This is a genomic window from Enterococcus sp. DIV2379 (assembly GCF_050542965.1).
Taxonomy (GTDB): Bacteria; Bacillota; Bacilli; order Lactobacillales; family Enterococcaceae; genus Enterococcus_D; species Enterococcus_D entomosocium.
On record NZ_CP172938.1, the window covers coordinates 2,374,730 to 2,432,400 of the forward strand.

Sequence of the window (57,671 nt, forward strand, 5' to 3'; positions counted from 1 at the left end):
ATTAAGGCAATCAAAAGTCCCATGACCGCAATCATGTGTGCATCGACTTTTCTTTTCATAGCGAGCATCTCCTTTTAGAGTTGCTACAAATTCATGCAGCGAATGCGAAAATAAAACCGCGAACGAATGACCGTTCTTCGTCCGAAAGGCAACATCCCATCCTTTCAGCACTTAACGCTTTATTTCCTACTCTGATTTTTATTAGGTATTACTACCCAGACACACTATAGCATACAAGCGCGGACTGCCACAATTTTTCTTGCTTATTTTCTTGTACAAAATCTGCCAATGTTCGCTTTTCTTTTTTGCGCATCAAAAAAACGCTTTTCTTATGTGAATTTTTCTGCCACTAGTAAGTGAGCAACAAACATTCTCAAAAAAAGCGTTCATTCCTGTTTCTTGTTTCATTTTATGCCTTATGACAATTTATCCAATTAAATTGTCATTGATCAATACCGATTTGATGTCGCGTAATTGATGATCGATAGCAAGTTGTTCATGGGTCATCGTTGCGGTGACCTCTTTCATAGCGTGCATTTCTTCATTTAATTCGTTGATGTTCGTCACTAATTTGTTCAATGCTTCAATAATCAATTGATTGTTATCCATGGTGAAACACTCCTTTTTGTAATGGTTGAGGTCATTCTTCTTCGTTGATTGGCTGCTTCAAAGTACCAACGGCGGCAACTGCGCGTTTCGTTTTATAAAACAATTTGTATAAAACAAGAACGACGACTGGGATCAGTCCGCATAAGATGTAGATCTGCGAGTAATCAAACAGACCGTGCAAGCTTCCTAATGCATAGGGACCTACGCCTAAGCCGAGGTCCAGCCCGATGAAATAGGTGGAGAGCGCTACGCCGACACGGTGAGGATCGACCTCTTTTAGACAAACGGCTTGGCCATTCGACATGAAGGTGCCATAGCCCAAGCCGACAAAGCAACCCGCAAGCAACAACATCCAGCTGTTGCCGGTAATACTCAATAGGAAAAGACCAAGGGTCAAGAAAAGAAAGCTAGGATACATGACCGCATCTGCGCCATGGCGGTCAAATAGTTTGCCAGTCATTGGTCGTGTGAAGGTCACGGAAAGTGCATAGACGATGAAGAAAAAAGCACCGGCCGTTTCTAACCCAAGGTCACTGGCGTAGATTGACAAGAAGCCGAGAACACTGGAATAAGCCAACCCGATCAAAAAGGCAATCCCGGAAATGAAAAAGACTTTTGGTTCGACAAAGCTTTTGATGGACCATTTTTTTAGTTGTGCTCTGTGTTCTTCTGTTAATGGGATATTTTTGACTGGGAACCAGAAACACGCGATGGCTGTTGCGATTGATAAGATGGTTGCTAACCAAATAATGAAATCAAAGCCGACGGTCGGTAATAATAGCATGCCAATAAAAGGCCCGACTGCCGCTGCTAAACTGGTACTTAATCCATAGTAATTGATCCCTTCGCCATGTTTGGAAGCTGGGATATATGCTGTGACGATCGCATTAGCCGCAGTTGAGACAGCACCATAAGCAAAGCCATTGAAAAAGCGCACAGTATCTAAAATATAAATGTTGACTGAGACCAAATAAGCAGCGGTGGTAATGACATAAAACAATATCCCCCAGCGCAAAACAGCTTTACGACCAACTAATTCTAAAATTTTTCCAACATACAAGCGAGCGATCAAGGTCCCGATAATGTAGATCCCCGCTGCCAAGCCAGCTTGTGCGGTGGATGCCCCTAACTCCTGAGTGGCAAATTTCGCAGTGATGACGACAAAACAATAATACACGAGAAAGACGATAAAATTGATCAAGGTAATCGTGATAAACCCTTTGTTCCATAGTTTTTCATTTTTGGTTGACGGCGTCGAGCTGACGATTCCTTCTTGATTGGTTTCCCTGTCTGACATGTTTCTTCCATTCCTCCTGTTTGTGCTGTGATGCGTTTTACTATACCGAAACTTCCTCTACTTGAAATGCGCTTTTGCTGTTAAAAAAGAGCATTAACAAGAAACATTAACATTTGTTATTGCTTTTTCACTAGAAATGTCTTTTAATGAAGCTTGAATAGAGGATATTTCATCTTTTTTTCAGAAAATGTTGGGTTGGCATGAAGTGAAGGAGTAACGTGGGTGGAGAAACAGATATTACGTGATTATTTAGAAAAACAAGCAATACCGGTCGTTATCCGCAAGAAAAAGAGTTACTTGACGTATGAAGGCATCCCGGATCGGTACGTCTATATTTTAAAAAAAGGCATCATCAAAACTAGCGTAGTGACCCATGAAGGGCGCGAATTCAACTTGCGCTATTTGACGGATTTCGAGATCGTCTCTTTGTTTAAAGACGAATCCTCTCAAGAAGTCGAAGCCCCTTTTAATGTGCGGGTTGAATCAGAAGAAGCCGAATTATACAAAATCGTGCGGGATCAATTTTGGGCAGATGTCAATCGTGACCGTCTGCTACAGGATTATGTCAAAGAGTATTATCGGAGAAACTTGATGGATACGATGAAAAAGATGCAGCAAATGCTGATGAACGGCAAATTCGGTGCTGTCTGTACCCAAATCAATGAGCTCTATGAAACTTTTGGGGTTCAAACAACAGAGGGCGTCTTGATCGACTTTGAAGTCACCAATGAAGAGATCGCTCGCTTTTGCGGCATTACCTCTGCCAGCAGTGTCAATCGAATGATGCAAAAATTACGAGAATCTGGCGCCCTAAAGAGTGTCGATCGAAAACTTTTAGTGACAGATATCGATTTTATTCGGGAGAATATTATTTATTGATCAAAAAAGACTTTGTACGCCTTTTGGTTTCAGGCACACAAAGTCTTTTTTCGATTAAATAAACGTCACTGTTTCCGTCACTTCGATCGCTGGATCTAATGATTGGATCACGGGGCAATTTGGTGAAACGAGTTTTAGGCAACGCGTCGCTTTGTCATGGTCGGCTTCAGCGATTTTCGCATAAAACTGAATGTGGATAGCACTGACTGGTTGGGCTTTTTTGTTGTCGTCCCGGTCATAGCTGACTTCGATGTTTTCGATTTCTGCTTCAACCTTTGAATTCTCTAAGACAGATGCGTATACATAGCCGCCGCAAGCAGCTACCGCACTCACAAGCATTTGGACTGGCGAATAGCCTTTTTCCCGTGCTAACACCCAATTGCCAGTTGGGGTCGTCATTTCAAATTTGTCGCTTCCTTGATGGATCGTCAATGTTTCTACTGTCATCGTTTTTCTCTCCTCACAAAATGATCTGGTTCAACTTCGACCCATTCATACAATGGTGTCAAAGTAATCGTGCTTTGAATTTCCGTTTGTTCCATCGCACCTCTTGCTAACACAGGATCAGCGATCGGCGCTGCTGCTAATAATTTCTTCGTGTAAGGATGCAGCGGATTTTCAAACAAACGGTCGGTAGGTGCCAATTCAACTAATTTCCCTTGATACATGACGGCTGTTCGATCACTGATATGACGAATCACGGACAAGTCATGGGAAATGAATAAATAAGACAATGAAAACTCTTTTTGTAGACGCAGTAGCAATTGGATAATCTGAGCCTGAATGGAGACATCTAATGCCGAAGTCGGTTCGTCACACAAGACGAACGCCGGGCGATTGACCACCGCACGAGCGATACCGATCCGTTGCCGTTGTCCGCCGCTGAAACTGCGAGGCAGTTTATGGACATCATCACCGGTGATCCCGACGATCGCTAAGATTTCTTTGGCTTTCGCTCGAGCAGCATCTTTCGTTTCATGATACAACGGCTCCATCACCAGTTCAAGTGCCGTCATACGGGGATTCAATGATGAATACGGATCTTGGAAAATAATCTGCATTTGCTGATACGCTGCTTTGCGATCTTCTGCCGTCAATGCTGTTAGCTCTTTGCCTTCAAAGAAAATCTCCCCGCTTGTTAAGGTCTCTAAATTTAAAATACTGCGTCCTAAAGTGGTTTTCCCACTCCCAGATTCCCCCACTAGCCCCAATGTCTCGCCCCGATGGATCGTTAGACTGACATCTTCGACCGCTCGGACTTCACTGACAGTGCCGCGCCAGTTTTTACTGCGAAAGATTTTCGTCGCATGTTCTACGCGAATCAGTTCTTCCATTATTCTGTCACCTCCTGATTGCGCCAGACGCGATGTGTCTTAGATAGTTGCGTTTCTTGCAGTTCATCTACCAATGTCTCATGATAGTCAAAGACTTTTAATTCGGCATGCTTGTCGCCTAAATGGGCCGCCTGCAATAATTGTTTCGTATAAGGATGTTCCGGCTGATAAAAAATTTCTTCCGTGGTTCCTTCTTCCACGACTCGGCCTTGATACATCACTTTAATAAAGTCGCACATTCCTGCAACGACCCCAAAGTCATGGGTCACAAGGACGACGGAAAGCTGGTTCTCTCTTTGCAGGTTTTTGATCAATGCCAAAATCTGTGCTTGGATCGTCACATCTAAAGCCGTTGTCGGTTCATCTGCGATCAGCAATTTCGGTTGCGCCAACAAAGCCATGGCAATCATCACCCGCTGACGCATCCCCCCAGATAGCTCATGAGGATATTGTTTCATGCGTTGTGCTGGAAAAGGTATGCCGACTTTTTCTAACTCTTTGACGGCGATTTCTTGTGCTGCTTTTTTCGATACTTTTTGTGAGCGGCGAATCACTTCGATCAAATGATAGCCAATCGTGCGCAAAGGATTTAACGAAGTCATCGGGTCTTGAAAAATCATGGCGATCGGTAATGTTCGACGATCGGTAACTGCTGCTCCTTCAAATGTATAACTGGTATAGTGATCGGTCACTTTATCAGGCAAAAGATCCATGACGCTTTTCATGGTCATACTTTTGCCGCTGCCAGATTCGCCAACGATCCCAACGACTTTGCCCTTAGGAATTACCAGATCAAGATTTTTTACTAACGGTTTCGGACCGGTTTTGCTTTGAAATGTCACATTCAACGCTTCGATCGCTAATAACTCTGTCTTCATCGGTCACACCTCTCTCTGCAAGACATGTTTGATCATGTCGCCGATATTGTTAAAGGAATAGATGGTGAAAATAACAAAGAGCCCTGGAAGAATCGCCATGTATGGTGCCCGCTGCAAGCTGTTTTGCGCGTTTTGCAACAGACTGCCCCACGAAGCCATCGGTTGCTGTATTCCTAAGCCTAGAAAACTCAAAGCCGATTCGGTCATGATCGCTCCTGAAATACTTGCAGATGCCGCAACGATCAAGGTAGGAAGCACTGCTGGGAAAACATGCTTCACGATAATACTAAATGAAGAACGTCCGATAAATTTCCCGTAAGCGACATATTCCCGTTCTTTCGCCGCTAACGTTTCACCACGAATCAAACGAGCGATGTTCATCCAGGAGAAGCCGCCGATCACAATAATAATCGTAGTTAGTCCGGGACGTAAAAAGACGCTCAAAACGATCACTAACACCAACCAAGGAATCGATGACAATACATCGACGAGCCGCATCAGCAGGTTGTCGATCCAACCGCCAAAGTAGCCAGAAACAAGACCGACAAGAGTCCCAATAAACGTCGCTGTGATCATTGCCAAAACACCTACAAACAATGATACCCGACCGCCGTAGACGACCCGAATAAAGTAATCTCGCCCCACTTCATCGGTTCCAAATAAATGAGACCAACTCGGCGGCTGTGACATGTTGCTGACATCCGTTGCATTAGGATCGATGGGGATCAAAGGTGCAACAAGCGACAAAATAATCAATAACGTCAGGAAAACGACAGAAAAGGTATAGATGGGCGAAGCAAGCATGACTTCACTGATTTTTTTGAAACGTTTCATTACTTACTCCCTCCTTTACGGATACGTGGATCAACCACGGAGTATAATACATCCGCTAACAAATTCCCTAAGATGACCAGTGTTGCTGACAACAGCATGATGGCCATGATCACAGGATAATCGAGGCTTTTCGTCGCACTCATCAAGTAAGGGCCGACGCCCGGCCAGCCGTAGATCGTTTCTGTAATGATCGCACCGGTAACTAACATTGGCAACGCCAAGCCGATTTGGGTGACAACGGGAATCAAAATATTTCGACTAATATGACGGCTGAAAATCTGCCATTTGCTGGCATGAAATGCCCGTTGCACCATCACGTAGTCTTCTGAAACTTGTTGTGTCGCTGATGCGCGGATATACCGCGTCAAATCTGGAAAGAAGGCGACTGTCAATGTGGTATATGGCAAAATAAAATGCTGCAGAAAATCGCCAAAATCCCCTTCTTTACCGACCGTATACATGCCAATGATTGGAAACATATTTAATAAGTAACCAAATACATAAATCAAGATCATCGCAAACCAGAAGGTCGGCACAGCGATTCCTAGAGATGCCACAGCGTCAATGATCCGATCCCAAATCTTTCCTTTGTTGGCAGCAGCCAACAGGCCCAAAATGATGGCCAACAACAAGGCAGTCAAATAAGCGGGGATCACTAGGCGCATGGTATTGGGAATCCGAGTCGCAAGTTCTTGTGAAATACTACTTTGAGACACCAAAGAAAATCCAAGATTACCGGTAAGAATATTTCTGATCCAAAGAAAATATTGAACCAAAAAGGGTTGATCCAAGCCATAGCGCTGCCGCAAAAGATCGATTTGCTCTTGCGACATATTGGGTGTCGTGATGGAGTCGATCACATCATACGGTGCGATATGTATAAGTGAAAAAACGATAAAAGAGATCACAAACAGCAAAGGGATTGCTTGCAATACTCGTTTTGCAATGTATCGAAACATAACTGACCTACTTTCTTTTTCATAGAAAAAAGCTGTGATAAAAAAGATTCCTCTTTATCACAGCCAATGGATTTACTTGATTGTCAATTTAGACATATCTTCGAATGTATAGATTGGGATCAAACCTGCATCTTCTACATTACCAATTCGGTTATTGACCGCTAGGATTTTCTTGTTGTCAACGATTGGGTAAATGATCGCTTCATCAGCAATGGCCTTTTGCAAATCATCATACAATGCTTCACGTTTGTCCGTGTCTAATTCAACTGCTGCTTGGGCAAACAAATTGTCAATGGTTTCGCTATTGCTTTGGAAGTAGTTGGCACTACCGCCAGTTTCAAATAGACTGCCGTATAAGTCAGGGTCATTTCCCATGATATACCCGCCAAGGAATAAGTTGTACTTCGTTGAATCAGGTTTCTTCAACTCGGTAAAGATCGCTGTACCATCGCCACCTTCAAGTGTAACCGTTATGCCTGCTTGTTGCAATTGTTGTTGGATCAACGTAGCTTGGATCGTTTGGGCTGGATCGGTTGAGTTGAAAGCCAAATTCAATGACAAATCAGTCACACCAGCTTCTTGTAAAAGTTCTTTTGCTTTTTCAGCATTCGTCTCATATTTTTCAACATCATCAGTAACGTATGGATTGTTTGGTGGCAAGAATGAATATGGTGTTGCGTAATACTCTTCATCTAAATACGCCGCTTGATTTAATTCATCTTTGTTCAACGCATAGAAAACTGCTTGTCGAACTTTCACATCTTGCAAAGCATCTGAGTGAGTGTTCAAGCCTAGATAACCGACACGGTTTTCAGTATAAGGATAAACAGAGATCTGATCATCATCTAAATCTTCAATATCTGAAGGCAAGACAACGGCTGCATCCACTTCCCCTTTTTGCAAAGCGACTTTCGCAGTATCGGTACTTTCGATGATGCGCAACGTCACATTTTGAATCGAAGGCTTGCCGCCATAATAGTTTTCATTGGCTTCAAAAGTAAAGTACTCACCACGTTTGTATTCTTTCAGTTGATACGGACCAGTGCCGACTGGTTTTTCAGGCAGTTCACTGACAGAGAAGTCGGTAACATCTTTAAAGATATGCTCGGGAATGATGTATGTTTCGGTTGCAATATTACTGATCGCTGCCGCACTCGGTGTCGGCAACACGAATTTGACGGTGTATTCATCCACTTTTTCGATCGCGATTGGTTGGTCGTCGACCCAAAGGGAATCGGCATTGCCATTTTCTTTTTTGACTTTTTGTTCATATGTGAAAACAACGTCATCGGCGGTAAAGTCTTCGCCATCTGACCATTTCACATCTTGTTTCAAATGTACTGTCAATGAAAGGCCGTCTTCAGCTGGTTCCACTGATTCTGCCAACGCATTTTGTGTTGTTCCGTCTGCTTCCACTGTAACTAGTGGAGAATAGATCATGTTTGTCACTGTCAATCCCCAACGATCACTGGTGTTGATCGGGTTAGTGGACGATGGGTCCCCGCTGATCGCATAAGTGAATGTTGAATCATCCCCAGCTCCAGCTGCACTACTGGTTGACGTTTCTTCTGTATTTGATCCACCGCAGGCTGCTAGAACAAATCCTAGTCCAACGACGGCAACACTTGCTAAACCTTTTTTCCAATTTATCATTTTTCCATCCTACTTCCTGTTCCTATATAGTAATAGTCGTTTTTAACTTTCTATTCCCATACAGGTATACTAGATTTCTTTGTTACTTCCTCGATGATTGCTTTTACTTCATCGGTCTGATAATATCGAACGACCGTTTGGTAAACGTCATTGTCTGCTTCGTCTGCTCGCGCAGCGATCACATTATAATAAGGCTTGGAGGAATCAGCCACAGGTTCTAAGAAAATCGCATCTTCTGTAGGAACCAAACCAGCATCGACGGCCATGCCATTATTGATCAAAGAAATGTCGACATCGGTCATTGCCCGAGCAGTTTGATTGGAGTCAAGTAGCTCAAATTTCAGGGCTTTGGGATTGTCAATGACATCACTGGTTGTTGGCAGTAAACCTTTTGATTCATCCAAAGTGATCAAACCGGCGGTCTGTAAGAGTAATAGTGCACGGCTCTCATTTGAGACATCATTGGGTAAAGCCACCGTAGCACCATCTGCCAATTCGTTGACATCGGTGATTTTATCGGAATAAATACCAAGTGGGTTTAATGTCGTATAGGCAATCGTCGTGTTGGAATAACCACTTTCTTCGTTGACATTGTCCATAAAAATCTCCGTCAATGCTGCGTGAAGGTCAATTGAGCCATCCTCAAGCGCCACGATTGGCTGACGATAATCGGTGAATTTCACCAATTGCAAGTCGATATTTTCGTTTTCCTTCAATTCTTCCTGCACATGTTCCCAGGCTTCGTTTTGCTCACCCACGACACCCAATTTGACAACGGTGGCTTCCTCATCTGCTTGACTGCTGCCGCAAGCGGCGAAGCTGAACAATGCCAGCAATCCAAGAGCCCCTGTTGCCAATCCCTTTACTACGTTTCTTTTCATCCCTTTTTCCCCTTTTGTTCCCTCCTCAGATCAATCGTCCCGTTTTCTTGACGTATTGCTCAACTAGACCAATTTCACCTCTGTTTCTCAAAACAAATTGTTTTTTCAAAGGAGAAATGGCAAATGCCTGTTGCCGTCAACTGAAAACATCGGACTCACTATTCATATGTAGTGTAACTTTATCCTATACAACTAAAACTGTCAATAAAATTACTCTACAAAAGTAAGTTTTTAACTAGCTGATCTGTGGTCGGGTTATTTGAATATCTTCAGTGCATTTTCTAAGTCATCGATCAAATCTTTACTACTTTCGATCCCAATGGAGATCCGTAAAAGATCCGGCGTCAACCCATAAGATTCTCGTACCTCTTGAGGAATATCCGCGTGGGTCTGTGTCGTTGGATACGTGATGAGACTTTCCACACCACCTAGGCTTTCCGCAAAGGTAAAGACCTGTAATGCTGCTAAAAAGCCGCTGATTTTGGTTTCATCAAGCACCCGAATACTGATCATCGCGCCGGCATTCGGGTACAGCACCTCTTTGATCGCCGGATGGGCTCGTAAAAAACGGCCGACTTCCTTGGCGTTGGCTTCCTGTCGTTCAAAGCGCAACGGCAGCGTCTTTAAACTTCGGATAAATAACCACGTATCAAAGCTGCTCAAAGTCGGGCCTGAAGTATTGGCTAAATAATTCAAACGCTCCCCTACTTGCGCATCTTTGGCGATCACGACACCAGCCAAAATATCATTGTGACCAGATAAGAATTTGGTGCCTGAATGGATCACTAGATCCGCGCCTTCTTCTAATGGCAACTGCCGTAACGGCGTCAAAAAGGTATTATCCACGATCAATAGTGCCCCATGATCGTGAGCAAGCTTGGCGGTTTCAGCAATATCCGTCACGGTCATCAAAGGATTCGTTGGGGTCTCTAAAAAGACAGCCGTTACCTCGTCAGTTAATTTTTCACTTAATTCTGTTACAGTACTGAAGGTATCGAAGAATGCCCGTTGGCTTTTTTCCAATTCCGCAAAATAGCGAAAGCTGCCGCCATACAAATCACGAGAAACCAAAAAGCGACTCCCGCTGGTAAATAAGTCAAAAATCAAAGCGATCGCACTCATGCCAGAGCTGGTCACTACTGCCCGAGCTCCTTTTTCTAATTCGGCAAGACCCGCTTCTAAAATATCCCGGGTCGGATTTTTGGTCCGAGTATAATCATAGCCGGTACTTTGCCCCAATTCAGGATGTGCAAAGGTCGTGGAAAGATAAATTGGCGGACTGATCGCCCCGGTTTGCTGATCCGAATGATTGCCTAATTGGGCCAGAAAAGTTGCTGTATCAATGGTCATGTCGTTCCTCCTTTTTGATTGCCTCGATCAAACGATCAAGGGCTTTTTGAATGATCGTTGGTGTTGTCGCAAGATTCAGACGAATCATGCCCTGACCGTCTTTGGCGAACCATTCCCCATAATCGACTGCGAGACCGGCAGTATCTTGGACCACCTGCTTGGTTCGTTCTTTGGCGATGACTTGCCTCAGATCGACCCAGAGAAGATAGGTTCCTTCTAATGGCAGGAGCTCAATTTTGGGAAATGCTTCTTGCAGTTGCTGGCGGACCATTTGTTCATTGGCAGCAATCACCAAAAGCAGGTCATCTAGCCATTGATCCCCCGATTCATACGCGGCTTTCGCAGCCACCAATCCCAAACGATTGACTTCCGTCTGCTTGTATTGTCGGCACCAAGCCTGATAGGCTCTGCGCATCTCTAAATCAGGAATCCAAACATGAGAGAGTAACAATCCTGCTAAGTTGAAGGTTTTTGAGGGCGAATCCAGAACGATCAGCTTCTCAAAGCCGAACCCCTGTGCCACTGTCACGGCTGAAACAAATTGCTGCTCACCGAGTATCAGTTCACGATGGATCTCGTCGGCGATCACGACAACCTCATGTTTTTGGCAAATGGCCAATAACTGATGCAATTCTTTCTCTTGCCAGACCCGCCCTACTGGATTGTGGGGGGAGCAGAGAATAAATAGTTTCACTTTTTCTTCAATGATTTTGGCTTCAAAAGCAGCAAAATCGATTTGATAGGAATTCTTCACCTTTTGCAAGGGTGCTTCTATCAAGCGCCTTTTCGTCTCTTTGATGCTGTCAAAAAAGGGATAATAGACGGGCGGCTGGATCAAGATGCCATCGTCAGGTTCTGTGAAACAATGAAGCAAATCAACCAAAGATTGGACGACCCCTGTGGAAAACGAGAGCCATTTTTCTTCGAATTTCGTCCCCCAGTGGCGATCTTGCCAAGCTTGATAGGCTAAAAAATAGCCTGAGGGGGGAATCGCATAGCCAAAGGTTCCTTGAGCAACCAGTTGCTGCAAGGCTTCTTCCACTGCCTTTGGCGCCGCAAAATCCATATCAGCTACCCATAAAGGCAAAAGCTTTTCTCCTTGGAACCGTTGATCCACAAGATCCCATTTTAAAGAATTGGTGCCTTTTCGCTGCCTGGCATAGTGGGAGAGAAAATGCTCAATCGTCATTGATACTCACCCGACCTTCTGGCTCACTGCCAATTCGGTAACCTTCTTTCGTTGGCATGACGGACAGGTCATACGGCGTTCGCAAATAGGTTTCATTGATCCAATTGCTGAAAAACAAAGAGGCATGTCCCCGCCAACGGTTGGTGATTTTTCCCCCTAAGCGGTCATAAGCAAAGTAATTTTTGGGCAACGCGGTATCTAAGCCCCGTTCCATGTCTCGCAAGTACTCTTCATTCAAGGTCGCTGAATGGTATTCAAAATGTCCTAGCAAGAAGGCATTTTTATGATCTTCTGATACGAAGATGGAAGGCCCTGTTTCAACGCCCGCTGCCAATATTTCTAAAGGCGCTTGGGCCAGCTGGACATCATCGATGCCAGTATAGCGCGAATGCGGTGTATAAAAGACGTCGTCAAAGCCCCGAACCAGTGGATGAAAATGCGTGACTGTTTGTTCGAAGACACCGAACAATTTGCTTTGGTACAACACTTTGTCGATACCGTAATGGTAATAAAGCCCCGCTTGTGCCCCCCAGCAAATATGTAGGACTGAAGTGCAATTCGTCTGACTCCAATCCATGATTTTTTGTAGTTCTTGCCAATAGTCAATGGCTTCGAATGCCATTTTTTCAACTGGGGCTCCGGTGATGATCAAGCCATCGAATCGTTGCGGCTGGATCACTGAAAATTCTTGATAAAACTTTTCCATGTGATCGACAGAGGTGTTTTTGCTTTCGTGGTATTTCATTTTTAGTAAAGTCACCTCAATTTGCAGTGGACTTTGGGAAAGTAAACGCAACAACTGATTTTCTGTAGCGATCTTTTTCGGCATCAAATTGACGATCGCGATTTTCAAGGGACGGATCTCTTGCTTCGCCGCTTTATGCTGCAGTAAGGCAAAGACATTTTCTTTTTGCAGGACCGCTGCAGCGGGTAATTCTTTGGGAATAATGATTGGCATTGCTTCAACCCCTTACAGATAAATTTCTTGTTGAAGAGAAAGCGAACAGTTTCGGCTGTGAAAAACAAAAAAAGCCGCCCTTTTATCCTTATGGATAAAAGGGACGACTTGATGCGCGTTACCACCCTAATTCGTGCTATTCTCACAAATAACACCTCAACAGTACACTATGATACTTGGCGCTGTAACGGGCGCATGCCGTTTTGCTGGCGTGAACCAACAAAAAAACTCAGAGCTCATCTTCACTGATCACCGCATGTCTCCTTTTTCACCAACCGGAGTCTCTGTACCTTTGTTGATCTGCTACTCTTCTCTTCAACGTTATCGAAATCTTTGTTTAATTTTAAAAAATTATAATTGTTTTTTCATTTACTGTCAACGGCAAGTTGAGACTTTTTCTTAGATTTCTTCTAAATATAAGTATTGCTGACCCATTTTTTCATAGATCGCTGCTAAGTCTTCTTTGCTGACTTCGCGATCCTTATGCCCATAAGGGTCGTTGACATACATCGTATCACCATCGATGCCAGTGATCACTACCGAATGGATCAATGCAGTCACAAGGATTTCGCCATTTTGGGTATTCCATTGAAAGAAATCAGCATCGGTAGGTACTTGTAATTCTAACGTCGCGATCATCCAAACTGGTTTCCCAGATTGCAGGACTTTGACGATCTCATCAAAACTTTTGTCTCGTCCACTAACGACTTCATATTGCTCTTTTACAATACTTTCGGCGACATCAGTGATCGGTTCTACGTCAACACCCATCGCGCTATCGCCGCCATAGATGTTTCCAACAAAGCCTTCTCGCGGATCTCCATGGTGATTAAAATCCTCATAAAGTGGGACATACACTAATTCTTCTGCCAATTGATTTTTATTGGTATCAAATCCGTAAAAATTCAAGAGCATCGATAAAGCCGTTACTTCACAACCATTTCCTAACGTAACTTCATCGAATTGATTTTCTAACGGAACATCCAATTGAATAACGTCACTGTATTCAGGCTCTGGTGTTTGTTCTTCATCCGAAAGTGCTAGTGTCAATTCATCCTCTATCTTTTCAAAGGGGGACTGCCCATTCTTACTGTCATAAAAAATCAGCAGAAAGAAGAGCATCAAGACGAACATACCTAAAAGTAACCGTTTTAACTTTTTCTTCTTCATCTACTTCCTCCTCTTTTATATTATAACTTATTTCTGTTTATTATTTCACTATAATAAACGTTTTAAGAAGGAGTATTTTCTTAATCTGAATACAAAAAAATAGACCCGTTTACGCAGCGGGTCTATTCAAACTGGCGCTTATGCCGCTTTCTTCTGTTTCTGAATAAAGCGTCCTTTTGCTTTTGAAAACGAACGAATATCAAATTGTTTGCTTAAGGCACCTGCAACAAAATAAGCCAAATTGAAATCGATCAAGCTATGGATCAAGCCACCGATCCCCATCAAAACGAACAAGAAATAGTAGAAATTGCCATCGAATGCTGTCCCTGGTACATTTCCTGTGAAGTAAAAGGCGGCAACGACTGCCATTTCAACGGCAGAATGAATCAGTCCGATAATCAAGTTAAAGCTCTGAAATTTGATATTCAATAAAGAGGGTTTGCCATCTTTCAGTAAAATATCTGGGTGCTTCTGTAAATAAAAGGCACCGATGACTGCAAAAACAACATGGGACAATGCCCGTAATGCAATGATTGGTGGTAGTGTTAAGAAAAAGCCAAAGGTCGTTCCTAAAGCTACAGCGATCGCCATCGCTGGTGAAAAGAACATCGCCACAAATACGGGAACATGGCTAGCTAAGGTAAAAGATGCAGGTCCGATGACGATTTTGGGCATTACCATGGGAATGACGATCCCCATGCCGATTAACAATGCAGCGATCGTTAAATGGCGGATGGAATGATTTTTCATTTATACTCTCTCCTTAAATGTGTCATGACAGTTCTGTCTTGCTTATTCTACTGGTATTTCCACAAGGTGTCAAGACACAAAAAAACGAATGTTTATTCAACATCCGTTTTTATAGAAGTTATCCTTTGCGCGCTTGCATTTCATTGCTTAATTTGGCAAATTCCGCTAACGACAGCGTTTCTCCACGACGTTTCGGATCGATCCCACTTGCTTCTAAACTGTCTGCCAACCACTGTTTGGTTTCTTCATCTTTTCCATAGCTATTTTGCAAATTGTTCCAAAGGGTTTTACGACGCAACTGAAAGGCTGCTTTCGTTAATTTAAAGAACTCTTTTTCATCGGTGACTGCGACCGCTGGTTGTGGACGGCGCGTCAATTTCAAAATAGCCGAATCAACATTCGGTTGGGGTACAAAAACGGTTTTCGGGACGATGAATGCCAGTTTTGCTTCCATGTAGTATTGCACAGCGATCGACAACGAGCCATAGGCTTTGGTCCCGGGAACTGCTGAGATTCGATCAGCCACTTCTTTTTGCATCATCACGACCATTTCATCTACTGGTACCTGAGACTCTAAAAAGTGCATCATGATAGGCGTAGTAATATAATAAGGCAGATTTGCGACAACTTTTAATGAAGCAGCCGTATCGCTGAATTCTGACCGAATGGTCGTTGATAGGTCTGCTTGCAAGACATCTTGATGAATGATCTTTACGTTTGCGTAAGGCTGCATCGTATCAGCTAATACAGGGATCAACCGATCATCGATTTCAAACGCCAACACTTGCTTGGCGTGTTTTGCCAACTGTTCGGTCAGCGCACCGATTCCAGGTCCAACCTCAATGACGTTTGTCGTTTCGTCGATGCCTGCTGTTTCTACGATTTTCCGTAAAATATTCGGTTCTGTTAAGAAGTTTTGTCCTAAACTTTTTTTAAAGGTAAAGCCATGTTTCGCTAAAATCTCTTTGGTTCTTGAGGGGGTTGCTATATCCCGTTCTTCCTTCACAATTCTTCCTCCACTGTTTTCATAGCTTCTGCCAACTCTGCATCGGTGATACGAAACATTGCCAGCCGCTTCTCTAATTGTTTGCCGTTCGTATAGCCGATGCGTAAAAGATCTCCTAGCCGCTCTCGTTTCTCTTTTGCTCCAGCGCCTGCGATCAAGCCATACGCTAATAACTGTTGGCGATCAATGGTTCCTTCACTGACTTCATTTGAAGCAATCGGGGTTACGACTTTTCGCAAGGCTTCTTTCAATGCTTCATGGCTGGCGTGTTCCACGCCCAAACTGCCTTTGCTTTTCGGTGCTGCCTGACTGCGCGGTAAAAAGGCATGCTTGGCATCCGGAACCACTTCCATAATGATTTTGCGGATCTTTTCTCCCGAAAAATCGGGATCGGTAAACACGATGACCCCTCGTGTTTCTTGGGCATGCTCGATTTGATCAAGGATCGTATCATCGATCGCTGAACCGATCGTTTCGATCGTATCTACTTCGAACACTTCTTGCAATCGACGGGTGTCGTCTTTGCCTTCGACGACAATGATTTCTTCGATTTTCGGTTTATCAGTCATTGATCCTAAACAAGCGGTGGGCATTTTTTGTCGTGTAGGCCGCAACATCAGCGACCGCTTCTTGCCGCAGCTCCGCGATTTTATCCACCACATAATGGGTATAGCCGGGTTCATTGCGTTTGCCGCGATAAGGAACAGGGGCTAAATACGGCGCGTCAGTCTCAACGAGTAGCCGATCTTGTGGTACGACTAGTGCAGCTTCTTGTACCTCCGTGGCCTTTTTGAAGGTCACGACACCACTAAAGGAAATGTACATTCCTAGATCCAAGAACTTTTTCGCCCATTCTCCGTCTCCACTAAAGCTGTGCATAATACCACCGATTGTTTGGACTTTTTCATCCTTTAAGATCGCATAGGTATCTTCTAAGGCTTCACGGGTATGAATACTGATGGGCAGCTGATGTTCACGAGCGATTGCCATTTGCCGACGAAAGACCTTTTCTTGAACTTCTTTCGGATCTTCCATCCAATGGTAGTCTAAACCGATTTCACCTAAGGCAACGACTTTTGGTCGTTCCAAGCGCTCTTGCAAATAGGTTTCTACGTGTGGGGTATAAGAACCAGCTTCGGTGGGATGCCAACCGATAATGCTGTAAATGCCAGGATATTCTTTGCTTAATGCTAACGATTTTTCAATCGTTGGCTGATCGAAACCGACGACCGCCATCTCCGTTACTCCTAGTTCATGCGCACGGGCGACGGTTTCGGGAATGTCTTCGTTAAACTGTTCTGCATTCAAATGTGTATGAGAATCAAAAATCATGAAATCTCCTCCTTAGTCCTTCTATACTCTAGCATATTTTGACGGTTTAAGAAACGAATCCTCTCCGCTTTTTTCAGCAGTTTAAGAAAACTTTCAGCAAGCAAAAAAAATCCGCCCAAAGTTGGAGGACGCCGAAGCTTATTTTCTCTATACTGAGGGTAACGAAATCGTATGGAGGTGGAAATATGGAACGATCAAAAATTGATCCCGGCCGCTTTTTTTCTGGCCAAAAAGCAGCAACTAAAGGCACGTTAAAAAATCAATATCACTACTATCGGCAGCAAAATGCCCATCAAGCATTCAATAGCGATTTTCAGCGAAATTTCCAGCAAGATTTCCCCAATTTTGCTACATGGCTAAAACTGCAGCAGCAGACGCCACAAAAGAATCAAACAGCGACTTTTTCTCACTGGTTATTGGTTGGTTTCTTCGGACTTTTGACGGCAGCAAGTTTTTCGCAACAGCTCTTATTCCTACTTTTTGTCTTTGTCATAGCTGCTCTCGTCAAAGGCCCAGGCATGATCTTATGGGGCATCGTTTATTCCTTCTTAGTTAGTCTGTTTCCTCCATTGGGTATCGTTCTTTCTGGCTTGTTTTTCTTACTGACCTTGCGTCAATTAACCAAAAATGTCACTTTCGTTTTGACTGCATTGTACTTTTACGGCTATCCGTTTGTCATCACAGCCCTCCAGCACTTCACGAATTGGGACCCGCAATGGCTGTGGGTCGGGAGTATCGGTTTTGCCTTGATCAGTGGCCATTTTGTCTTACAGCAAAACTATCCCTTTGCTTCAAGTAAAAGTCTCGCATGGGCGATCATCTCTGTCCCTTATGATTGTGTCATGGCTTTGATCCCTGTCAAACACAAGGCACGCTTCAAACGATTGGTGAAAATCAAATAATTGCGATCTAGGATACAAAAGATAGGCTGTTGCAGCTTCTTTTGTATCTTTTTTAATGGAAAAATCAAGCGAAATACGATGGATATTTTTTGTTATTTTTGCTTCCGTATGATTGCTTTTTTTGTAAGAATCTACTATGCTAGAAACTAGCAAATCAAAAAAGGAGCCACGCCATGTACACCCTCATTCTTATTGCATTCCTCCTTACGGGCTTGCTAGTTTACTCCTTTATTATTGAACCGCATCTTCTCAAACAACGGCATTATCTCATAAAAAAAGACAAGCGCACCGTCTTAGATATTTCAAAAGCTTATGACCTTTACCAAGCAGAAAGCAATATCGTGATTGCCCATATCAGTGATCTCCATTTTTCTCGTTGGTTTAAACCAAGACGAATGAATCGCATCATTCGATCAACGATCCAAAACAAGCCGGATCTGATCATCATCACGGGGGATCTGATCGATAATTATAAAAAATGGCCGCATCGTTCAACCAAGCGACTGATCGAAAAGCTGAAAAAATTGCAAGCGCCTCTGGGTAAGATCGCAGTTATGGGGAACCATGACCATTTGAATGACGGTCATTACTTTGTTAAGGAAATATACCAGCATGCAGGGTTTACCTTACTTGATAATGAGTCGGTTTTTGGTTCTGATGACAAGACGTCGATGAATATTGTCGGTATCGATATAGAAAGTCCGAAAGTCAGTTTTACCTATGAAGCAACCTTAGCAGAATGGCAGCTGCTTTTGCTCCATGAACCCGATTATGTTTCTCGGATCACCAATCTGCCAAACTACGACTTGATTCTTTCTGGCCATAGCCATGGCGGGCAGATTCGCTTGCCTTTTTATTATGCGAAAACAAAGGGCGCGTTGAAATATACCGATGGGCTCTACCTTTTAGGAAATGAGACCTTATTGAGTGTTTCCAGTGGGGTCGGTATGACCAAGATTCCCGCCCGACTCGGCGTCCCGCCAGAGATCCTTTATTACCATTTAGAACCGCAACAGCAATTGAACGTTTCTTAACTGTTCATCGTTGTAATTGGGAAAAAATCAGCAAATCGTTTCAGCAAACGTTCGATTCGCTGATTTTCTTTTTGCTCCTATCGTGTTAAAATATACCAAATAAATACTTTTAAACAATTAGGAGGAACCAAAAAATGGTCATCTCAGGAACACTCTGGTTTTTGATCGCCTTCTTTGCTTATACAGCCTATGTTTACGGTCAGGGGTTGTACTTTCCTGTCATCGCATTTCTTGCTGCCTTGATGGGCTGCGGATTTTATCTCTTTGCTTTTCTCCAGCACAAAAATACGACGAAAAAACATCCTTAGCCAGAACGAGCTAAGGATGTTTTTGTATTATTGATTCAAGCCTTGATAAATCGTCTCGAGATTCCACTTCATCATGTTATAGTAGCTGTCGCCTTCTTCTCCCGGTTCTGCAATCGAATCGGTAAAGACGGTTCCGAAAATCGGAATGCCCGCATCACGAGAAACACTTTGCATTGGACGAGTATTGACGCTGCTTTCGACAAACAAGGAAGCGACGGCTGAGTTTTGCAGCTGATCCACTAAGTTTTTGATTTGCGCAGGGGTACCTTCTTCTTCGGTATTGATTTCCCAAATATAGGCAGACGGTACACCATAGGCTTTAGAGAAGTATTTGAAGGCTCCCTCACTGGTGACGATCAATTTCTTCTCTTCAGGAATCGATTGGAAGTTTTCCTTCGCTTGCTGATCCAGTTCTTCTAATGAAGCCAAGTAGCGTTCAAGGTTTTCTTCATAGAAAGAGCGATTGTCAGGGTCCTTTTCACTCAGGCGTTGAGCGATGTTACGGGCATAGATCATGCCGTTTTCTAGATTTAACCATGCATGAGGATCGGCTTTGCTGTGGTCTTCATCATCAGATAAATAAAGCACATCCACGCCATCACTGACGGCAAAGTAATCTTCATTTTCTACCTTATTGGCATTGTTCATCAATTTGGTAAACCAGCCATTGCCGCCAGTTTCTAGATTCAAGCCGTTGTAAAGGATAAGATCAGCATCGGTCGCTTTTCGAACATCTTCCACTAAAGGTTCATATTCATGGGGATCACGCCCCACTGGTACGATACTGTGAAGATCGATTCGATCACCGGCAATGTTTTCCGTAATATCAGCAATGATCGAATTGGTCGCTACTACTGAAAGTTTCCCTTCTGTTTGGGCCATCTGTCCGTTTTGCTGTGCCAAAAAGAAGCCACCGGCTACAGCTGCCGTTGCTAAAACCGCTGTCGCTGACCAGCGCTTGACTGGACTGGTCTTTTGTTTTGGTGAGAACAAGAAACCGATCACGAAAAAGGCTCCTGCGGTCAAAACGATACTTGATCCTGCGGCAATATTAAAGCTGTACCCGATAAACAAGCCGATAAATGAGGCGAGACCACCTAAAACCCCTGCGATGATCATCATATGCTTCAATTGTTTTGTATATAAATAAGCCGTTGCTGCTGGAGTGACTAATAAAGCCACGATCAAGATCGTTCCGACGCTTTGCATCGCTGTCACTGAAACCAAAGTTAATAAGAACATCAATAAGTAGTGATAGGCTTGCACTTTCATCCCAAAGGCCTTTGCCATCATCGGATCAAAAGAAGTGATCAGCAGTGGACGGAAGAAGAGGATGATCACTGCCAGCACAAGGATAGCGATAGCGATCGTCAGCCATTTGTCGCTATCTTGCACCGCTAGCACATTCCCAAACAAAATGTGAAACAAATCAGTCGAACTGTTTGCTACCCCAATTAAGATAACCCCTAAAGCTAGAAACGAACTAAAGGTGATACCGATCGCCGTATCGCTTTTGATCAGGCTGTTATTGGCGATATAGGTAATGATCATGGAGGCTAAAATCCCAAAGAAGATTGCCCCGACAAAAAAGTGAACGCCGAAGATATAAGACAAGGCTACCCCTGGTAAGACCGCATGAGAGATTGCATCCCCCATCAAGGACATCCCTCGTAAGATGATAAAACAACCAATCACCCCTGCGACGATCCCGATCGCGACTGCCGTGATCAAGGCATTTTGCAAGAAATGATAGTTACTTAAACTCGTAAAAAAGCTTGTCAACATGTTAAACGCCTCCTTTCACGATGATCGCATCACCAAATGTTTGCTTCAAATTGCTTTCGGTAAAGACTTCACTGACTGGGCCCGCAGCGATCAGGGTTTGATTGAGCAGAACCAAGGAATCAAAGTATTCGGTGATTTTTCCCAGATCATGGTGAACGATAAAAATCGTCTTGCCAGCATCTCGCAAGTTACGTAACAGCCCGACGATGATCGCTTCACTGGTGGCATCGATCCCTACAAAGGGCTCATCGAGGAAAATATAGTTGGCATCTTGCACCAACGTTCGAGCAATCAAGACCCGCTGAAACTGCCCACCGGACAATTCCCCAATCTGACGTTCCGCAAAGGATTCCATTTCTACCGCTGCCAGAGCGGCTGTCACTTTCTGCCAATCGTTGGCCGACATCCTTTGGAACATGCGCATTTTAGGATACAAGCCTAAAGATACGACTTCTTTGACTGTGATCGGAAACGTGTAATCAACCGCGGTCTTTTGTTCGACATAGGCAATTTCCTTTTGGAAGTCTTTTAACGCTTTTTTGTCGACACTCATGTCCCCACTGGAAGGGATCAACTTCAACGCCGCTTTGATCAGCGTCGACTTCCCTGCCCCATTTGGACCGATGATCCCTACGATCGCCGGTTTCTCTACTTGAAACGACAAATCCGCGATCACTTGATGATTGCCATCATAGGCTGCAGATATTTCTGAAAAAGTAATCATTATTTTCACTCCATTTCCATAGTTAAGGATAGTTTATTTATTTTTTAGGTAGACCTAACTTATTTTTATTATACAAGAAAGGATTGGTTTTGCAAGACAGTTCTCTTGATTTTTTTAAGAAACACCGCAATTTCTTGGCAATGGTTCTTGAAACCCAAGATTCTATCTCTATTTATTGAATAAAAATTGGCGACCACAAATACTGATTTCACTAATTTCTTTCTATCTTTTGATCGCAAAGCGGTTGATTTATTTTCAATAAAAGAGATCGTTCCTCGGCACCTCAGTGACGTACTTTTTTTCAATAACAGAAAAGAGACCAATCAAATCTCATTTCATACTCCCTTCATGATTAATACCAAACAAATCATAGAATCAGTAATTCTTCTATTTCCACAAATTCACGAATCTACTCTTTTTTATGATGACCAAGAAACCCTTCCACCTCGACTAAAACGCTTTATAAATTAAACTTTTCTAATTATTATGTGATTTTTCGAACAAAACCTAAAAATAACATGACAACTATGTTAGTCTTTGATTTGGAAAAAGTTTTAGGAGGAATAAAAACAATGAAGAAAATTTTCCAAACACTATTAGTCCTAACCTCGTTAGCAACTTTGAGTGCTTGTGGCGCTGATTCACAAACAAGCAGCAGCACAAGTACTGGTTCATCTGCTAATGAAGAAACAGATGCAACTTCAGCTGCATCTGGTCAAGAATACACAGACCCTAGCGAACTTGCAGACAGCTACGATGTCGTGATCGTCGGTGCGGGTGGCGCTGGAATGGCCGCTGCGATCCAAGCAAAGGAAGCTGGCGCAAACCCAGTTATTTTAGAAAAAATGCCAATTTCTGGTGGGAATACATTGAAATCTTCTGCAGGAATGAACGCTTCAGAAACCAAATTCCAAGAAGCAGAAGGCATCGAAGATTCAAATGATCTATTCTATGAAGAAACATTAGCTGGCGGTCACAACACCAATGATGAAGAATTGTTGCGCTACTTTGTAGATCATTCAGCAGAAGCGATCGATTGGTTAGATTCAATGGGTATCACCTTAGACAACTTAACAACCACTGGCGGGATGAGTGAAAAAAGAACGCACCGTCCATCTGATGGTTCCGCGGTTGGGGAATACTTAGTTGATGGCTTGATGCGCAACATCCATGAATTGGAAATCCCAATTTTTGTGAATGCCGATGTCAAAGAAATCAATGAAGAAGATGGTCAAGTCAACGGGGTGACCGTTGAAGTAGAAGGAACCGAACAAACCATTGATGCCAAAGCAGTTGTCGTTACAACAGGCGGTTTCGGTGCCAATTTCGACATGATCACCGAGTACAAACCAGAATTGGCAGACTACGTGACAACGAACCAAGAGGGTTCGACTGGTGATGGAATCAAAATGATCGAAGCATTAGGCGGACAAACGGTTGATTTAGAACAAATCCAAATTCACCCAACAGTGGATCAGTCTAAATCACTGTTGATCACTGAAGCTGTCCGTGGAGAAGGCGCGATCTTGGTCAATCAAGAAAGCGAACGGTTCTTCAATGAAATGGAAACACGAGACAAAGTCTCTGAAGCGATTATTGCCCTACCTGAAAAATCGGCAACGTTAGTTTTTGATGCAGGTGTCAAAGAACGCGTAACAGCCATTGATTTTTACGAGCAACAAGGGTTAGTCAAATCCGCTGACACGATCGAAGAATTGGCAAAAGAATTGGACATGCCAGAAGCAGCGCTTGCTGAAACGATCGCTACCTGGAACAGCAGTGTGGCTGCTGGTGAAGACGAAGCCTTTGGACGCAGCACAGCAATGGACAACGATTTGTCAACAGGACCTTACTATGCCATCGCCATTGCTCCTGGTATCCACCACACGATGGGCGGCGTGAAGATCAACACGAACACAGAAGTGATCGCTACGGATAACGAGATCATTCCAGGTCTCTTTGCAGCCGGAGAAGTAACTGGTGGGTTGCATGGTGAAAACCGAATTGGCGGAAATGCAGTTGCCGATATCATCATCTTCGGACGCCAAGCAGGAACAAAAGCTGCCGAATTTGCGCAAGAAAATTAAACCATTCTCTATAAAAAAGAAGTACTAACGCTTTTCATCAGCGTTAATACTTCTTTTTTCTCATATAATTGACACAATAGTTTTTATTGATTTGGTGCTGTCACTTTGATGATCTGCACCTCATAAGGCACCAACTGAAGAAGTTGGCTTGTCGTTTTTCCAGTAAGCAAATCGATTCCTGAAGTTGCTACCTCTACTTCTTGATTTTCTTCGGAAAAATTCATCACAAAATAATAGGTGGTCGGAGCGAGCTGCTCTTGCTGACTTTCTCTACTTTGAATCGACACGTTCGTTGAACCTTGGCGGACCCACTCATTTTGTAAGCGAAGCTGTTGTGTTACTTCTTGATAGAAGTCTTCCAAAAAGGCTTGATCCGTCCGTCCCCCGAGATAGTAGGCACTTCCTTCACCATAATCATTTACGGTCACTGCAGCTTGACCTTGATAAAAATCTGCACCGTACACCCCTAACGTTTGGGCGGTGTTTGTTTGGACAATACTACAATAATCATGAATTTGGTACTGCTTCTCCTTCATTAAAAGCAGATTTTTTTGTTTCGGATATAACGTATCGATTTCTTTCACAGACACACCAAACAGTTCTTCTAACTCTTGGGGCCAGCCCCCTAAATAGGTCAAGTCCGTTTCATTCACGATCCCCGTCAAATAAGTGGAAACCAGTGTCCCGCCATTTTTCGTATACTGTTGAAATTTTTTCATAGTTTCTTTTGGTAAGAGGTAAAGCATCGGAGCGATGATCAATTGGTAAGCATCAAAGTCATGGTCTTTCGTGATGACATCAACCGCGATGTCATGATCCCAAAAATAGCGATAATGCTCTTGCAACGTTTGTGGGTAGCGTTTGCTCTCCAAACCAAAACCTTGCGCATCATTGAGCGCCCAATTGTTATCCCAATCATAGATGATCGCCACTTTGGCTTTTTTGTGCAATCCTTTGATTTCTTTGATTTCTTCTAAGGCTTTCCCCACTTCTGCTACATCTTGAAAAACACGATTTTGCTCGTCGCTGTCATGGTCCACGACGGCCCCATGGAACTTCTCAGACGAGCCTCGAGATTTCCGCCATTGGAAATAAAGATTACTGTCTGAACCGTGAGCAATAAATTGCATAGAAGACAAAAGATGCATCCCGGGACGTTTCGTGCGATTGACTGGATGCCAATTCACACCACTAGGGGTTGATTCCATGATCAAAAATGGTTGCTTTTTCAAGCTACGATATTGATCATTGATAAACCCAACCTTACTTGCCAAATCAGCTGTCGTTCCCCAATCATTATGCCAAGCAGGATAACAGTCCCAACTAATGACATCCACATGCTGGGCAAATTTTCCATAATCAAGACTATAAAAGGGAATCAAATCACGGGTATCTGCCATGAAATTCGTTGTGATCGGCACATCTGGAGACAAACGACGAATGTCTTTGATCTCATGTTCATAGAAATCAATAGTCTGATCGGTTACAAAACGATGCCAGTCTAGATTTAGTCCATGAACTTGCATTTCGCCGATTGGTGAAGGAGATTCGATTTGCGACCAATCGGTGATGGTATGGCTCCAGAACGGTCCCCACCAGGCCTCATTCAAGGCTGCTAGCGTTTGGTACTTCTGCTTGACCCACTGACGAAAGTTTTCTTGGCAAATAGGACAATGACAATCTCCAGAATACTCATTGGAAATATGCCACATCAATAGTGCTGGGTGATCGTGGTAGCGTTCAGCTAATTTCCGATTGATGATCGCCACTTTCTCACGATAGATTGGCGAAGAAAAGCAGTGATTGTGTCGCCCACCGTGTAACATTTTTTCCCGTTTTTCATTGGTCCGTAAAACTTCAGGGTATGCTTTAGACAACCAGGCAGGACGCGCGCCGCTTGGCGTCGCTAAAATGACGTTACTGTTTCGTTCGGCGAGCTGATCCATGATTTTGTCTAACCATTCAAATTGAAACACCCCTTCTGCTGGCTCTAAGGCACTCCAAGCAAAAATACCAAGGGAAAATGTATTAGCATGAGCTTTTTCCATTAGTTCTAAATCTTTGGCTAAGATCTCGGGATAATTTAGCCACTGGTCAGGATTATAATCCCCACCATGTAAAAAGCGTTCTTCTAAGTTATATCTTGTCATCTTCTCTTCCTATCCTTTTGTGCCGCCAGCGGTCAAACCGGTGACAAAATGTTTTTGTAATGCAATAAAGACGAGCGCGATCGGAATACTGATCAAAATGGCCCCTGCCGCAAAAGTCGTATAGCTGGCACCCATTTTATCCGTGACTAATTTGTATAACCCGATGGGTAATGTATAGTACTCAGGATTACGTAAAATCACTGAAGACAGGGCAAAGTCTCCCAGTGGTCCGGTGAAACCATTCATGGCAACCACTGCGAGCATTGGTCGAGATAATGGAATCAAAATTTGCCAGAATATTCGCGTATTGCTTGCACCATCTATCTTGGCACTCTCGTCTAAATCTAACGGAATCGAGTCAAAATATCCTTTCAATAAGTACGTGTTCATGGGAATCTGACCCCCAACGTAAATCAAGATCAGCAACCAATGACTATTGATCAAGCCGAGCATTTGCGCCAGTACAAAAATTGCGATCAAGGCAGAGAACTGCGGGATCATTTGTAGTAGTAAGAACAGCATCAATCCATTTTTACGGCCTGTAAAACGAAACCGTGAAAAGGAATAAGCCGTCATGGAGACAAAGATCAGTGACAGGAACATAGTGCATACACTGATTTTCAATGAATTCAAATACCATTGACTATAATATAGCGAGTTGTCACCAGCAAACAATTTCGTGTAGTGACTTAATGTCGGACTCGTCGGAATCAGACTCGTACTTATTAAACTGTTCCCAGGATTAAAACTAGCACCGATCGTCCATAGTAAAGGGTAGACGATCACCACTACCGTAAAAATCAGTACAAGATATGTCAAGGATAGGCGGACAAATTTTTGTTTTTTCATACTTGCTGCCTTCATGTTATCCAACCTCCTTGAATGAATTTGTTCGGCGGAATTGCCATAAAGCAATCGCGATCACGACGATCGATAAGAGAATCGTCAATGCTGCTGCTAGTGCATATTGACTATTTTGCATCGTGAGCTTATAGATCCATGAAACCAAAATATCGGTACCACCAGCGGTCGAACCAGGAACTGCCGGTCCGCCAGAATTAAACAGATAAATGATATTGAAATTGTTGAAGTTAAACGTATATTGCGTAATCAAAATTGGTGCCATTGCATAAAGCAGTAATGGCAATGTGATTCGTCGGAATTTTTGCATAGCTGAAGCACCATCGATGGTCGCCGCCTCATACAAATCATCAGGAATGGATTGCAGCGTCCCTGTAGTCACGATAAAAATATACGGAAAGCCTAGCCAGCCTTGAATCAGTAACAAAGCTAAACGGGTCCAATTCGCACTCGTTAGCCAAGGAATCGGTGAAATCTGGAAGAAATTCAAAATCGTATTATTGATCGCACCAAAGGAATCATTGAACATTCCTGAAAATACCAAGATCGTAACAAATCCCGGAACTGCCCATGGGAGGATCAAAATCGTTCGAAAGAACTTTTTGAATCGTAGTTCTTTTTGATGCACCAGCACCGCTAAAAATATTCCGATAGAAACTTGTAACGTTGAGGCGATCAAGGTCCAGATAACTGTCCAGCCTAGAACATTGAAGAAGGTACTACGCCAAATATCGACAGTAAAAATCTTCTTAAAGGTCTCTAATCCCACCCAATCTGCTAAATTGGCAGGTGCAGAATGATAGAGATCATAGTTCGTAAAAGCTAACGCGATACTAAAGAGAATCGGAAAAATAACAGAAAACACGAGTAAGAAAAATGCTGGGCTACTCATTAAATAAGGATAGCCTTCTCTTAATAGTGCCTGGTAGCTTTCACGGATAGAGTTGACTGGTAGCTCATTGTCTCTTAATTCGCCGTTTTTATAGGCATCACGGATGTTTAAATAATAGAACAACAGACCAAAACCGATGACGATCAAGGCAACTAATCCTTCTGCTAATAAAAAGATGGAATTGTCTCTCGGCACTTCCACGCCTAATGTCACGATGCCCCAAAGTCCCATATTAAATAAATCTTTAAAGACGACAAGATACATAGCAAAAAAGAAGAAAAATAAAGCGCCTTTGATTTTTTGCCGATTATAAAATTGACCGAATCCTGGTATTATCGAGAATAGCATTGCTCGTTTTGCATACGACTGCGTGTTTTTCACATTTTCGCCCCCTGTAAGAAAAAGCCGCTGACAAACGTTTCGTTCGGCATTACTTGATTCCTAGTACTGAATCACCATCCGAAACGTTTGTCCTCGTAACGACTTTTTAGTTTTGAATTGCTGCAATGGCTGATTTGATCTGATCGACTGCCTGTGGTAGAGCTGTTTTCGGTTCAGCCTTTCCAGTAGCAATTGTCTGCAATGCGGCATCCATTGGTTCCCATACTGAATTCATTTCAGTGATCCCAGGCGTTAGTTCTGCGTATTGGGACTGAGCAGCAATGGCTGCAGCACTTTCGCTTTCTTGAACTGCTGGATCATCTGCCAATGAAGCAACCGCTGGTACTTCTTGCGTTTTTTCATAACGGACTTTTGAATTTTCCTCATTGCTGATGAATTTCACGAACGCTTCAGCTAATTCAGGGTTTTGGGAATAACTGCTTACGTTGTAGCTTTTGACACCGATAAAGGAGCCCATATGTTCACCATTGCCTAATAATGGCAATTCTTTCACACCATAGTCGATGCCCGCTTCTTTATAAGGAGACAAGTTCCATGGTCCCGAGACGACAGCTGCAGCTTTTCCTTCCGTAAATAAAGAGTCCAACACATTGATTCCTTGTTCACCGACCAATCCGGATGGAAAAACACCGGCATCATAAAACTGTTGGATATAGTCTGCCCCTTCGATCGCGCCTTCATTAGCTAATCCAATATCTTCAGGGTCATAGGATCCATCGGCTTTCTCGCCAAAAACATAACCACCATAACCGCTCAATACACCTTGTGCGTAATAAATTTGATCCCACAATGCCAGTAACCCATAACTGTCAGCACCTAAAACAGACTCGGAATACTCCAGCCACTCATCCGTTGTTTGTGGCAAGTCTTCTTCAGAAATTAGTTCTTTGTTATAATACAAAATTTGTGTTTCAACCGCTTTCGGTAAACCATAGACTTTGCCGTCAACGATTTGCGATTGCATTGCTGATTCCGTATACAGATCTTGTAGCGTTTGATCGACTGTTAATTCTTTCAACAACCCTTCGGTAACTGCTGTACCGATTTGATCACCAGGAATTGTGATGACATCCGCACCTGTACCAGCGGGTCCATCCAATCGTAAATCTTCAATCTGTCCACCATAGGCTTTTTCGACCACTTTGATCGTCACATCGTGTTCTTCTTCAAATTGTTTGACTGCCTCTTCAATCCCAGCTGATTTTGCTTGGTCTTCCCAGACCAATAGATCATAGTCATTATCGCTGCCACTATTTGCTGCAGTACTATCTGTCCCTTCACTTTGTGGACCGCAAGCACCTAATCCTAAAGCTGCTACACTTAAAAAAAGAACTCGAGACATTTTTTTCATCATCATTTCTCCACCTTTTCTTTATTTTGCAAACGCTATCTTCTTGTTTATAATAAATTATTTTACTTAATATGTAAATAGTTTTACTAAATTAATTTCTTAAAAGGAGTAAATAAACGGATAAAATCAAGGTTTATCACACAAATATTTTTTTCGAAATACCTCTATGTTATTAACTTCCACTATTCAGTAAATATATTTAGTAAATTCATTTACTTGGTAAAGTTGTTAGCGTATACTAGAAGAAAGAGGTGAAGAAGATTGGTTACAATAAAAAAAATTGCCGAGCAATCAGGCTTTTCACAAGCGACTGTTTCCCGATTATTGAAAGGCGACGAATCGTTGTCGATCGCAGCCGATACGCGTCAAAAAATTATTCATACCGCTTTATCACTAGGTTATGATCGCTCAAAAATAAAAACAACACTAGAAAAAATCGCCGTCCTTTTCTGGCTGACAGAACAAGAAGAGCTGCAAGATGTCTATTTTCGACAATTGCGTATCTCTTTAGAAAAATATGCGAAAATCAACAATTTGGAAATTCAACTAATCACCCATGAAGATGATGTTTTAGAAACACTGCAAGAAGTCGCCGGATTTATTGGGATTGGCTCTTTCACTGAGAATGAAACGCAGCAGTTCAAATCCGTTTGCCCCTATGGCGTCCTTTTGGAAATCAACCCCTGTCCAGAACTGTTCGATACGGTCAAACCTGATACTGATCGAATGACGCAACTGGCGATCGATCTATTTTTAACAAAAGGATACCGAAAGATCGGTTTTATTGGTGGTGCTTATCTAAATCCTGATACCCAACGTGCAGAAATGGATAGTCGCGAGGTCATCTTCCGTCAAACGTTGGCTCGTCGAGATGCGTTCGATGAGGCGTTCCTGTTTACTGGTGGCAATTTTTCCGTTGAAACCGGCTATCGTTTGGCGAAAAAAATGGTGGAATCCCTTGGTGACAATTTGCCAGAGGCGCTCTTTGTGGCTTCTGACACCGTCGCAGTTGGTGTGCTCCAAGCGTTAAATGAACGATCTATCATCATTCCTGATCGCTTGGAATTAATCAGTATCAATGACAATGAGATCGCAAAATTTGTGGCTCCCCCACTAACAACGTTTAACATCGATGTGGAGGAAATCGCCAAAACCGCGATCGATTTATTGGTGGATCAGATCGTTCATCCTCGAACAATCACCAAAACAGTCCTTTTAGGGGCTGAACTCATCGAACGAAAAAGCTTTACGCAAGCATAAAAAACGCCCCTAGAAAGTTAGAAAAAGCTAACTTCCTAGGGGCATTTCATTGTCTAAATCGAAAAAAGCATTCTTTCGTTTTTCACATCTCTTTCGCCACAGCATACACAAGATGCGGCATGTCCACTTGTCGATAGTGTTTAACAAAGCGATCCACCAGCTTCATTCCATTGCGCAATGCCACATTTATGGAGGCTTGATTGGTCTCACGAATGATCGAATAAACAATGGCGGCATTCAGCGTTGCAAACGCATAGTCTTTACAGGCCTGGGCGGCTTCTGTGGCAAACCCATGATGCCAGAAGTTCTTTTGAAACAAGTACCCAATTTCTAAAACGGCTTCTCCCTTGACGTCTTGCCATGTCAACCCGCATTGACCGATCGCTTGCCCGGATGCTTTCTCAATCACTAGCCACAAGCCAATGTGATCGTTTTGATAGTGTTGCAGCTGTTTGTCGATCCAACCAGTGACTTCTTGCTCACTGAAGGGTCCTTCATAGGCAATCATAACTTCTGGATCTTGCAAAATCTTTTCAATCGCTGGTCGATCGTCATGACTCATTTCTCGCAGCACTAATCGCTTAGTTTCAATTAGTGGTTCCATGGTGGTTGCGCTCCTTCCTATTCCATTCGGTTTCTTTTCAAAAAATACCAACTTGCTGCCCATGCGGTGATGGGTAAAATAATCACCGCTGCCAGCCCCGTGATCAAACAAACGATCAATTCTGAGACGAACGCCTTTGAATTGATCATTTCACCAAAGGAGATCGACAAATCTTGAAACCACGCAATCAACGCCAGATTACTTCCCATAAAGGCAAACAATAAGGTATTGATCGTCGAAGACAATACGTCTGATACCACTGTCATACTACTTTTACTTAATGCCTTGATTGAGACTTGCGGGTTTGCTTGAAAAAGTTCATAGGTTGCAGTGCTGATCGCCATACTCCCATCTGCCACCGCCCCCGAAAAACTCATCAAAATGATCACAGTCATCAATGTCTTAAAATCGATAGCTACATCAAAGGAATACATCGCCAACTCATCCAGTTCCTCTGCCGAAAACCCATGAAGATTCATTGCAGAGAGCACAAGAGGAAATAATAGTAGAAAAAGCCCTAGAAAGACCAACACACAGACAAAGGCAATTTTGGTTTTCTGATTGACGCCATTCACGAAAAACAAGGTGATCGCCGCCACGGCTAAAAAGGCAACACAAGCCGCTGGTATGATCGGTGCCCCTCGGTCAATCAGGACCAGAAGCGCTAGAAAGACAGCCACATTCATAAACAGACCAGTGACTTGAAACAGCCCTTCGATCCGAAAAACAGCGAAAGTCAGCAAGAGAAAAAGCAAGATCAACACAAACAAAACAGTCATTTTGCTTTCCTCCTATGCACTTCAAAACATAGAAGCGTCAACGGTACCGATAAAACCAACGCAAAGCCGCCGCATACTGTACGCACTATTTCTAAAGAAAGATGCATCGGCAATGCTTGCGAAAGCAGCCAGCCATTGGCTAGGTAAAACAATAGCGCTGGCATACTCCCACTTAAATAGGCAAACAACAAGACATTGATCATCGAAGAAGTCGTATCTTGCGCGATGGACCGACCGATCGCTAATCGTTCCTTGCGGCTCGTCTGGGGATTGATGCGTTGGATCTCATCTAAACTGGCAATCAGCATGACGATATTGTCCATGCTGGCACCAATCGCGCCAATCAGCAGACTCCCTAGATAGACACTGCGATACGGACGGGTCAGAAACGACATTTCTTCATAGCGCAACCCATGATCTTGCAAAAGATCCATGGCGAACCGACAGAGAAAAAACGCCAAGAGGACGCTGGCTAACGAGGCAATGATTTTGCGGCTGTCGATCGTACGAAAGCCATAGGAAATCCCCATCGTCAAAACCAACGAGACGATCGTAAAAACGATCATCAAAAAGACCAATGAAAAGGAGCTGTTGCCTTTGTGAAACCAAAGAAAAAGGAGCAGCAAGCCAGTATTCACAAAGATACTAAGCAAAGCCCGTAAGCCCTTTTTGCCACCAATTGCGACTACTGCCATCAGGAATAAGGCAAAGAAGAAAAAGAGATACCCATCCCGTTTTTGTGCTTGTACCTGCCAGCCATCCCCTTCTTTTTGCAAAAGCAGCTGTTGTCCGTTCTGATACAACGGATGAATCGCACCGTTGGGGGTGTATTGCGTAGTGACTGTCCGCAGTGCCCCAGCTTCTTCTCCGTTGCGAAGGATCCCTTGAATCTGCTGCTGGTCGGCGGTGACTTGAACCGTTTGTACTTCTATGATCGGCTGTGTATAAAAGCGACTGCTTTGGGTTTGGATCAGCCAGCTCAAGACCAGCAAGCTAACAAAGGCCGCTAGATAATAATACTTTTTCAAGACCGTCTCCTTTCTTTTTCAGCAAAAAAAGACTTAGACAAACCACCAGTCCTACGACCAATCACCTTGTGAGGCTGGCTGACTGGTCGAAATGGTTACTGTGTTGGCGAGACTAACTGCTTTGCTAGTCGCCTGCTTTGTCAAAGTCCTTTTAATTGCTCGTTTTGCTTACACGACATTTTGCGCTGTACCTGCTTTAAAGCCGCTTAAGTTCGCCACAGCGATCCCCATCAAACGACGTCGGGTTTCGACTGGCGCCCAAGCGATATGCGGCGTCAAATAGCAATTTGGTGCTTGCAACAAGGGATTGTCCGCTGCAATCGGTTCTTTCGAGACGACATCTGCCGCCAAGGCTGCGATCTGCCCGGTTTTCAGCGCTTCAGCAACTGCCGCTTCATCGATCAAGCCGCCACGGGCGGTATTGATCAGGATCGCAGAAGATTTCATTTGTGCCAATGCTGTGCGATCGATCATTTTTTCTGTCTCAGGAAACTGTGGAACATGAAGGCTAATGATATCTGCTTCTTGATACAGTTCCGCCAGCGAAACTTGTTTTGCCCAATCCGCTTGTGCTGGTTTTGGTCGATGATTAAAGTAGATTACTTTCAATTGAAACGCATGTGCGATCGTGGCAACTGCTTGAGCGATCGCACCATATCCAATCAGCCCAATCGTTTTGCCTGCCAATTCCATCAACGGTGTCTGCCAATAAGAAAAATCTTTGCTAGTTTGCCAGTCGCCCTGATGCACGGAACGATTATGGTGTCCCACTTGATTCGTCACTTCCAGCAGCAAAGCAAAGGTCGCTTGTGCCACTGCATTGGTACTGTAGCTAGGAATATTGGTCACGGTGATTCCTTGTTCTTTCGCTGCTGCCAAATCAACGACATTGTATCCAGTTGCTAATACCCCAATGTAGGTCAATTGCGGACATGCTTTGAGCACATCAGCGGTGATCGGCGTTTTATTTGTTAAAATCGCTTCGGCATCACCGATTCGCTCAATAATTTCTTGTTTATCTGTATATGAGGTACGATCATACACCGTCACCTCTCCTAATTCTTCAAACCCTTGCCAAGCCAAATCCCCTGGATTCAACGCATAGCCATCAAGTACAACGATCTTCATTCTTTCGCCCCTCTCGCTTTTCCTTTTGCTTTTCCATAAAAAACGGGAATTCCTAGTAACGTCACGCCGATTCCCACGACTGCTAACCACGTGTCAGTGATCAAGGTCATGATCAAGATAAAACAGCCGCCTAAAATCGCAACCAAGGGAATGATTGGATAGAAGGGAACTTTATACGGACGCTTCATCTGCGGTTCTGTTTTTCGCAAACGAAAAACTCCTACAAACAATAATACACTAAAGAACCACATAACAAAAACCAGCATATCGGTCAAAAGATCAAAGGTGCCTAAAAGCATCATGATACAAGCGATCCCTAATTGTAAAAAGGCCGCCGCATAGGGTGCATTGGTGGTTTTGCTTAGGGTCGCAAAGGTCTTACTGAGAGGAATCTCATCTTCCAACGCCATCGCATATGGGACCCGCAAGCCAGTCATTGTATAGCCGTTCAATGCGCCATAAACAGAGATCAAGATACCGATCGTGACCAGTTTTCCGCCAAAACTGCCGAACAAGGCCATCGCAGTTTCTGAGGCACTGTTCAAATTACCAGCGATTTGATCGATCGGCAATGTTTTTAAAAACGCAACATTGATCAACACGTACACCAAGGTGACAAAACTCAACCCAAAGATGATGGCTTTAGGCAAATCTTTTTCGGGTCGCTTCATTTCTCCAGCGACATTGCCGACCCCCATCCAGCCATCATAAGCAAAAAGGGTTGCTAAGAGGGCACTACTGATACCAGCTGCAAGGGAGCCTTGAGTATTGGAAGAAAAATCCACCAATGAGACCGATACTTGCCCTGGTGTCATCAGGCCAGCCACGATAATCACCGCAATCGGAATCAGCTTGACTGCTAAGGTGACGGACTGGACTTGAGCTGCAGCTTTTGTTCCCAAAAGATTAATCAAGGTCACACTCGTTCCGGTCAAAATCGATAAAGGAAGCAAATAATTGCTAGGTAGATGAAATAAGTTCAAACATTGTGTTGCGAAAATAATACTTAAAGCCGCCACGTTCGCTGGAAAGTAAATGATACTTTGTGCCCAGCCTAATAAAAAGGAGGGTAATTTCCCATAAATTCTTTCGATATATCGAATAGGTCCGCCGGTCTCAGGAATCGCCGTCGCTAACTCTGCCACGGTCAAGCCGCCGCAAATCGTTAGAAAGCCGGCAAGCAGCCAAACCAACAAGGTCAATCCAGTCGATTGGGTCTGCTGGACCACAGCCGCTGCTTTGAAAAACACGCCGGCGCCAATCACCGTTCCCATTACTGTCGATAATGCCCCAAAAAAACTGATTTCTTTTTTCAATTGACTTTTCACAACATCACTTCCTTTTTAAATGAATAAGTCAAAGTATAGCGGATAGAAACTATCTTGACTAGAGGAATTTCAGAAAACAAAAAGCAAATACCATGAAAAGACGGCATTTGCTCCAAAATTTTTTTATTCTTTTGTGGATTCTTGAAAAACCAGCAACGGAAGCTGTCGTTTTTTGTGCATTTGTTGAACCAAATAAATTCCTGCCAGCAAGATGATCGGGAAAATGATCGCACCTAAAATCCCAACCTGCAGCTGTTGTCCCGTCCATTCGACGATGCTACCGACGACAGCGGGTCCGATTGAACATCCTAGATCTCCCGCTAATGCCAAATAAGCAAATAGCGCCGTCCCGCCGTTGCGAATGTATTGCGCAGAAAGACTAAAGACCCCCGGCCACATGATCCCTACGGCAAAACCGCTTAAGCCGCAGCCAAGGAACCCGATCAATGGCAATGAAGCAAAGCCGATCATCATATACGCCAGTAGGCAAAGCAAAACACTCAAAAACATAAAGCGTTTCAAATCGATTCGTTCTCCAAATTTGCCGTAAAGCAAGCGGGAGATCCCCATCATCAAGGCAAAAACCATCGGTCCTGCCAAATCGCCTAGTGTCTTACTAACACCTAAGCCCTGTTCAGCAAAGGTCGATGCCCATTGGCTGACTGCTTGTTCGCTGGCTCCAGCACAGACCATCATCACCAGAAACAGCCAAAAGCTTTTCAAGGAAAAGAGCTGCCGAGTGGTCAACCCTCGTTCTCCTTCGGCAACGATTGGCGCCAACGGGACTTTGGTAAAGAAAAACAAATTGACCAACGGGATCAGCGCCCAGACGATCGCTAAAATCGGCCACTGTTGAATACCGAACACCATGAAGAACGCCGTTGAGAACAAAACGACCCCCACGTACCCCCAGCAATAAAACGAGTGCAGCATGCTCATCGTTTTTTCCTTATGTTCCGTTGGACAGGCTTCAACGATGGGACTGACTAAAACTTCCAGCAAGCCACCGCCAATGGCATACAACAAAACCGCTGCTAATAATCCACTAAACGGGGTCGGAAACCATAAGGGAAAAATGGCTAAACCAATCAAGCCGATCGCTGCAAAAAAATGCGCCGCTACGATCGAAATACGATAGCCGATACGGTCTACAAAAAAGATTGCTGCAAAATCGACGGCTAACTGAGTCAAAAAGTTAAAACTGACCAACAAAGTTATCTGGCTGATTGGTAGCTGGTATTGGCTTTGAAAGGTCAAAAATAATAAGGGGGCAAAATTATTGATCACGGCTTGAACGATGTACCCTACAAAGCAAGCCGCAATCGTCGAACGATAACTTTTCATTTTCACTTCTCCTTTGCTCGTCTTATCAGTATACCAAGTCCAATCAGTCGGGAACCATGGAGAAAACACTTTTTTTACCCAGAGAATCTTAAGGAAATCAGGATTCCTCTTTCTTCAGATGATTTCCTTAAATAGAAGCAGCAAAAAAGCTGCCCTCACAGACAGCTTTTTCCGACTTATTCTCAAGGCTAGGCGTTTTTCCTCCGGGCAGCGATGGTTTTCATGGTGGCTTCAAAGATTGGGCCAATAAAGACGATACACAAGAGAGTACCTAACCCCACACTGGCGCCTAACGCAAAACCGATCAAGACCATCGCAGCATCCAATCCGATACGGATCGTTTTTTGGGTCAATTTGCTTCGTTTGTAGATCAAGGCAGTCAAGGCTTCAAGTGCGGCCGACCCTTTGTTGGAAGAAACGTAAATGCCGGCGCCGATGCCAAATAAGATCGGTGCAGCGAAAATAGCAATCCATGGGTAGAAAGGCAAATGAATTGATACTTTGTCCATCACTGGTTCAAAGATCCCAATCAACAAGCCTAAGCCGATCCCGTTGATAAAACTGCCAATGCCTAATTCGGCACGATCAAAGACTGCAACGATCAACAAAACAACAATGTTAAAACACAAACTGGCTATCCAAAAAGGGACATCGATAAAATTCAAAATTCCTAACAAAAACGTACTGATCGTATCATATCCTTGATGGGCAGTGATCAATAAGGATATGGCTAACGCAATCAGCCCGGTACCTATCAAAACTTGTGCAAATTTTTTGGTTTCTTTCACAACATCACGCTCTCTTCTTTATTTTTCCTCTCTTAGTTTACCGTGAAAGCGTCACAATTACTATCATTTAATCACAAAAACCGGATTTTTTTTGAAGAAATCTAAATTCAATCAAGGGATTCATAATGCTGTTCATAGGTATCGCGAAACTCTTTGGGGGTCAAGCCATTTAACTTCTTAAACATCTTCGAAAAATAGTTGGTATTGTTGTAACCAATACGATCGCCGATCTCACTGATCGTGGCTTTCGAATGAAGCAGCAGCTGTTGGGCTTGCTTGATGCGCACCAGATTGACGTACTGATTAAAGCTCATTTCCGTTTCTTTCTTAAAAAGTTGCCCCAAATAAACAACGCTAACGTGCAGTTCTTCTGCCGCTGATTTGACCGTCAAATCATGGGTGTAGCCTTCTTCAATCAGCTGGATCGTCTTTTGAACGATCTCTGAATAACGTTTTTGCGGCGGCTGCGATTTGGCCAGCTCCAACACATCATCAAAAAGTTGCCGCAAATCTGCCAATGTATTGGACTCGCGAATCCGTGCCAAAATCTGCTCATGGTTTTCTTGGGAAAGCACCGGCAGTTGCCGATAAATATCATTGAACAACAAAAAAGAAACATAGCGAACATGTTCAGGGTCTGCTTGGGTTTGTTCCAAAATAGCGAACATTTTATCTAGCTCATGTTGGATCGTTTTAACATCCCCGATGGTCAGCGCTTTGTTAAAAGATAGAAACGGTAGTTCTTCGTTTCGCTCTAATATATCCACGTGGATCGTCTGTTCTTGTAAAAACAGATCTGGATAGAAGGCTTGCAGCGATTGAACTTGCTTGATTTTCTCATAGGCTTTATACAAATTCTCCCACTCGTTGATGGTTTCGCTCATGATCAACTGCCAGTCTTTACTATTAAGTTGCTGGGCTAATGCTTTTAAGACAGCGTTGATTTGTTGTCTTGGTCCGGCTGCGGTAATGATCACTTGGTTTTCATCTAATCGCCCTGGTAAGATCAATGGCTGATCGTGTTGCTGAAAAAACGTCGTGATTTTTTGTAAGATCTCGGCAGTCCCATTGAACTGCAAAACGGTAAAGGGTGCTGCTAGCGGCACCCTCTGCTGCGCCAGCAAATGGAGGTACTCGCTTTCGTTCAATTCATCATTCAACCAAAGCAGCAGGCTTGATTCTTGATAAAGTTCTTTTTCTGCCAACAGTTTTTGCTGCTCCTCTAACTCAGCTGCAATCGCTTGAACACTGCTACGCAGTTCTTCTTTGTTAACAGGTTTGACTAGATAATTACGCACACCTAACGCCATGCCTTGTTTGACAAAGGCAAACTCTTGATAACCAGATAGAATGATCGAAAAAAATCGATTCCCAAACGCTTGCGCTTGGCGGATCATATCGATGCCGTTCATTTCTGGCATCCGAATATCCGTGATCAGCAAATCAACGGAATGTTCTTGTAGATACTCTAGGGCCTCACTAGCACTTTTCGCTGTATGCACCACCTCAAAGCCCAGCTCTTGCCAAGGCAAGATCATTTGCAGCCCTTGCAAGATCATATATTCATCATCAACGAACATTGCTTTATACATCTGCCTCATGCCCCCTTTGCAAATTGTTTTCATCTAGACGGATCTTGACCGTAAACCCAGCGGCTGCTTGAGACGTAACGTCCATTTGATAAGCGCCATTGAACATGCCCCGCAACCGTTCGTGAACATTTTTGATCCCGATTGAGGTTTGGGCTCCGATCTCCTGATTTTGCAATTCTTCATGAATCATTCCTAACTGCTGCGGATCTGCGCCTTTGCCGTTGTCTTTGACTTCAATCACGATTTGACCGGCTTCTTTATAAGCTTTGATACTGATGGCGTTATCATTGCGCTGATAATCGATGCCGTGAACAAAATAGTTTTCGACAAGTGGCTGCAGTGTGAACTTCGGCAATTCCAACTGTTCTAATGCCGGATCGATGGTTACATGATAGGCGATCTTATCTGGGTAGCGCATCTGAAACAAGTAGACATATTTTTCACAAAAATCGATTTCTTCTTTTAAGGTCTTCGTCTTTTCTTGCGTCGTGTTGTTCCGTAATAGGGCCGAAAAAGCATAGACGACATCCGCCAGCTCTTCTTGGTTGCGGCTCAAGGCATACATTCGAATGTATTCTAATGTGTTATAGAGAAAATGCGGATTGATCTGGGCTTGCAGCGCCCGCATGTCGGCATCCCGTTGTTTGATCTCTAGCGTGTAAATATCTTTGATGTACTCGTTGATACTGTAGGTCATTTGATTGATGGCTTCTGCGATTTCTTTCAGCTCTTGTTGGACATTGGCGGTATCGATCCGTTTGTCAAAATTCCCTTGGCTGACTTCTTTCGTCGCATAGACGATCTGCTGTACTTGCGATGTATAGCGCTTAAAGGTGCGATGAAGCACCCATAGGACTAATAAGAGAATCCCGATCCCGAAACTAAAGATCCAGATGGCACTAGAAAAAATATCACGCCAGATCACTCTTTTTGACAACAAAACCAGGGACACTTCTCCGCTGACAGTGGTTTGTTTTTTGATATAAAAGTCTTTCGAAAGAGTGTCGTGAATGGTTCCGTGAGCAACCGCCTGATCAATTTTGGCTAAAGTTTCCTTGCTGAGGTTCGTGGCATCCTTGTACAGCCGCTGACCATTTGAGGTATACAAAAAACTGTTGATTCCATGAATTTGGTTGTCTTCTTGTCGATTGGCTAAAACATCGTCTGAACGAAAGATCACGTAGACTTGGCCTAAGGGCTGGGCATAATTACTTGGTTGGGCGATCGAACGAACAAAAAACAGACGATTTTTTAAATCAATCTGTTTGCCGCTGTGTTTTTCTCCGTAAGGTGTATCCGGCGTTGCCACTAGTGTCTCATTGCTTTCATCCAATTGAATGATGATCTCTTCGATACTAGGATGATTACGAATCAAACGATAGAGAATATTTGGTAAGTAAACACTTTGTCCCGTCTGGCGAAAAATATCATTACTATAGGAAAAATAATCTGGCAATGAAAGCTGCAAATAGTTGCGTAATGATTCAAAGGCGGTATCTGAACTAGTAAATTCGCCAAGTACCGTTGAAACAACGGTATTTTGGTCTTGTACATAAGCATCCAGCTGCATGCTTGTGCTCTCCACTAAACGTTCACTCGTAGTAAAACGATCCGCTCCGGTATAAGCGGTCAGGACCAGCATAATAATGATGGAGATGATCACCAAGAGCACACTGTACAGCTGCATCAACTGATTGATCAAAAAATCATGTTTGAACAAACGAAAACGCCACTTAGTCATGTGCCAAATCCCGATCAATGACGTTTTTTTCCTGGCTGATCGCCACATGGCACCATAAAATCAGTAAGCTGAAGGTTCCAAAGAGCAAGAGCCCTTTCATCATCCAAGTAAAAACTAGAATACTAGCGATCCCAACCAGTAATTTTAGAAAGGTCGCCATATGAAGAAACAGACACACAAAGGACAATTTCAGGTTATTCCACAAGGAAATCTCATAAGACGTGTCAAAAACCACACTTAACAGGTACAGTAAAACACTCAATCCACTGACAACAACTAAAACAAAAGAGATCATCAGCCAAATCAATCCTTGGATCTGGGTAGCTAAATACAAGTTATACACTAAGAACCCTGTCAGTAGGAAAAACAGATAAAACTGCTTGTTGGCCTTGACAAAGACGTTGCGCCAAATGCGCCATGCCCTACGAAAGCTTTGATTCTCATAGTTCAGTCCATCTTCGTGGATCAAAGCACTGATGATATGAAACGCTGGACCGATCCCTAAGATTCCACCACCGGCAAGCGTCAATACGACAAAAAACAAATTCAACTTCACGATCGCCCAAATCAAGCGAAAGCCCTTGACCAACCCGCTATTTGCTGTTTCTTCCATTTAAAATTCCTCCCTTATTTGTTCCCTACCGAAAATGTAGCATGATTCCAGCTTCCTACTCAAGCTACCTGAGAATCTTTTAATGCTATGTACGTTTTAGATGCAACATGCTTGCTGTTTGAACGTTAAAAACAAAAGTAACGTTTTTTATCAAAGATTTTGCTATTTACTTTAAAAGAAAAAGCAGCCAAAAGCTAGACGTGGGAACCATTGGTCCTGATGCGTTTAGCCTCCGGCTTGCTTGATCTATTGATTTGTGAGAACCACCTGTTACTTATTCTTGGCTTGCGCGGTACTCATCAAATTGTTTTTGCATTTCATCGCGGACCTTCTCCCAGCCAGCGGTTTTTAATTCTTCGTTTAGTTTCGGAACATTTTCTTCTGGATCGATCGTTCCGGTTGCTAAACTTGCTTTGTAACGGTTCATGACATTGGCGATATTCGTGATTTCTGTTTTCACATTATCAGTCTTGAAGTTGAACCCTAAGATTGGTGATGCTTCCGCGTTAGCAATGTTTTCATCACGCTCTTTGATCATATCGTCTGTGATGGATTCTTGTGTGTAAAGGATCATGTTGTTCCCAGTGTTCCAAGCAGCCATCCGGGTATTTGGCAAGTAGCCATCAAGGAGACGGATTTTGTTGTCTTGGCCTTCGATTTTTTCCCATGCTTCACCTTCGACACCCCAAACCAATCCATTCAACAATTCAGGATCGCTGTTCAACAAGCCCAACACTTCCACTGCTTTTTCTTTGTTTTTCGAAACATTCGCTACGACAAAGTTTGCCATTTGCGCTTGTCCGGTTGATTTTAATTGTTTCGTGATTGGACGTGAAACCAATTCATGACCTGCGGCATTGCTTAAGATCGTATCACCGTAATCCATTGGTCCTTGGGTTTCTTCACGCATGAACCATGTGTTGCCTTCTAATGGGTAGCCAGTCGTGTTGGTGGCTGCATCGGTTGGGATCAAGCCTTCGTTGTACCATTTGTGCATCAATTTCAAGTTTTCCATTTGTTCATCATCTTCGTATTGATTGATGATCTTCGTTGTATCGCCATCCAATTTGACAGCAAATGGGTAATCTTTCCCAATCACATAATCATAGTTTCCAGAAACATTAAAGGTTTGTCCGATCGCAAACGGTGCGATGTTTGGTTCTTCTTCTTTGAACTTCTTCAACACGTCTTCGGCATCTGCATAAGATTCGATCCCGCTGATATCCAAATCATATTTGTCTAAATATTGTTTATTGAAGGTCAAGACTTGTTGGGCATAAATATTGCCGTTGACTGGAAAGGCATATAATTTTCCGTCGATCGTATTGCCTTTGATATAAGATTCGTCTAATTGATCATACGCTTCTTTGGCATATTTTGGTGCTAACTCCGTCAAATCTGCATACGCGCCTTTTTGCGCATTGGCAACATAGTTTGAGGCAAAAGAAATATCGTAGTTTTCACCCGATGAAATGATGGTGCTCATTTTTTGATCCCAGTCTCCCCAGCCGATGTACTGCAGATCGATGCGAGCGTTGGTTTTTTCTTCAATGCGTTTATTAGCGATCTCCATTAATTGATCAAAGTTTTCTGGCTTGTCCCCGACTTGATACATCAATAAAGTCGTTACGCCGTCTGCATTGTTCTCTGAATCGGATGTTGCGCCGTTCGACCCACAGGCAGCCATTCCCAAAGTTGCCGCTGCGGCCATCCCAGCAAAAGCTGTTTTTTTCCACAAATTCATTTTTGTTTCCTCCCTATACTTATTTGATTATTCTTTGACGCCACCAATTGTCAGACCACCGACAAAATACCGTTGGAAGAATGGATAGGTGATCGCAATCGGTAAGGTTGCAACAACAACGATTGCCATGCGAGCAGTTTCGCTTGGCAAAGCGGCCAAACCGCCTTGGATCTGGGCAGCCATGCCGGAGCTTTTGGCTAGATAGTCCAAGTTGCTTTGAATCCGCATCAAAAGTGCTTGTAACGGCACTAAAGAGTCTTTTTGAATATACAACAATGCATTGAACCAGTCGTTCCAATAGCCAAGAGCGGCAAATAGACTGATCGTTGCGATCCCTGGAACCGCTAACGGCAACACGATGGACAGAAAAATCTTCATTTCGCTGGCACCGTCGATCCGCGCAGATTCTATAATACTATCTGGTACCGTCTTTTTAAAGAAGGTCCGCATAACAAGGATATTAAAAGGCCCTAAGGCAAGGGGTAAGATCAATGCCCAAATCGTGTCTTTCAATTGGATCAAGTTGACCATCACTAAGTAATTGGCAACCATCCCTGGCGCAAATAACATGGTGATCAAAGCGAAGATCGTAAAGAACCGACGGAATGGAAAATTTGAGCGAGAGATGACATAGGCATATAGCGAAGTCATCGTTGCATTGACGAAGGTACCAAAAACAGTGATAAAAATAGATACGCCAAATGCTTGGAAAATTTTGCTGCTCATTTGTCCGCTAAACAGGTAGGTATATGCTGCGAACGAAAATTCTTGTGGCCAAAAGCGATAGCCGTTTTCTGCCAAAGAGGTTTCACTGGTCAATGAGATCGCGATCACAAAGAGAAACGGCAAGACACAGGAAATCGCGAACAGACCGATCACGATATTAAAAATCAGGTTGACCGTTGGGTTAAAGGAGCGGATCTCGACTTTCGTTACTTTTTTCTTCATTTATCCATCCTCCTTAGAATAATGCTGAATCTGGTTCTAGTTTACGAACAACCAAATTCGCTGTTAGTAATAATAATGCCCCAACAACTGATTGATAAAGGCCGGCAGCTGCGGTCATCCCGAAGTCGCCTGTGGCAGTCAGTCCATTATAAATGTACGTATCTAAAACGGAGGTGACTTGGTACAACGCCCCAGAGTTTCGTGGGACTTGATAGAAAAGTCCGAAGTCGGCACGGAAGATCCCACCGATGTTCAAAATCAACAAGACGGAAATCATTGGAATCAGTTGTGGCAACGTCACATTTTTAATCTGCTGCCATTTGCTGGCACCATCGACCATCGCGGCTTCGTAATACGTTTGATCGATCCCGACCACTGACGCATAATAGATGATGCTGTTGTAACCTAAGCTCTTCCAGACATTCATAAAGACGAAAATAAACGGCCACCATTTCGGATCAGCATACCAGTTGATTCCTTCACCGCCCATCCCCGTGATCCATTGGTTGATGATCCCTTTGTCTGGACTCAAAAAGGCATAGACAAAGTACGAAATAACCACCCAAGAAAGGAAGTACGGCAACAGTGACATCGTGTGATAAACTTTTACCAAACGCTTATTGCGTAGCTCACTCATTATAATGGCAAAGGCAATCGCAAAGAATAGGTTGAATGCTAAAAATACGATATTGTAGAGTAACGTATTTCTAGTGATCAGCCAAGCATCATTGGATGCAAATAAAAATTTAAAGTTATCAAAGCCGACCCACGGGCTTTGTTTCAAACTGGCAAAAAAGCCGTCTGGTGAAATGTGGAAATCTTTGAACGCCACCACATTTGCGAATACAGGTATATAGAAAAAAAAGATAAACCAGACAACACCTGGTAAAGCCATCAATATTAACGCTTTGTATTGCCAGACATTCCTCCAAAACCCCTTTTTCTTCACATCTCATCATCTCCTTCATGCTACTAGAATAACGCTTTCATCCCTAAAAAATAAGGAACAAACTAAAGATAAAATGAAACAAATTAAAGGTCTTTGTTTATATTTTGTTTTTATTCTCTAAAAACCAGAAAAACGTCCTACCTTTTGCAAGATAGGACGCTTCATTGAGTTGTTTTTTACAAAGGATCAATCGACAAAGCCGTTTTGCTGAATCACTTCGCGGAACCACTCACCTGACTTTTTGATGGTGCGTTTTTGGGTAGCCAAATCAACGGCAATAAACCCGTAACGATTTTTGAATTCATTCAGCCATGACCAATTATCCATGCAAGTCCACATGTGATACCCGCGGCACCGGCTGCCTTCTTGGATTGCTTGGTGAACATACCGCAAATGATCTTTGATAAAGGTGATGCGGTACTCATCTTGGATCTGACCGCTGGCATCGATAAAGCGTGTTTCATCTTCGACTCCCATGCCGTTTTCTGAAATATAACAAGGGATATTGCCGTAGTTGTCTCGTAGGTTGATCAAGGTATCATAAATGCCTCGCTCATAAATCTCCCAGCCTCGATGGGGATTGATTTTCTTTTCTGGCCAATCATAAACATCGAAGTAATCTTCTGGCATTGGAGTGTCCGCTGTTTTGGCAGAACGCTTTTGCTGCACCCGCCGCGGCTGATAATAGTTGACCCCCAAGAGATCGACCGTGTTTTCTTTAATGATCTGCAAATCTTCTGCTCTGGTTTCTGGCATGATCGCCAACTCGTTTAAGACAGTGATCAATTCTTCCGGAAAGGTGCCTTTGACCGCTGGATCTAAGAAGGAACGGTTGAAAAAGGCATCTGCCAGTTGCGCCGCTTGGCCATCTTTTTCATCATTCGGATCTTTCGGATAGGTCGGTGTCAAATTCAAGATGATGCCGATTTCGCCTGATTGCTGAGACTGACGGAAGCGTTGGATCGCTAAAGCGCTGGCGAGTGCTTCATGGTAGCCGACTTGCACCGCATGTGCCAAGTTGATTTCTGCTGGGTAATGCTGTTGATACAAATACCCCATCTCCACTGGCACGATCGGTTCATTTTGCGTGAACCAATGACGGACTTGATCACCGAACAACTCAAAACACAAAGCGGCATAATCTGCAAATGCTGTGACAGTCTCGCGATTGAGCCAGCCGCCTTCTTTTTGCAGTGCCATCGGCATATCAAAATGATACAAATTGATGAAAGGCTCGATGCCATTTTCGATCAAAGTGGCGAAGTACTCGCGATAAAACGCCACCGCTTGTTGATTGACCGCTCCTCTTCCTTCTGGCAGCAAGCGACTCCACTGGATCGAGGTTCGAAAAGAATTAAAGCCAATCTCTTTCATCAATGCTACATCTTCTGGGTAACGCTGCAGCAGCTGGACGGTATCTTTGGGTCCCCGTTTTTGATAAAAGCGTTCTGGTTCCGTTGCGTACCAATAGTCCCAAATCGAATCGCCTTTGCCATCATCGGCCGTTCGTCCTTCAGTTTGCGGACCGCTGGCAGCGGCTCCCCACCAAAAATCTTTAGGAAAATGCAGGTTAGTCATGGGCAGTCACCTGCTCTTTGCCTAACAAGAGACAGCCGATAATGCCACTTTTGTTCGGCAAGCCCCAAGTGACGATGTAGTCTTCCACTGGTGGTGTCTCCATATAGCCTGCCATTTGTTTCAGGAAGGCTTGTTGGATTTGAGCGAGTAAATGCGGCTGATTCATGACCCCACCGCCTAAAATGATTATCTCAGGTGCTAAAGTTAACGTGATATTGACCAGCGCTTGCCCTAGATAAAAGGCCTGCAACCCCCAAATCTCGTGCGCTTGCGGCAAGTCTTGTCCTTTGATCCCCGTACGTCCTTCCAAAGAAGGACCTGCGGCTAATCCTTCCAGACAGTCGCCGTGATACGGGCATGTACCAGCATACATATCTTCACTGTGACGTTTGACATAGGTATGACCGATTTCTGGATGACCGATCCCTTCGAAAATCTTTCCTTCACGAACGACCCCGGCGCCAATGCCGGTCCCTACCGTCAAATAGACACAGCTGTCTTTGCCTTGTGCCGCTCCTTGGCGTAATTCTCCATAAGCGGCAGCATTGACATCTGTTGTCCAAGCAAATGCTGTCTCTGGGTAGCGCTTCTTCAACGCACCGAGAAAATCGAACTGCTGCCAGCCCTGTTTCGGCGTGGCTAGTATGTGGCCATAGGTCGCTTGGGTTGGATCGATCCCGATCGGACCAAAGGAACCGACCCCTAATGACACGAGATCGTAGGGATCGAAAAAGGCAAAGATCGCCGCTAACGTTTCCTCTGGCGTTGTCGTTGGGATCGACTCTTGGGCGATGATCGTCAGCTGTTCATCGGCAACGGCACAAATCATTTTTGTGCCGCCGGCTTCAATTCCTCCGTAAACCATCATTTCTCACTCCTTTACTCCAATGGTTCGAATTTCATATGGGTGTAATTGCTCATTGACGGACGATGCTTGTTCTTCCTCTAATAGGTTCAACAGACAGAGTGTCGCCTGCTCTTTTTGCACATGAAAGGCAGTGGCTTGATCCGCCAAATTATAGCCCCGCAAAACGATCTGCTGGTCTTGGCGATTGCGTTTTAAGGCGGTGATAGCTACCGTCGTTCCATGAGCTTCCATGTATTGGTTGCTGCTGGCTAGCTTGCCTTGATGCTTGTCGGTCTGGCTTGCCGTCCAAGGAACTTGGGCAGCTTGTGCTTGGCGATACGTTTCATAACGTTCTTCAGGAGCCCCATGACAGGCTACGCCATATTCAAAGGTGTGGCTGCCTAAGCATTGCGCTTCTGGTGTTGGGAAGTAGCCCCAATCGCCTAGCTCTCCCGTACAGCGCAACAAGGTCAAGCAGATCTGATCCTTCACGATTTCATATTCGTTCAAACCAAAATTAGAAACCGTCATGCCGCCTGTTTCATCATGCAAGTTGACAAAGGCGTGTTGATGCTGCGGATTCGTTGGGTTTTCCCAATGACTGGAAACCTGATTCGGCCGTTTTACGACTTCATAAATGCTGTCAGCTTCATGGAAATCCGTGATGATCCCTGTTGGGAATAAAACCCGCAGTCGGTGATCTTTGCTTTGGTTGTTGACGGTGGTTTTAAATGCCAGGCGGTTGCTGGTTCGTTCTAAGCGAATCTCCGTCTCGATCTTGAAAGCAACCAATTCTTGACTCCGCTGTGCTTTACGGAAACGGAAATCGACGACAGCTTTTTGTTCTTCTAACAAACGGTCATCTGCTGAAACAGGAATCTGTAATTCTTGTGTCAGTCGCACAATTCCCACCAGCGGATCGTTTTGTTCGATCGTCACCTGATGCGGAAATTGCGTCGATAAGATTGCTTGATCCCCTTCTGGTTGTTTGAAGATGTACTCATTGGCGATATCCCCCACATCCTCGAAAACCAGTAAATTGCGATACGTTTTTTGGGTTACTTTGTCTGTAATCGTCAAGCTGCCGTTTTCAGTAATGACGGCTTCCAAATGTGCGTTGGCAAGTTTACGCCCTCCTTCTGAAACGATCGGTGCGCTCTCTACTGGCGTAGCGGCTTTTTCCACTAGGGCAAAGGTCTGCCATGAAAATTCCGGCAACTGGTTTGCTTCTACTTGAACCGTGACAAAGCGTTTCATGAAAGGAATCCGAAAGGCATCTTTAGGCAATTCATAGTCAAAAAGGACCTCTTCTTCACTGGTGATCGCAGCAACAGGTTTCCCCTGTTCATCGATCACCGAATAAGAACCTTTTGGCTTCGCCAATAATTCGTGGTAAAGCTTGCTTGGCAATCCTTCACGGAATGTTTTACGCTCAAGTTCGATCACGACTTCCACTAAACCAGAACGGGTGCTGCCAGTGGTGTTGAAGACCACAAAGGGACGACTCTCCTCAGGAAACCTGCTCGTGTCGATGGCGGCTACTAAATTGCGTAACGCTTCATCTGCCACGAACTTACCAATTTCATTGGCTTTTTCAAAACGCGGCATCATTTCTCGGTGTACTTCGTCCACTGAACAGCCGCAGATACTGTCGTGAGGATGATTTTGCATCAGTGTTTTCCACGCATGATCCAACATATCGTGAGGATAGCTGCCACTTGCTTCATAAGCCATAGTTGCTAATGGTTCAGCGACATTTTCTAATTGGCGGGAAACCTTTGTATTCCATTGTTTCAGATAGACTCGGGAAGAGGCGGTATTGGCTAGAGTATACCAACCATCGGTTTCTTGACTGGTCAATTCACCTGTGACAGTTCCTAGGTCATCTGGCAGATCTGCTTGCACCGCTTCAAGGTATTCGGTAAAGCTGGCGTGTTTGAATTCATACTCTGGGAAAAGCTCGTTAGCTGTACGAATCGCTGCCGAAATGTCTTTTTGGACAGGTTGATGATCGACCCCATTCATCATTAAGTAATGATTGGTGGCACCAAATTTCTCTACATCTTGCAATTTTTGCGTCCAAAAAGCTTCGGCTTCTGCTTTATCCACCGGAATCTCATTGCCATTGGAGTACCAGTTGGCAAAAAGTAGACCAAAGATTTGACTGCCATCTGGTCCTTCCCAATGCATTTCAGAATATTGGGAAGTAAATTGATCATCGGGTAAAACTTCGTTGTCAAAGCCGATTGGTTTGACGCCACGCCCAAATGCAGCACTTTCAAGATTGGCTTGCAGCATCATTTGCGGGGTTTGCCCCATATTGCCGAAAGTATCTGGGAAATACCCCAACATAACAGGGGTGCCCCACTTTTTGCTTTCTGCCATTCCAATCAGCATATTACGGGTGTTTGATTCAGCACTGATCAAAAAGTCATCTTGCAAAATATAAAACGGACCGATCTGTAATTTTCCTTGTTTGATGGCCGCTTTGACCGCTTCGCGTTTTTCAGGTCGCACTTCTAAATAGTCATCCAAGATGATCGTCTGCCCATCTAGATGGAAGCTGTGGAACTCAGGGTCATTTTCAATTAACTCTAAAAGATCATCCATCAATTCAACTAGCCGCATGTGATGCTGTTCGTAAGGCATGTACCATTCCCGATCCCAGTGGCTGTGAGAGATGATATAAACTTGTTTCTTCATTGATTTTTACTCCTCGCTGTTTGCGTCGTTGGACTGCTTTTTGTGTCACTCGAACAGTCGTGGGTCGTGCTGCTTATTTTTCCACTCGGATATCGAAATAATCCATGACCAATTCACAAAACATCATGTTCGCCCAAGAGAACCATTCTCTCGTGTATTGCGAAGGATCATCGACATCGAACCCTTCATGCATCAAATTTGTACCCGCATCTGTCGCCACTAACTGATCCAAAATTCGTTTCTTTTCTTCTTTGTCAGTGGTGGTCATGCCTTCCATTGCCATGGCGATCGGCCACACATAATTTTCTGGCGTATGAGAGCTGCCAATGCCTTTAGCGTATTTGCCTTCATAGAAATACGGATTTTCACTGCTTAACAACGTTTTACGGGTCTGAAGATAAAGGGGATCTTCCATACTGCCATACCCCAAGTAAGGGGCGGCGATCAAATTCGGCACGTTGCTGTCATCCATCAGTGTGCCATTGCCGAATCCATCCACTTCATACGCGTAGACTTCTTCGCCAGCTTGATTTTTGGTCAACCCGTATGCTTTAAGCCCTGCTTCGATCTCTGCTTGCAATTTTTTCGCTTGTGCCACGATCGCTGTGTCTTCTAAAACCGTCGTAAAGATTTCTTGGATATAGCCTAAGACCACCACCGCAAACATATTGGAGGGAATCAAATAGCCGTATTTGCAGGCATCATCACTTGGTCGAAAACCTGACCAAGTCAAGCCAACGGGTTTCACCGGCGCGCCTTTGCCGTCATGAGTCAAGGTATCTTCTTTTCGCCAGGTATCCCGTTCAAAGCGATACGGGGATTCCTCATGGTTTTGTTCTGTTACAAACACCTCCAAGGCTTTTTTGATGCCTGTTACAAAATCATCATTGAACTGATCTGTTCTGCCTGTGTTTTTATATAGCAGATAGGCCAGTTGGATCGGATAACACAAAGAATCGATCTCATATTTGCGTTCCCAGATCCAATCGTTCATTTCTGTATCGTCTGTTTGGTGGCCAGCGCCATTGGCTGATTCGTTAAAGGCATTTGCGTAAGGATCGATCGTAATATAGTAGAATTGCTTCTTGACCAACCCGCTGATCATACTTGCTAAGTCTTCATCTTCTTTGGCGATCACTAAATACGGACGAACTTGCGCAGTGGAATCTCGCAGCCACATGGCTGGAATATCCCCCGTCAGTAAAAAGGTCGTGCCATCCTCATGACGCTTGACCGTCGTTAATAGTGTATTGGCAAAAGCTGCATTAAAATTTTTCGCCCAATCGGCATGCGTTTCTCCGCATAGATCCGTAATCGTTTCCATAAATGTTGCTACTGAAGTTGGTATTTCTTTATAAACCATTCCATCACCTTCCCTGATTTGATATATCAATTTACGAACCTAGTATATCATGAATCATGTGAATGTCTAGCGCTTTTTCAAAATAATTAAAGGGTTTTCATTTTTATCGGTTTATGGTATGCTAACAAATATGATATATCAAAAGGGGTTTTCTTATGAAACAACCATTATATAAAAAAATTTACTCGGAGCTTCACGAAGCCATCGTTGAAGGGCGATTAGCTCCGGGCAGTCGTGTCCCTACTGAAAAAGAACTATCTGAACAATACCAAGTCAGTCGGATCACCTCTAAAAGAGCCTTGACGGAACTGGAACAAAATCAGCTGATCTATCGCGTGCAAGGCAGCGGCAGCTTTGTCCGAGAATTGAAGGAAAAAAAAGCGACTGGACGAATTTTGTTTGTCTTGCCCTTTGCCAATGATCTCTCTTTAGGAAACTTTACCGAAGGCATTTACCCCGTGATGCAAGAACACGGCTTTGAACTTTTGATGACACCAGTGGATTATTTGGAAAAAACGACGGCAGCTGAGCTGATGCAAGAATTCGACGGCCTGATCTATTACGCCAGCAATACGTTTTCTTACTATGACTTGCTGTTCGAATGTGCTGAAAAACACTTTCCTATCGTGACCTTAGATAAAAAGCTGCATGAGTTTGATTTTCCAGCGGTCATGCCAGATAACTTTCAAGGTGGACAGCTAGCTACGGAGCATTTACTTGCGTTGGGGCATCAACGGATCGCTTATATTTTTGGTGATACCCATCATCCACAATCCGTCCGTCAGCGTTATCTAGGTTACATCGATGCGCTGAAAAAAGCCCAAAGAACCTTTCGCACCAAGCTCGACGACACAGCTGCCAGTATCGCAAATGCGCTTGCCTACCTGGAAGAACATCAGGTCACGGCAGCCGTCTGTGAAAATGACTTGATCGCCATCGAATTGATGCGTGCACTGCGTCAAGCAGATTTGCACGTCCCTGCCAACATTTCCCTGGTTGGTTTCGATAATATCCAAGCCGCTGCCCTCGTTGATCCAGCACTAACGACCATCGGGCAGAATTTTGCGGAGATGGGGCGCTTGGCAGGAAACCAAGTGATTGAGAAAATCAACGCTGCGAAGGCAGCACCCCCAGTACCAACGGAGACGACCACCCATTTAGTGGCTGTTTCTTTGATCAAAAGAGAATCAACCCAATTAAAGGAGTGAACCAAGTGAACGTATCAATGATCGACACACGACACGGAACAGACAACCAATATAGTTTTTCCCATGGCAACTGCCTGCCTTATACAGGGGTTCCTTTTGGCATGAACTACTTTGCCCCGCAAACCAGCGATCAACGAGGCAGTTGGTGGTTTCATCCAGAAGATCGAACCTTTCAGGGCTTTCGCATCACCCATCAGCCTAGCCCTTGGATGGGTGATTTCAGCCATCTGACGATGCTGCCGATAAACGGCACGCTTTCTGAAAATACCCTTTTCCATGCGCAAAGCTCGTATCGTCCGGAAGAAAGCACCTTTAATCCAGCCTTTCTTAAAATCAAGACGCAGCGGTATTTAACAACAACGACTTTGATTCCCAGTATGTATGGCGGTGTGCTGTCTATTGAAAACTGCGGGGATCAGCCGGGTCTTGGCTTGTCACTGCCGGGTGACTATGTCTTAGAACAGTTGGATGAACAGACAGTGGCTGGTCAACTGATCGTATTTTCAGGATGCGAAGACGAAAGCTTCACCTTCCATTTCGTCTATCGTTTTGAAACACCCATCACGGCGATCGAAGGTGCCTTGACAGGCAAAGAAGCCTTCGTCGTTCTCCGCTTTGATGATTGCCAAACACAGACGATCCGTTTTGCAACCTCGTTTCTCAGTCGCGAACAAGCTTGTTTGAACTTGCAGCGGGAACAGCAATGGGCTCCTGCCGATTATCTGGCTTCTGTCCAACAGCAATGGAATCATTTTTTGCAAAAAATCGAGATCGAGCATCACGATCAAGCACAAGTTTCTACTTTTTATCATAATTTTTATCGCTTATTCTTGTTTCCTCAAACCTTCTTCGAAATCGATCAAGAGGGTCGCAAAGTGCACTGGGATACCTTGGCAAAAGCGATCAAACCAGGACCACTGTACACAAACAACGGCTTTTGGGATACGTATAAAACTGTCTACCCGCTCTTTTCACTCTTGGCTGTCGAACAATTGGAAGACATGCTGGAAGGCTTTTTGAACAGTTATCGCGAAAGCGGCTTTTTACCAAAATGGCTATCACCTGATGAGCGGGGGTTGATGCCCGGGACGCTGATCGATGCCGTGATCGCTGATGCCGCAGTAAAAGGCATTCGTCCCGATTTGATGCCCGAATTTTTAGCAGCGATGAAAAAAGGTGCCACCGTCCAAAGTGAAAATCCCAATTATGGTCGGCGCGGCACGACGGACTATTTGACTTACGGGTATGTGCCATTGACGCATCATGAATCGGTCAATCACACCCTTGATTATTGTTACAGTGATTTTTGTATCTCACAAGTCGCGCAACAGCTGGGTGACGAGCAAGCAGACTATTATCAGCAGCAATCGCAAAATTACCGCAACATTTTCGATCAGGAGACCGGCTTTATGCGGGCAAAAGACCCAGATGGCGCTTTTCGTCCAGAGTTTAGTGACACACGCTGGGGCTTGGATTATGCAGAAGGCAGTGCGTGGCAAAGTAGTTTTGCTGTTTACCATGATTTCGCTGGCTTGATCACTGCACACGGCGGCAAAGCGGCCTTTGAAGCAAAACTGATTGACTTGTGCAATCAAGAACCTCGCTATACGACAGAAGGCTACGGGTTCGAGATCCATGAAATGAGTGAGATGGCCGCACTCGATTTTGGTCAGCTGGCGATCTCCAATCAGCCAAGCTTCCACTATCCGTATCTATTCAGCTATTTGGGCAAACCAGAAATGGCACAGCCCTTGATCAAGCAGCTACTGACACAGTGCTTCAATGACTCACCAAAAGGCTTTCCTGGCGATGAAGACAACGGCAGCATGGCTGGTTGGTACATCTTCAATGCCTTGGGCTTTTATCCAGTCACACCGGGGACAGGCGAATATGTCATTGGCATGCCCTTATTTGATCAAGCAACACTGCATCTTGCTTCAGGCAAAGACTTAGTGATCAAGAGCACGCCCAATGCGCCGCAACAGCTCTTCGTGGATAAAATTACATTGAACGAAGAACCCTTCGAGCGATTATTTTTCACCCACCAAGAATTGACTGCCGGTGGTACATTGAACTTCCAGCTAGGTATCGTCCCTCGCAGCAAAGAGTGGTCAGCCGATGCCTATCCTTATAGCGTCAGTCAACCACATGCATAACGAAAAAACCGCTCCTTAGCAACAGGCAGCAGTCTACTTTCAGTCAATTGAAAGTGCACGCTGTCCCTGCCAGGGAGCGATTTTTTATTGTTTCATTTGTAGCGGTAACAGACGTTCGATAGTTTTCAGCACGCCATTTTCATCGTTTGATTTGGTCACAAACGCTGCCGCTGCCTTGACTTCCTCAAAGGCATTGCTCATGGCGAAACTAAACGTGCCAGCTGCCATCAACTCCAAATCGTTCAAGCCATCGCCGAAAACCATTGTCTCCTCGGGTGTGACGTGCAGCAATTCTTGCAAGTGTGCCACAGTCGTTCCTTTGTGGACGCCTTGATTGGTGATATCGATCCAAGCGGCTTCCGAAGCCACGATGTACGCTTCATTGGTAAATTCGCTTAACTGTTGGACATGCTCAAAACAACGTAGTTTGGGATCAAAAATAGTGAGCTTCACAAAATCTTCTGTGATAGTTTGATAATCCGCCACCGTTTTAACCACCCGATAAGAGCCACGCACTTTCTGCGCATCCGCTTCATTGGTTGTGTCAGCAATGTACGCCGCAGTCGGTGTACAAGCGATGATCACATGATCTTGCGCAATCGCAGCGAGCTTCGCAATGATCCGCCGCCCTAATTCGTTTGGCAGCAGCGATTCAAAGATGTACTCTCCTTGATGTTTGATGCGGGTCGCGCTATCCCCAAGAATCCAAACATCCGCTGCTGCTTCACCAAACAGTTCTTCCACTCGTTCACACTGTTTGCCGGTACACGCAGCAAAAGCAACACCCGCTTCTTTCATTTGTTGGCTGACTTGTTCATAATAAGGCCGATCAAAACTGCCTTGGCTGTTCAAAAATGTACCGTCTAAATCTGTGATGACTAATTTGATCATACGTTTCTCTTCCCCTCTACCTCGTGTCCTCTTCATTCCAAATCACTTAATTAACGTTATTAATTAAGTATACTTATTTTCAAGTTTTCCGTCAAGTCAGTCTTTTAAAAACTTTACATCGTTTCATCCCGTCGGTATACTTAATTAAATCACTTCATTAAGGAGAACATTTATGGCTTCTACCACCCATACCATTCGCCAGCAAAACAAACAGCTGGTTTTAAAAACTTTGTTTCAAAACGGGGCATTATTCGCCTCCGATTTAGTGAAGAAAACCGGCATCAGCATGGTCACCACTAACTCATTATTAAAAGAATTGTTAACAGAGGGGGAAATCACGAAAGGTCCGCTGGAGCAAAAAGAGCTAGGACGACCAGCAGTGACCTATCAGCTAAATCAAGACCGAGGTCATTCTCTTTTGCTTAGCTTTATCGATCACGATGGCTCCTTGGCTCTTTGGTCCATGCTGATCGATCGTAAGGGGAAGGTTTTGGCAAAACACGACCAACCCTTTCCTGATGTTGCCCCTCACCGCTTTCAAGAATGTGTAACGAACGAGCTGGCATTATTTCCCTTTGTGGAACAGATTGCCCTCTTTTTACCAGGAAAAATCAGTGGAGGAACCGTGACTTCCAGCTGGTATGAAAAATTTAACGGTTGGCAGCTGGCAGCCCTCGTGGCAGAGGTCACTGCACTGCCCTTCTACTGTCAAAACGATGCCCATATTTTAACGATCGGCTATTGCATCGCCCAACAGATCTCCTTGCAGCAAACCATCGTTGGCATGTACAATCCCGAAAAAAGCATGCCCGGTATCACGCTCCTAGTCAATGGTGCGCTTTTAGAAGGAAAAGATGCCCTAGCGGGAGAGGCAAAATTTTTACCCGGCTACTTGGATCAAGGGGCACCGCAAGACCGCACGGCTTTGGTCCAGCGCCTGACAAGCTTACTGCCATTTTACAATGCAGCTTTTGCCCCCCACTGTATCATTTTAGCCAGCAGTGATGCAGTAAAAACCGATCTCTTAGACGCGATCCAAAAAAATCCATTGCTGCAGCAACAACCCAATCAGCCCGCTTTCCATTATATCGATGCTATCGAGGAAGCCATGGTGCTAGGCATGCACTGGCTGATTTTCCGCAAGACACCTTTTGACTTAGCCCGTTGATGACACAAAGACCATAGAATAATTGAGGTGGTGTGATATGAAAATAGCGATCATTGGTGCTGGTCCTCGTGGACTTTCACTTTCAGAACGGCTGATTGCTCATAGCAAACAAAACAAACAAGCCATCGACTTGCTGCTGTTTGATCCTTTTCTTCCTGGGGCAGTTTGGCGCACGGACCAATCGGCAGATTTGCTATTGAATTCTGTGACCAGCCAAGTCACCCTTTTCACGGATGACACATTAAGCACCGGCGGCCCCGTGGTCAAAGGACCTACCTTATACGAATGGGCAGTGACAGAAGGGAAACATTTCGCAGCCACGCATGCCCCTGAGCT

The 57,671-nt window shown here is 44.1% G+C and carries 52 protein-coding genes and 1 riboswitch (2 of these 53 running past the window's edge); of the genes, 10 read left to right on the forward strand and 42 right to left on the reverse strand.

From position 1 onward, the window contains the following. The 3 genes from IGI92_RS10920 to IGI92_RS10930 form a co-directional block, all read right to left on the reverse strand. On the reverse strand, positions 1-68 hold the 5' portion of the coding sequence (locus tag IGI92_RS10920) for a folate family ECF transporter S component (protein ID WP_430607024.1). Its footprint begins 463 nt before the window's first position; the window shows 68 of its 531 coding nt (coding positions 1-68); its start codon is at positions 66-68; its stop codon lies beyond the left edge, outside the window. Positions 69-94: 26 nt separating this feature from the next. Beyond that, positions 95-196, reverse strand: a riboswitch (THF riboswitch). A 230-nt stretch (positions 197-426) separates the two neighbouring features. Next, the gene (locus IGI92_RS10925; protein WP_005225550.1) at positions 427-609 is read right to left on the reverse strand and encodes a hypothetical protein; all 183 of its coding nucleotides are present in this window, start codon (positions 607-609) and stop codon (positions 427-429) included. A gap of 31 nt (positions 610-640) precedes the next feature. Next, positions 641-1,906: an MFS transporter gene (locus IGI92_RS10930; protein ID WP_087664929.1), complete on the reverse strand. Its 1,266-nt coding sequence runs from the start codon at positions 1,904-1,906 to the stop codon at positions 641-643. A 222-nt stretch (positions 1,907-2,128) separates the two neighbouring features. Here IGI92_RS10930 and IGI92_RS10935 point away from each other — a divergent pair, with 222 nt between their 5' ends. After that, a complete protein-coding gene (locus IGI92_RS10935; RefSeq protein WP_061054390.1) occupies positions 2,129-2,785 on the forward strand; it encodes a Crp/Fnr family transcriptional regulator in 657 nt (218 codons plus the stop codon). A gap of 54 nt (positions 2,786-2,839) precedes the next feature. Here IGI92_RS10935 and IGI92_RS10940 read toward each other — a convergent pair whose 3' ends face one another. The 15 genes from IGI92_RS10940 to IGI92_RS11010 all read right to left on the reverse strand — a co-directional run bounded on the left by IGI92_RS10940 (position 2,840) and on the right by IGI92_RS11010 (position 17,079). After that, positions 2,840-3,232, reverse strand: coding sequence for an OsmC family protein (locus IGI92_RS10940; protein ID WP_430607026.1), 393 nt, complete (start codon positions 3,230-3,232; stop codon positions 2,840-2,842). Further along, positions 3,229-4,119 (reverse strand): ATP-binding cassette domain-containing protein, encoded by an 891-nt coding sequence (locus IGI92_RS10945; protein ID WP_005234837.1) that lies wholly within the window; start codon positions 4,117-4,119, stop codon positions 3,229-3,231. The genes IGI92_RS10940 and IGI92_RS10945 overlap by 4 nt, the downstream gene beginning before the upstream one ends. Next, the gene (locus IGI92_RS10950; protein ID WP_144330505.1) at positions 4,119-4,997 is read right to left on the reverse strand and encodes an ABC transporter ATP-binding protein; all 879 of its coding nucleotides are present in this window, start codon (positions 4,995-4,997) and stop codon (positions 4,119-4,121) included. The genes IGI92_RS10945 and IGI92_RS10950 overlap by 1 nt, the downstream gene beginning before the upstream one ends. Before the next feature lie 3 nt (positions 4,998-5,000). After that, on the reverse strand, positions 5,001-5,831 hold the full coding sequence (locus IGI92_RS10955; RefSeq protein ID WP_005234832.1) for an ABC transporter permease: 831 nt from the start codon (positions 5,829-5,831) through the stop codon (positions 5,001-5,003). Continuing rightward, positions 5,831-6,790, reverse strand: a complete 960-nt coding sequence (locus tag IGI92_RS10960) for an ABC transporter permease (protein WP_005234830.1) — start codon at positions 6,788-6,790, stop codon at positions 5,831-5,833. Before IGI92_RS10960 ends, IGI92_RS10955 begins: the two co-directional genes overlap by 1 nt. A gap of 72 nt (positions 6,791-6,862) precedes the next feature. Further along, a complete protein-coding gene (locus IGI92_RS10965) occupies positions 6,863-8,443 on the reverse strand; it encodes an ABC transporter substrate-binding protein (protein WP_301389159.1) in 1,581 nt (526 codons plus the stop codon). A gap of 50 nt (positions 8,444-8,493) precedes the next feature. Beyond that, positions 8,494-9,324, reverse strand: a complete 831-nt coding sequence (locus IGI92_RS10970) for a MetQ/NlpA family ABC transporter substrate-binding protein (RefSeq protein WP_005234826.1) — start codon at positions 9,322-9,324, stop codon at positions 8,494-8,496. Positions 9,325-9,579: 255 nt separating this feature from the next. Then, positions 9,580-10,674, reverse strand: a complete 1,095-nt coding sequence (locus IGI92_RS10975; protein ID WP_429969273.1) for an aminotransferase class I/II-fold pyridoxal phosphate-dependent enzyme — start codon at positions 10,672-10,674, stop codon at positions 9,580-9,582. Then, on the reverse strand, positions 10,664-11,863 hold the full coding sequence (locus tag IGI92_RS10980; RefSeq protein ID WP_429969274.1) for a MalY/PatB family protein: 1,200 nt from the start codon (positions 11,861-11,863) through the stop codon (positions 10,664-10,666). The genes IGI92_RS10975 and IGI92_RS10980 overlap by 11 nt, the downstream gene beginning before the upstream one ends. Continuing rightward, positions 11,853-12,821, reverse strand: coding sequence for a homoserine O-succinyltransferase (locus IGI92_RS10985; protein ID WP_244732169.1), 969 nt, complete (start codon positions 12,819-12,821; stop codon positions 11,853-11,855). Before IGI92_RS10985 ends, IGI92_RS10980 begins: the two co-directional genes overlap by 11 nt. Before the next feature lie 399 nt (positions 12,822-13,220). Then, complete coding sequence (locus IGI92_RS10990) at positions 13,221-13,991, reverse strand: C39 family peptidase (RefSeq protein WP_016621560.1); 771 nt, start codon at positions 13,989-13,991, stop codon at positions 13,221-13,223. A gap of 138 nt (positions 13,992-14,129) precedes the next feature. Further along, positions 14,130-14,741, reverse strand: coding sequence for a hypothetical protein (locus IGI92_RS10995; RefSeq protein ID WP_042890476.1), 612 nt, complete (start codon positions 14,739-14,741; stop codon positions 14,130-14,132). Positions 14,742-14,859: 118 nt separating this feature from the next. Next, positions 14,860-15,747 carry a 16S rRNA (adenine(1518)-N(6)/adenine(1519)-N(6))-dimethyltransferase RsmA gene (rsmA, locus tag IGI92_RS11000; protein WP_008378923.1) on the reverse strand — a complete coding sequence of 296 codons (888 nt, stop codon included), beginning with the start codon at positions 15,745-15,747 and terminating at the stop codon, positions 14,860-14,862. Then, a complete protein-coding gene (gene rnmV, locus IGI92_RS11005; RefSeq protein ID WP_005234813.1) occupies positions 15,744-16,316 on the reverse strand; it encodes a ribonuclease M5 in 573 nt (190 codons plus the stop codon). The genes rsmA and rnmV overlap by 4 nt, the downstream gene beginning before the upstream one ends. Next, the gene (locus IGI92_RS11010) at positions 16,309-17,079 is read right to left on the reverse strand and encodes a TatD family hydrolase (RefSeq protein WP_016613564.1); all 771 of its coding nucleotides are present in this window, start codon (positions 17,077-17,079) and stop codon (positions 16,309-16,311) included. The genes rnmV and IGI92_RS11010 overlap by 8 nt, the downstream gene beginning before the upstream one ends. A gap of 185 nt (positions 17,080-17,264) precedes the next feature. Between IGI92_RS11010 and IGI92_RS11015 the strand changes: the two genes are divergently transcribed. The 3 genes from IGI92_RS11015 (at position 17,265) to IGI92_RS11025 (ending at position 19,323) form a co-directional block, all read left to right on the forward strand. Beyond that, positions 17,265-17,981, forward strand: a complete 717-nt coding sequence (locus tag IGI92_RS11015) for a hypothetical protein (RefSeq protein WP_005234809.1) — start codon at positions 17,265-17,267, stop codon at positions 17,979-17,981. Between the two features lie 173 nt (positions 17,982-18,154). Next, positions 18,155-19,015 (forward strand): metallophosphoesterase, encoded by an 861-nt coding sequence (locus tag IGI92_RS11020; RefSeq protein WP_005234806.1) that lies wholly within the window; start codon positions 18,155-18,157, stop codon positions 19,013-19,015. A 134-nt stretch (positions 19,016-19,149) separates the two neighbouring features. Then, positions 19,150-19,323 (forward strand): hypothetical protein, encoded by a 174-nt coding sequence (locus tag IGI92_RS11025; protein WP_005234804.1) that lies wholly within the window; start codon positions 19,150-19,152, stop codon positions 19,321-19,323. A 27-nt stretch (positions 19,324-19,350) separates the two neighbouring features. Here IGI92_RS11025 and IGI92_RS11030 read toward each other — a convergent pair whose 3' ends face one another. Continuing rightward, positions 19,351-21,108 (reverse strand): metal ABC transporter permease subunit, encoded by a 1,758-nt coding sequence (locus IGI92_RS11030; protein WP_008378930.1) that lies wholly within the window; start codon positions 21,106-21,108, stop codon positions 19,351-19,353. Position 21,109: 1 nt separating this feature from the next. Next, positions 21,110-21,832, reverse strand: a complete 723-nt coding sequence (locus IGI92_RS11035) for a metal ABC transporter ATP-binding protein (RefSeq protein WP_430607032.1) — start codon at positions 21,830-21,832, stop codon at positions 21,110-21,112. 572 nt (positions 21,833-22,404) lie between these two features. Between IGI92_RS11035 and IGI92_RS11040 the strand changes: the two genes are divergently transcribed. Continuing rightward, positions 22,405-23,919, forward strand: coding sequence for a flavocytochrome c (locus tag IGI92_RS11040; protein WP_430607034.1), 1,515 nt, complete (start codon positions 22,405-22,407; stop codon positions 23,917-23,919). Positions 23,920-24,002: 83 nt separating this feature from the next. On the opposite strand, the gene IGI92_RS11045 is transcribed toward IGI92_RS11040, so the two are convergent. The 4 genes from IGI92_RS11045 to IGI92_RS11060 form a co-directional block, all read right to left on the reverse strand. Beyond that, positions 24,003-26,069, reverse strand: a complete 2,067-nt coding sequence (locus IGI92_RS11045) for a beta-galactosidase (RefSeq protein ID WP_430607036.1) — start codon at positions 26,067-26,069, stop codon at positions 24,003-24,005. A gap of 9 nt (positions 26,070-26,078) precedes the next feature. Beyond that, a complete protein-coding gene (locus IGI92_RS11050) occupies positions 26,079-26,933 on the reverse strand; it encodes a sugar ABC transporter permease (RefSeq protein WP_008378938.1) in 855 nt (284 codons plus the stop codon). Between the two features lies 1 nt (position 26,934). Next, positions 26,935-28,170: a carbohydrate ABC transporter permease gene (locus tag IGI92_RS11055; protein ID WP_016613570.1), complete on the reverse strand. Its 1,236-nt coding sequence runs from the start codon at positions 28,168-28,170 to the stop codon at positions 26,935-26,937. A 139-nt stretch (positions 28,171-28,309) separates the two neighbouring features. Next, positions 28,310-29,581 carry an extracellular solute-binding protein gene (locus tag IGI92_RS11060; RefSeq protein WP_194188395.1) on the reverse strand — a complete coding sequence of 424 codons (1,272 nt, stop codon included), beginning with the start codon at positions 29,579-29,581 and terminating at the stop codon, positions 28,310-28,312. Positions 29,582-29,836: 255 nt separating this feature from the next. Between IGI92_RS11060 and IGI92_RS11065 the strand changes: the two genes are divergently transcribed. Continuing rightward, positions 29,837-30,835: a LacI family DNA-binding transcriptional regulator gene (locus tag IGI92_RS11065; RefSeq protein WP_400449651.1), complete on the forward strand. Its 999-nt coding sequence runs from the start codon at positions 29,837-29,839 to the stop codon at positions 30,833-30,835. Positions 30,836-30,917: 82 nt separating this feature from the next. Here the strand turns inward: IGI92_RS11065 and IGI92_RS11070 are convergent, their stop codons facing one another. The 17 genes from IGI92_RS11070 to IGI92_RS11150 all read right to left on the reverse strand — a co-directional run bounded on the left by IGI92_RS11070 (position 30,918) and on the right by IGI92_RS11150 (position 51,912). After that, on the reverse strand, positions 30,918-31,439 hold the full coding sequence (locus IGI92_RS11070; RefSeq protein ID WP_074535022.1) for a GNAT family N-acetyltransferase: 522 nt from the start codon (positions 31,437-31,439) through the stop codon (positions 30,918-30,920). A gap of 17 nt (positions 31,440-31,456) precedes the next feature. Next, positions 31,457-32,218 (reverse strand): YibE/F family protein, encoded by a 762-nt coding sequence (locus IGI92_RS11075; RefSeq protein ID WP_016621571.1) that lies wholly within the window; start codon positions 32,216-32,218, stop codon positions 31,457-31,459. Further along, positions 32,215-33,246, reverse strand: a complete 1,032-nt coding sequence (locus tag IGI92_RS11080) for a YibE/F family protein (protein ID WP_430607041.1) — start codon at positions 33,244-33,246, stop codon at positions 32,215-32,217. The genes IGI92_RS11075 and IGI92_RS11080 overlap by 4 nt, the downstream gene beginning before the upstream one ends. A gap of 168 nt (positions 33,247-33,414) precedes the next feature. Further along, complete coding sequence (locus tag IGI92_RS11085; protein ID WP_086316390.1) at positions 33,415-34,374, reverse strand: D-2-hydroxyacid dehydrogenase; 960 nt, start codon at positions 34,372-34,374, stop codon at positions 33,415-33,417. Next, positions 34,371-35,702, reverse strand: a complete 1,332-nt coding sequence (locus IGI92_RS11090; RefSeq protein WP_430607043.1) for an APC family permease — start codon at positions 35,700-35,702, stop codon at positions 34,371-34,373. The genes IGI92_RS11085 and IGI92_RS11090 overlap by 4 nt, the downstream gene beginning before the upstream one ends. Before the next feature lie 123 nt (positions 35,703-35,825). Beyond that, positions 35,826-37,046, reverse strand: coding sequence for an MFS transporter (locus IGI92_RS11095; protein WP_042890478.1), 1,221 nt, complete (start codon positions 37,044-37,046; stop codon positions 35,826-35,828). A gap of 188 nt (positions 37,047-37,234) precedes the next feature. Next, complete coding sequence (locus IGI92_RS11100; RefSeq protein ID WP_005234774.1) at positions 37,235-37,834, reverse strand: YczE/YyaS/YitT family protein; 600 nt, start codon at positions 37,832-37,834, stop codon at positions 37,235-37,237. Between the two features lie 107 nt (positions 37,835-37,941). After that, positions 37,942-39,426 carry a response regulator transcription factor gene (locus IGI92_RS11105; RefSeq protein WP_086373171.1) on the reverse strand — a complete coding sequence of 495 codons (1,485 nt, stop codon included), beginning with the start codon at positions 39,424-39,426 and terminating at the stop codon, positions 37,942-37,944. Next, positions 39,419-41,167, reverse strand: coding sequence for a sensor histidine kinase (locus IGI92_RS11110; protein WP_430607046.1), 1,749 nt, complete (start codon positions 41,165-41,167; stop codon positions 39,419-39,421). Before IGI92_RS11110 ends, IGI92_RS11105 begins: the two co-directional genes overlap by 8 nt. Continuing rightward, positions 41,160-41,780, reverse strand: coding sequence for a DUF624 domain-containing protein (locus IGI92_RS11115; protein WP_430607048.1), 621 nt, complete (start codon positions 41,778-41,780; stop codon positions 41,160-41,162). Before IGI92_RS11115 ends, IGI92_RS11110 begins: the two co-directional genes overlap by 8 nt. Before the next feature lie 274 nt (positions 41,781-42,054). Beyond that, positions 42,055-43,524 (reverse strand): ABC transporter substrate-binding protein, encoded by a 1,470-nt coding sequence (locus tag IGI92_RS11120; protein WP_016613578.1) that lies wholly within the window; start codon positions 43,522-43,524, stop codon positions 42,055-42,057. 27 nt (positions 43,525-43,551) lie between these two features. Beyond that, positions 43,552-44,472 (reverse strand): carbohydrate ABC transporter permease, encoded by a 921-nt coding sequence (locus IGI92_RS11125; RefSeq protein ID WP_005225516.1) that lies wholly within the window; start codon positions 44,470-44,472, stop codon positions 43,552-43,554. A gap of 13 nt (positions 44,473-44,485) precedes the next feature. Beyond that, positions 44,486-45,367: an ABC transporter permease gene (locus tag IGI92_RS11130; protein ID WP_086294872.1), complete on the reverse strand. Its 882-nt coding sequence runs from the start codon at positions 45,365-45,367 to the stop codon at positions 44,486-44,488. Between the two features lie 240 nt (positions 45,368-45,607). Beyond that, positions 45,608-46,999 (reverse strand): glycoside hydrolase family 1 protein, encoded by a 1,392-nt coding sequence (locus IGI92_RS11135; protein WP_016613579.1) that lies wholly within the window; start codon positions 46,997-46,999, stop codon positions 45,608-45,610. Beyond that, positions 46,992-47,867 carry an ROK family protein gene (locus IGI92_RS11140; RefSeq protein WP_005234751.1) on the reverse strand — a complete coding sequence of 292 codons (876 nt, stop codon included), beginning with the start codon at positions 47,865-47,867 and terminating at the stop codon, positions 46,992-46,994. Before IGI92_RS11140 ends, IGI92_RS11135 begins: the two co-directional genes overlap by 8 nt. Before the next feature lie 3 nt (positions 47,868-47,870). Continuing rightward, the gene (locus IGI92_RS11145) at positions 47,871-50,549 is read right to left on the reverse strand and encodes an alpha-mannosidase (protein ID WP_430607050.1); all 2,679 of its coding nucleotides are present in this window, start codon (positions 50,547-50,549) and stop codon (positions 47,871-47,873) included. 73 nt (positions 50,550-50,622) lie between these two features. Next, the gene (locus IGI92_RS11150; RefSeq protein ID WP_430607051.1) at positions 50,623-51,912 is read right to left on the reverse strand and encodes a glycoside hydrolase family 125 protein; all 1,290 of its coding nucleotides are present in this window, start codon (positions 51,910-51,912) and stop codon (positions 50,623-50,625) included. 155 nt (positions 51,913-52,067) lie between these two features. On the opposite strand from IGI92_RS11150, the gene IGI92_RS11155 reads away from it, so the two are divergent. Together IGI92_RS11155 and IGI92_RS11160 are read left to right on the forward strand one after the other, a co-directional pair. Then, positions 52,068-53,120, forward strand: coding sequence for a GntR family transcriptional regulator (locus tag IGI92_RS11155; protein WP_005234743.1), 1,053 nt, complete (start codon positions 52,068-52,070; stop codon positions 53,118-53,120). Between the two features lie 5 nt (positions 53,121-53,125). Beyond that, the gene (locus tag IGI92_RS11160; RefSeq protein ID WP_430607054.1) at positions 53,126-55,276 is read left to right on the forward strand and encodes a GH92 family glycosyl hydrolase; all 2,151 of its coding nucleotides are present in this window, start codon (positions 53,126-53,128) and stop codon (positions 55,274-55,276) included. Between the two features lie 84 nt (positions 55,277-55,360). On the opposite strand, the gene IGI92_RS11165 is transcribed toward IGI92_RS11160, so the two are convergent. Continuing rightward, entirely contained in the window at positions 55,361-56,167 is an 807-nt protein-coding gene (locus tag IGI92_RS11165) for a Cof-type HAD-IIB family hydrolase (RefSeq protein ID WP_042890481.1), read from the reverse strand. A 172-nt stretch (positions 56,168-56,339) separates the two neighbouring features. Here IGI92_RS11165 and IGI92_RS11170 point away from each other — a divergent pair, with 172 nt between their 5' ends. Together IGI92_RS11170 and IGI92_RS11175 are read left to right on the forward strand one after the other, a co-directional pair. Continuing rightward, positions 56,340-57,335 carry an ROK family protein gene (locus IGI92_RS11170; protein ID WP_430607056.1) on the forward strand — a complete coding sequence of 332 codons (996 nt, stop codon included), beginning with the start codon at positions 56,340-56,342 and terminating at the stop codon, positions 57,333-57,335. A gap of 37 nt (positions 57,336-57,372) precedes the next feature. Continuing rightward, on the forward strand, positions 57,373-57,671 hold the beginning of the coding sequence (locus IGI92_RS11175; protein ID WP_430607057.1) for an FAD/NAD(P)-binding protein. It continues 1,543 nt past the right edge of the window; only the first 299 of its 1,842 coding nucleotides appear in the window; it begins with the start codon at positions 57,373-57,375; its stop codon lies off the right edge, out of view.

Bases quoted from the DNA above. Each gene is read 5' to 3' on its own strand.
- IGI92_RS10925 (WP_005225550.1), bottom strand. From the start codon at position 609: ATGGATAACAATCAATTGATTATTGAAGCATTGAACAAATTAGTGACG.
- IGI92_RS10930 (WP_087664929.1), bottom strand. From the start codon at position 1,906: ATGTCAGACAGGGAAACCAATCAAGAAGGAATCGTCAGCTCGACGCCG.
- IGI92_RS10940 (WP_430607026.1), bottom strand. From the start codon at position 3,232: ATGACAGTAGAAACATTGACGATCCATCAAGGAAGCGACAAATTTGAA.
- IGI92_RS10945 (WP_005234837.1), bottom strand. From the start codon at position 4,119: ATGGAAGAACTGATTCGCGTAGAACATGCGACGAAAATCTTTCGCAGT.
- IGI92_RS10950 (WP_144330505.1), bottom strand. From the start codon at position 4,997: ATGAAGACAGAGTTATTAGCGATCGAAGCGTTGAATGTGACATTTCAA.
- IGI92_RS10955 (WP_005234832.1), bottom strand. From the start codon at position 5,831: ATGAAACGTTTCAAAAAAATCAGTGAAGTCATGCTTGCTTCGCCCATC.
- IGI92_RS10960 (WP_005234830.1), bottom strand. From the start codon at position 6,790: ATGTTTCGATACATTGCAAAACGAGTATTGCAAGCAATCCCTTTGCTG.
- IGI92_RS10965 (WP_301389159.1), bottom strand. From the start codon at position 8,443: ATGATAAATTGGAAAAAAGGTTTAGCAAGTGTTGCCGTCGTTGGACTA.
- IGI92_RS10970 (WP_005234826.1), bottom strand. From the start codon at position 9,324: ATGAAAAGAAACGTAGTAAAGGGATTGGCAACAGGGGCTCTTGGATTG.
- IGI92_RS10975 (WP_429969273.1), bottom strand. From the start codon at position 10,674: ATGACCATTGATACAGCAACTTTTCTGGCCCAATTAGGCAATCATTCG.
- IGI92_RS10980 (WP_429969274.1), bottom strand. From the start codon at position 11,863: ATGACGATTGAGCATTTTCTCTCCCACTATGCCAGGCAGCGAAAAGGC.
- IGI92_RS10985 (WP_244732169.1), bottom strand. From the start codon at position 12,821: ATGCCAATCATTATTCCCAAAGAATTACCCGCTGCAGCGGTCCTGCAA.
- IGI92_RS10990 (WP_016621560.1), bottom strand. From the start codon at position 13,991: ATGAAGAAGAAAAAGTTAAAACGGTTACTTTTAGGTATGTTCGTCTTG.
- IGI92_RS10995 (WP_042890476.1), bottom strand. From the start codon at position 14,741: ATGAAAAATCATTCCATCCGCCATTTAACGATCGCTGCATTGTTAATC.
- rnmV (WP_005234813.1), bottom strand. From the start codon at position 16,316: ATGACTGATAAACCGAAAATCGAAGAAATCATTGTCGTCGAAGGCAAA.
- IGI92_RS11010 (WP_016613564.1), bottom strand. From the start codon at position 17,079: ATGATTTTTGATTCTCATACACATTTGAATGCAGAACAGTTTAACGAA.
- IGI92_RS11015 (WP_005234809.1), top strand. From the start codon at position 17,265: ATGGAACGATCAAAAATTGATCCCGGCCGCTTTTTTTCTGGCCAAAAA.
- IGI92_RS11020 (WP_005234806.1), top strand. From the start codon at position 18,155: ATGTACACCCTCATTCTTATTGCATTCCTCCTTACGGGCTTGCTAGTT.
- IGI92_RS11025 (WP_005234804.1), top strand. From the start codon at position 19,150: ATGGTCATCTCAGGAACACTCTGGTTTTTGATCGCCTTCTTTGCTTAT.
- IGI92_RS11030 (WP_008378930.1), bottom strand. From the start codon at position 21,108: ATGTTGACAAGCTTTTTTACGAGTTTAAGTAACTATCATTTCTTGCAA.
- IGI92_RS11035 (WP_430607032.1), bottom strand. From the start codon at position 21,832: ATGATTACTTTTTCAGAAATATCTGCAGCCTATGATGGCAATCATCAA.
- IGI92_RS11040 (WP_430607034.1), top strand. From the start codon at position 22,405: ATGAAGAAAATTTTCCAAACACTATTAGTCCTAACCTCGTTAGCAACT.
- IGI92_RS11045 (WP_430607036.1), bottom strand. From the start codon at position 26,069: ATGACAAGATATAACTTAGAAGAACGCTTTTTACATGGTGGGGATTAT.
- IGI92_RS11050 (WP_008378938.1), bottom strand. From the start codon at position 26,933: ATGAAGGCAGCAAGTATGAAAAAACAAAAATTTGTCCGCCTATCCTTG.
- IGI92_RS11055 (WP_016613570.1), bottom strand. From the start codon at position 28,170: ATGCTATTCTCGATAATACCAGGATTCGGTCAATTTTATAATCGGCAA.
- IGI92_RS11060 (WP_194188395.1), bottom strand. From the start codon at position 29,581: ATGATGATGAAAAAAATGTCTCGAGTTCTTTTTTTAAGTGTAGCAGCT.
- IGI92_RS11070 (WP_074535022.1), bottom strand. From the start codon at position 31,439: ATGGAACCACTAATTGAAACTAAGCGATTAGTGCTGCGAGAAATGAGT.
- IGI92_RS11075 (WP_016621571.1), bottom strand. From the start codon at position 32,218: ATGACTGTTTTGTTTGTGTTGATCTTGCTTTTTCTCTTGCTGACTTTC.
- IGI92_RS11085 (WP_086316390.1), bottom strand. From the start codon at position 34,374: ATGAAGATCGTTGTACTTGATGGCTATGCGTTGAATCCAGGGGATTTG.
- IGI92_RS11095 (WP_042890478.1), bottom strand. From the start codon at position 37,046: ATGAAAAGTTATCGTTCGACGATTGCGGCTTGCTTTGTAGGGTACATC.
- IGI92_RS11105 (WP_086373171.1), bottom strand. From the start codon at position 39,426: ATGTATAAAGCAATGTTCGTTGATGATGAATATATGATCTTGCAAGGG.
- IGI92_RS11110 (WP_430607046.1), bottom strand. From the start codon at position 41,167: ATGACTAAGTGGCGTTTTCGTTTGTTCAAACATGATTTTTTGATCAAT.
- IGI92_RS11115 (WP_430607048.1), bottom strand. From the start codon at position 41,780: ATGGAAGAAACAGCAAATAGCGGGTTGGTCAAGGGCTTTCGCTTGATT.
- IGI92_RS11120 (WP_016613578.1), bottom strand. From the start codon at position 43,524: ATGAATTTGTGGAAAAAAACAGCTTTTGCTGGGATGGCCGCAGCGGCA.
- IGI92_RS11125 (WP_005225516.1), bottom strand. From the start codon at position 44,472: ATGAAGAAAAAAGTAACGAAAGTCGAGATCCGCTCCTTTAACCCAACG.
- IGI92_RS11130 (WP_086294872.1), bottom strand. From the start codon at position 45,367: ATGGCTTTACCAGGTGTTGTCTGGTTTATCTTTTTTTTCTATATACCT.
- IGI92_RS11135 (WP_016613579.1), bottom strand. From the start codon at position 46,999: ATGACTAACCTGCATTTTCCTAAAGATTTTTGGTGGGGAGCCGCTGCC.
- IGI92_RS11140 (WP_005234751.1), bottom strand. From the start codon at position 47,867: ATGATGGTTTACGGAGGAATTGAAGCCGGCGGCACAAAAATGATTTGT.
- IGI92_RS11145 (WP_430607050.1), bottom strand. From the start codon at position 50,549: ATGAAGAAACAAGTTTATATCATCTCTCACAGCCACTGGGATCGGGAA.
- IGI92_RS11150 (WP_430607051.1), bottom strand. From the start codon at position 51,912: ATGGTTTATAAAGAAATACCAACTTCAGTAGCAACATTTATGGAAACG.
- IGI92_RS11155 (WP_005234743.1), top strand. From the start codon at position 52,068: ATGAAACAACCATTATATAAAAAAATTTACTCGGAGCTTCACGAAGCC.
- IGI92_RS11165 (WP_042890481.1), bottom strand. From the start codon at position 56,167: ATGATCAAATTAGTCATCACAGATTTAGACGGTACATTTTTGAACAGC.
- IGI92_RS11170 (WP_430607056.1), top strand. From the start codon at position 56,340: ATGGCTTCTACCACCCATACCATTCGCCAGCAAAACAAACAGCTGGTT.